Origin of the sequence: Microbacterium flavum (genome assembly GCF_018717645.1) — a bacterium.
Lineage (GTDB): Bacteria > Actinomycetota > Actinomycetes > Actinomycetales > Microbacteriaceae > Microbacterium > Microbacterium flavum.
In genome coordinates, this window is sequence record NZ_JAFLHG010000012.1 from 1 (window position 1) to 56539 (window position 56539).

General features: G+C 71.0%; 53 protein-coding genes (1 of these 53 cut by a window edge). 31 read left to right on the plus strand and 22 right to left on the minus strand.

Annotated features, from left to right (window positions below; translation table 11 throughout):
• Both J0P97_RS12495 and hemE read right to left on the minus strand, forming a co-directional pair.
• The coding region (locus tag J0P97_RS12495) for an FAD-dependent oxidoreductase (protein ID WP_308163563.1) at positions 1–992 on the minus strand (992 nt) is incomplete at its 3' end.
• On the minus strand, positions 989–2071 hold the full coding sequence (gene hemE, locus J0P97_RS12500; protein ID WP_372449717.1) for a uroporphyrinogen decarboxylase: 1083 nt from the start codon (positions 2069–2071) through the stop codon (positions 989–991). The genes J0P97_RS12495 and hemE, both read right to left, overlap by 4 nt.
• Before the next feature lie 121 nt (positions 2072–2192).
• Here hemE and J0P97_RS12505 point away from each other — a divergent pair, with 121 nt between their 5' ends.
• Together J0P97_RS12505 and J0P97_RS12510 are read left to right on the plus strand one after the other, a co-directional pair.
• Complete coding sequence (locus J0P97_RS12505) at positions 2193–3473, plus strand: glutamyl-tRNA reductase (protein WP_215488124.1); 1281 nt, start codon at positions 2193–2195, stop codon at positions 3471–3473.
• A complete protein-coding gene (locus J0P97_RS12510; RefSeq protein ID WP_215488125.1) occupies positions 3470–4429 on the plus strand; it encodes a LacI family DNA-binding transcriptional regulator in 960 nt (319 codons plus the stop codon). The genes J0P97_RS12505 and J0P97_RS12510 overlap by 4 nt, the downstream gene beginning before the upstream one ends.
• A 181-nt stretch (positions 4430–4610) precedes the next feature.
• On the opposite strand, the gene J0P97_RS12515 is transcribed toward J0P97_RS12510, so the two are convergent.
• The 3 genes from J0P97_RS12515 to J0P97_RS12525 all read right to left on the minus strand — a co-directional run bounded on the left by J0P97_RS12515 (position 4611) and on the right by J0P97_RS12525 (position 8272).
• The gene (locus J0P97_RS12515) at positions 4611–5498 is read right to left on the minus strand and encodes a TatD family hydrolase (protein ID WP_215488126.1); all 888 of its coding nucleotides are present in this window, start codon (positions 5496–5498) and stop codon (positions 4611–4613) included.
• Positions 5499–5612: 114 nt separating this feature from the next.
• Positions 5613–7178, minus strand: coding sequence for a methionine--tRNA ligase (metG, locus tag J0P97_RS12520; protein ID WP_215488127.1), 1566 nt, complete (start codon positions 7176–7178; stop codon positions 5613–5615).
• An 83-nt stretch (positions 7179–7261) separates the two neighbouring features.
• The gene (locus tag J0P97_RS12525) at positions 7262–8272 is read right to left on the minus strand and encodes a LacI family DNA-binding transcriptional regulator (RefSeq protein WP_282837749.1); all 1011 of its coding nucleotides are present in this window, start codon (positions 8270–8272) and stop codon (positions 7262–7264) included.
• Between the two features lie 206 nt (positions 8273–8478).
• Here J0P97_RS12525 and J0P97_RS12530 point away from each other — a divergent pair, with 206 nt between their 5' ends.
• The 4 genes from J0P97_RS12530 to J0P97_RS12545 all read left to right on the plus strand — a co-directional run bounded on the left by J0P97_RS12530 (position 8479) and on the right by J0P97_RS12545 (position 14516).
• The gene (locus tag J0P97_RS12530) at positions 8479–9729 is read left to right on the plus strand and encodes a sugar ABC transporter substrate-binding protein (RefSeq protein ID WP_215488129.1); all 1251 of its coding nucleotides are present in this window, start codon (positions 8479–8481) and stop codon (positions 9727–9729) included.
• Positions 9730–9803: 74 nt separating this feature from the next.
• On the plus strand, positions 9804–11429 hold the full coding sequence (locus J0P97_RS12535; protein ID WP_215488130.1) for an ABC transporter permease subunit: 1626 nt from the start codon (positions 9804–9806) through the stop codon (positions 11427–11429).
• A gap of 1 nt (position 11430) precedes the next feature.
• Positions 11431–12384: a sugar ABC transporter permease gene (locus J0P97_RS12540; RefSeq protein WP_215488131.1), complete on the plus strand. Its 954-nt coding sequence runs from the start codon at positions 11431–11433 to the stop codon at positions 12382–12384.
• Between the two features lie 173 nt (positions 12385–12557).
• The gene (locus tag J0P97_RS12545; RefSeq protein ID WP_215488132.1) at positions 12558–14516 is read left to right on the plus strand and encodes a glycoside hydrolase family 13 protein; all 1959 of its coding nucleotides are present in this window, start codon (positions 12558–12560) and stop codon (positions 14514–14516) included.
• Between the two features lie 8 nt (positions 14517–14524).
• Here J0P97_RS12545 and rsmI read toward each other — a convergent pair whose 3' ends face one another.
• Positions 14525–15340, minus strand: a complete 816-nt coding sequence (gene rsmI, locus J0P97_RS12550; protein ID WP_215488133.1) for a 16S rRNA (cytidine(1402)-2'-O)-methyltransferase — start codon at positions 15338–15340, stop codon at positions 14525–14527.
• A 97-nt stretch (positions 15341–15437) separates the two neighbouring features.
• Here rsmI and J0P97_RS12555 point away from each other — a divergent pair, with 97 nt between their 5' ends.
• The 10 genes from J0P97_RS12555 to J0P97_RS12600 all read left to right on the plus strand — a co-directional run bounded on the left by J0P97_RS12555 (position 15438) and on the right by J0P97_RS12600 (position 28859).
• Positions 15438–17048, plus strand: coding sequence for a dolichyl-phosphate-mannose--protein mannosyltransferase (locus tag J0P97_RS12555; RefSeq protein WP_372449715.1), 1611 nt, complete (start codon positions 15438–15440; stop codon positions 17046–17048).
• Positions 17049–17120: 72 nt separating this feature from the next.
• Positions 17121–17522 carry a hypothetical protein gene (locus J0P97_RS12560; protein WP_246540416.1) on the plus strand — a complete coding sequence of 134 codons (402 nt, stop codon included), beginning with the start codon at positions 17121–17123 and terminating at the stop codon, positions 17520–17522.
• On the plus strand, positions 17519–19159 hold the full coding sequence (locus tag J0P97_RS12565) for a hypothetical protein (protein WP_215488134.1): 1641 nt from the start codon (positions 17519–17521) through the stop codon (positions 19157–19159). The genes J0P97_RS12560 and J0P97_RS12565 overlap by 4 nt, the downstream gene beginning before the upstream one ends.
• Positions 19159–19647, plus strand: coding sequence for a hypothetical protein (locus J0P97_RS12570; protein ID WP_215488135.1), 489 nt, complete (start codon positions 19159–19161; stop codon positions 19645–19647). Before J0P97_RS12565 ends, J0P97_RS12570 begins: the two co-directional genes overlap by 1 nt.
• Positions 19644–20291 carry a hypothetical protein gene (locus tag J0P97_RS16025; protein WP_215488136.1) on the plus strand — a complete coding sequence of 216 codons (648 nt, stop codon included), beginning with the start codon at positions 19644–19646 and terminating at the stop codon, positions 20289–20291. Before J0P97_RS12570 ends, J0P97_RS16025 begins: the two co-directional genes overlap by 4 nt.
• Before the next feature lie 64 nt (positions 20292–20355).
• On the plus strand, positions 20356–24411 hold the full coding sequence (gene hrpA / locus J0P97_RS12580) for an ATP-dependent RNA helicase HrpA (RefSeq protein ID WP_215488137.1): 4056 nt from the start codon (positions 20356–20358) through the stop codon (positions 24409–24411).
• A gap of 53 nt (positions 24412–24464) precedes the next feature.
• Positions 24465–25406 carry a quinone oxidoreductase family protein gene (locus J0P97_RS12585; RefSeq protein ID WP_215488138.1) on the plus strand — a complete coding sequence of 314 codons (942 nt, stop codon included), beginning with the start codon at positions 24465–24467 and terminating at the stop codon, positions 25404–25406.
• A gap of 13 nt (positions 25407–25419) precedes the next feature.
• Complete coding sequence (locus J0P97_RS12590) at positions 25420–26430, plus strand: Gfo/Idh/MocA family protein (protein WP_215488139.1); 1011 nt, start codon at positions 25420–25422, stop codon at positions 26428–26430.
• A 2-nt stretch (positions 26431–26432) separates the two neighbouring features.
• Positions 26433–27332 (plus strand): NYN domain-containing protein, encoded by a 900-nt coding sequence (locus tag J0P97_RS12595; RefSeq protein WP_215488140.1) that lies wholly within the window; start codon positions 26433–26435, stop codon positions 27330–27332.
• Positions 27333–27476: 144 nt separating this feature from the next.
• Entirely contained in the window at positions 27477–28859 is a 1383-nt protein-coding gene (locus J0P97_RS12600) for an MFS transporter (RefSeq protein ID WP_215488141.1), read from the plus strand.
• An 85-nt stretch (positions 28860–28944) separates the two neighbouring features.
• Here the strand turns inward: J0P97_RS12600 and citH are convergent, their stop codons facing one another.
• Positions 28945–30489 (minus strand): citrate transporter CitH, encoded by a 1545-nt coding sequence (citH, locus tag J0P97_RS12605; RefSeq protein ID WP_215488142.1) that lies wholly within the window; start codon positions 30487–30489, stop codon positions 28945–28947.
• Positions 30490–30648: 159 nt separating this feature from the next.
• Between citH and J0P97_RS12610 the strand changes: the two genes are divergently transcribed.
• Positions 30649–32355 (plus strand): sensor histidine kinase, encoded by a 1707-nt coding sequence (locus tag J0P97_RS12610; RefSeq protein WP_308163565.1) that lies wholly within the window; start codon positions 30649–30651, stop codon positions 32353–32355.
• Entirely contained in the window at positions 32352–33002 is a 651-nt protein-coding gene (locus tag J0P97_RS12615; RefSeq protein ID WP_215488143.1) for a response regulator, read from the plus strand. The genes J0P97_RS12610 and J0P97_RS12615 overlap by 4 nt, the downstream gene beginning before the upstream one ends.
• Positions 33003–33016: 14 nt before the next feature.
• Here J0P97_RS12615 and J0P97_RS12620 read toward each other — a convergent pair whose 3' ends face one another.
• Positions 33017–33397 carry a DoxX family protein gene (locus J0P97_RS12620; RefSeq protein WP_215488144.1) on the minus strand — a complete coding sequence of 127 codons (381 nt, stop codon included), beginning with the start codon at positions 33395–33397 and terminating at the stop codon, positions 33017–33019.
• Positions 33398–33478: 81 nt separating this feature from the next.
• Between J0P97_RS12620 and J0P97_RS12625 the strand changes: the two genes are divergently transcribed.
• Positions 33479–34798: a DUF4921 family protein gene (locus J0P97_RS12625; protein WP_215488145.1), complete on the plus strand. Its 1320-nt coding sequence runs from the start codon at positions 33479–33481 to the stop codon at positions 34796–34798.
• Positions 34795–35949, plus strand: a complete 1155-nt coding sequence (locus tag J0P97_RS12630; RefSeq protein ID WP_215488146.1) for a class I SAM-dependent methyltransferase — start codon at positions 34795–34797, stop codon at positions 35947–35949. Before J0P97_RS12625 ends, J0P97_RS12630 begins: the two co-directional genes overlap by 4 nt.
• A gap of 38 nt (positions 35950–35987) precedes the next feature.
• Here J0P97_RS12630 and J0P97_RS12635 read toward each other — a convergent pair whose 3' ends face one another.
• Together J0P97_RS12635 and J0P97_RS12640 are read right to left on the minus strand one after the other, a co-directional pair.
• The gene (locus J0P97_RS12635) at positions 35988–36575 is read right to left on the minus strand and encodes a dihydrofolate reductase family protein (protein WP_215488147.1); all 588 of its coding nucleotides are present in this window, start codon (positions 36573–36575) and stop codon (positions 35988–35990) included.
• A gap of 29 nt (positions 36576–36604) precedes the next feature.
• Entirely contained in the window at positions 36605–37015 is a 411-nt protein-coding gene (locus tag J0P97_RS12640; protein ID WP_215488148.1) for a MarR family winged helix-turn-helix transcriptional regulator, read from the minus strand.
• Between the two features lie 110 nt (positions 37016–37125).
• Between J0P97_RS12640 and J0P97_RS12645 the strand changes: the two genes are divergently transcribed.
• Positions 37126–37497, plus strand: coding sequence for a VOC family protein (locus J0P97_RS12645; protein WP_215488234.1), 372 nt, complete (start codon positions 37126–37128; stop codon positions 37495–37497).
• A 34-nt stretch (positions 37498–37531) separates the two neighbouring features.
• On the opposite strand, the gene J0P97_RS12650 is transcribed toward J0P97_RS12645, so the two are convergent.
• The 3 genes from J0P97_RS12650 to J0P97_RS12660 are packed head-to-tail and all read right to left on the minus strand — an operon-like array spanning position 37532 to position 39004.
• Positions 37532–37999, minus strand: coding sequence for a DUF3817 domain-containing protein (locus J0P97_RS12650; protein WP_215488149.1), 468 nt, complete (start codon positions 37997–37999; stop codon positions 37532–37534).
• A 32-nt stretch (positions 38000–38031) separates the two neighbouring features.
• A complete protein-coding gene (locus J0P97_RS12655; protein WP_215488150.1) occupies positions 38032–38595 on the minus strand; it encodes a DUF1345 domain-containing protein in 564 nt (187 codons plus the stop codon).
• A gap of 4 nt (positions 38596–38599) precedes the next feature.
• Positions 38600–39004: a DoxX-related protein gene (locus tag J0P97_RS12660; protein WP_215488151.1), complete on the minus strand. Its 405-nt coding sequence runs from the start codon at positions 39002–39004 to the stop codon at positions 38600–38602.
• Between the two features lie 202 nt (positions 39005–39206).
• On the opposite strand from J0P97_RS12660, the gene J0P97_RS12665 reads away from it, so the two are divergent.
• Positions 39207–40145 carry an alpha/beta hydrolase gene (locus J0P97_RS12665; RefSeq protein ID WP_282837236.1) on the plus strand — a complete coding sequence of 313 codons (939 nt, stop codon included), beginning with the start codon at positions 39207–39209 and terminating at the stop codon, positions 40143–40145.
• A 27-nt stretch (positions 40146–40172) separates the two neighbouring features.
• Here the strand turns inward: J0P97_RS12665 and nrdF are convergent, their stop codons facing one another.
• The 4 genes from nrdF to nrdH form a co-directional block, all read right to left on the minus strand.
• Positions 40173–41153 carry a class 1b ribonucleoside-diphosphate reductase subunit beta gene (gene nrdF / locus J0P97_RS12670; RefSeq protein WP_215488153.1) on the minus strand — a complete coding sequence of 327 codons (981 nt, stop codon included), beginning with the start codon at positions 41151–41153 and terminating at the stop codon, positions 40173–40175.
• A 67-nt stretch (positions 41154–41220) separates the two neighbouring features.
• A complete protein-coding gene (gene nrdE / locus J0P97_RS12675) occupies positions 41221–43377 on the minus strand; it encodes a class 1b ribonucleoside-diphosphate reductase subunit alpha (RefSeq protein ID WP_215488154.1) in 2157 nt (718 codons plus the stop codon).
• Positions 43359–43790 (minus strand): class Ib ribonucleoside-diphosphate reductase assembly flavoprotein NrdI, encoded by a 432-nt coding sequence (nrdI, locus tag J0P97_RS12680; protein WP_215488155.1) that lies wholly within the window; start codon positions 43788–43790, stop codon positions 43359–43361. The genes nrdE and nrdI overlap by 19 nt, the downstream gene beginning before the upstream one ends.
• A gap of 1 nt (position 43791) precedes the next feature.
• Positions 43792–44025, minus strand: coding sequence for a glutaredoxin-like protein NrdH (gene nrdH, locus J0P97_RS12685; RefSeq protein WP_215488156.1), 234 nt, complete (start codon positions 44023–44025; stop codon positions 43792–43794).
• A 375-nt stretch (positions 44026–44400) separates the two neighbouring features.
• Between nrdH and J0P97_RS12690 the strand changes: the two genes are divergently transcribed.
• Positions 44401–45624, plus strand: coding sequence for an MFS transporter (locus J0P97_RS12690; protein ID WP_215488157.1), 1224 nt, complete (start codon positions 44401–44403; stop codon positions 45622–45624).
• Positions 45625–45668: 44 nt separating this feature from the next.
• Positions 45669–46451, plus strand: a complete 783-nt coding sequence (locus J0P97_RS12695; protein ID WP_215488158.1) for an alpha/beta fold hydrolase — start codon at positions 45669–45671, stop codon at positions 46449–46451.
• A 31-nt stretch (positions 46452–46482) separates the two neighbouring features.
• On the opposite strand, the gene J0P97_RS12700 is transcribed toward J0P97_RS12695, so the two are convergent.
• Positions 46483–46887 carry a pilus assembly protein CpaE gene (locus J0P97_RS12700; protein ID WP_215488159.1) on the minus strand — a complete coding sequence of 135 codons (405 nt, stop codon included), beginning with the start codon at positions 46885–46887 and terminating at the stop codon, positions 46483–46485.
• A gap of 185 nt (positions 46888–47072) precedes the next feature.
• Between J0P97_RS12700 and J0P97_RS12705 the strand changes: the two genes are divergently transcribed.
• The 3 genes from J0P97_RS12705 to J0P97_RS12715 all read left to right on the plus strand — a co-directional run bounded on the left by J0P97_RS12705 (position 47073) and on the right by J0P97_RS12715 (position 49963).
• On the plus strand, positions 47073–48233 hold the full coding sequence (locus J0P97_RS12705) for an acyl-CoA dehydrogenase family protein (RefSeq protein WP_215488160.1): 1161 nt from the start codon (positions 47073–47075) through the stop codon (positions 48231–48233).
• Positions 48234–48306: 73 nt separating this feature from the next.
• Positions 48307–48900 (plus strand): RNA polymerase sigma factor, encoded by a 594-nt coding sequence (locus J0P97_RS12710; RefSeq protein ID WP_282837238.1) that lies wholly within the window; start codon positions 48307–48309, stop codon positions 48898–48900.
• A complete protein-coding gene (locus tag J0P97_RS12715) occupies positions 48866–49963 on the plus strand; it encodes a CU044_5270 family protein (RefSeq protein ID WP_215488161.1) in 1098 nt (365 codons plus the stop codon). The genes J0P97_RS12710 and J0P97_RS12715 overlap by 35 nt, the downstream gene beginning before the upstream one ends.
• Positions 49964–50097: 134 nt before the next feature.
• Here J0P97_RS12715 and J0P97_RS12720 read toward each other — a convergent pair whose 3' ends face one another.
• On the minus strand, positions 50098–50370 hold the full coding sequence (locus J0P97_RS12720) for a metal-sensitive transcriptional regulator (RefSeq protein WP_215488162.1): 273 nt from the start codon (positions 50368–50370) through the stop codon (positions 50098–50100).
• Between the two features lie 49 nt (positions 50371–50419).
• Here J0P97_RS12720 and J0P97_RS12725 point away from each other — a divergent pair, with 49 nt between their 5' ends.
• From J0P97_RS12725 to J0P97_RS12740, 4 genes are read left to right on the plus strand one after another with little or no spacing between them, the layout of a single operon-like run.
• Positions 50420–51691, plus strand: a complete 1272-nt coding sequence (locus tag J0P97_RS12725; protein ID WP_215488163.1) for a DUF445 domain-containing protein — start codon at positions 50420–50422, stop codon at positions 51689–51691.
• Positions 51692–51730: 39 nt separating this feature from the next.
• A complete protein-coding gene (locus tag J0P97_RS12730; RefSeq protein WP_215488164.1) occupies positions 51731–52078 on the plus strand; it encodes a gamma-glutamylcyclotransferase family protein in 348 nt (115 codons plus the stop codon).
• Complete coding sequence (locus J0P97_RS12735; protein WP_215488165.1) at positions 52078–53040, plus strand: arginase family protein; 963 nt, start codon at positions 52078–52080, stop codon at positions 53038–53040. Before J0P97_RS12730 ends, J0P97_RS12735 begins: the two co-directional genes overlap by 1 nt.
• Positions 53037–53504: a SixA phosphatase family protein gene (locus J0P97_RS12740; protein ID WP_215488166.1), complete on the plus strand. Its 468-nt coding sequence runs from the start codon at positions 53037–53039 to the stop codon at positions 53502–53504. The genes J0P97_RS12735 and J0P97_RS12740 overlap by 4 nt, the downstream gene beginning before the upstream one ends.
• A gap of 53 nt (positions 53505–53557) precedes the next feature.
• Here the strand turns inward: J0P97_RS12740 and hutI are convergent, their stop codons facing one another.
• The 3 genes in view from hutI to hutH are tightly spaced (at most 16 nt apart) and all read right to left on the minus strand, a layout consistent with a single transcriptional unit that may run on beyond the window.
• Entirely contained in the window at positions 53558–54751 is a 1194-nt protein-coding gene (gene hutI, locus J0P97_RS12745) for an imidazolonepropionase (RefSeq protein WP_215488167.1), read from the minus strand.
• Positions 54748–56508, minus strand: a complete 1761-nt coding sequence (gene hutU / locus J0P97_RS12750; RefSeq protein WP_215488168.1) for a urocanate hydratase — start codon at positions 56506–56508, stop codon at positions 54748–54750. The genes hutI and hutU overlap by 4 nt, the downstream gene beginning before the upstream one ends.
• A gap of 16 nt (positions 56509–56524) precedes the next feature.
• On the minus strand, positions 56525–56539 hold the 3' end of the coding sequence (gene hutH / locus J0P97_RS12755; RefSeq protein WP_215488169.1) for a histidine ammonia-lyase. The gene runs 1596 nt beyond the window's last position; only the last 15 of its 1611 coding nucleotides appear in the window; its start codon lies off the right edge, out of view; the stop codon is at positions 56525–56527.

Below are 56539 nucleotides of genomic sequence, written 5' to 3' on the forward strand. Positions count from 1 at the left end.
GGCATGCGGGGGGCGGCGTCTTCGCCGGTGGCCGACGACGCGCCAGTGAGCGCGCGCGCAGCGCAGGGCCCGGTCGCGATGACGACGCGTCGGGCGCCCACGGGACCCGCGGAGGTCTCGACCCTCAGGTCTCCCCGCATTCCCGACAGGGCGTGCGCGCGGACACCCGTCCGCAGTCGCGCACCGTGCGCCTCGGCGGCGGCGGCAAGGGTCACCGGGAGGCGCCACATGCCGCCCGCGATCCCGCCGACGGCAGCGCCCGCCGGCGCCGCCTGGGCGAGCTCGGCCGCCGCTGCCGTGAGCGATCCATGGGCGCACAGGGCCCGCCAGAGGCCTGGGTGGAGGTCCGACAGGCGGGCCTCGCGCGCGCTCCGCGAGTAGACGCTGCGGCACAGCGTGTCGACGACCCGCTCCGCGAGGACCACTCCCGATCGCCGGGCGACGAGGTCGAACAGCGACGGCTCGGGCCCGTCGGCGGGATCGAACGGATCTGCGGCCCGCTCCTGCGCGGCGCGCTCCGCCGCTTCGAGACCGATGAGCGCGACGACGTCGTCCGCGAGCGGATCGGCGGGGATGCCGAGCACCGTCCGGCGCGGCAGCGGCGCCCGCGCGACGGCGTCTGCGGGGGCGACGGCGGATGCGGGGGCGACGGCGGACGCGTCCTCACCCGAACCGAGCACGAGGAAGGCCCCGCCCGGGCGCGGGGCGACGGCCTCGAGCGGCAGCCCGGCATCCGCGATCAGGCGGGTCACGGCATCCGTGCGGGTCGCGAACGACTCGGCGCCGAGGTCGATCTCGACACCGCCGACGTTCCCCGAGCGCAGCAGGCCGCCGAGCCGGTCCGACGCCTCGAGCACGATCACGTCGCGACCGGCGCGGGCGAGGTCGTGCGCGAGGACGAGCCCCGCCACGCCGCCCCCGATGACGACGACGTCGGCGCGGGCATCGTCCGAGATGACGGTGTCCGAGGAGCTGACGGCGGGGATGGTCACCGCGCCCGCCAGGCGTGCACCGTCCGCACGAGGTCGGTGAGGACGTCGGGGTCGGTGTCCTTCGGCACCCCGTGGCCGAGGTTGAACACGTGCGCGCGCGCCGCGAGGCCGGCCTCCAGCGTCTCGCGGACGGCGGCTTCTCGCACCGAGGCGGGGGCGAAGAGGAGCGCCGGGTCGAGGTTCCCCTGGAGCGTGAGGTCCTCGCCTACGCGGGAGACCGCGACATCCAGCGGCACGCGGTAGTCGACCCCGAGCGCGTCGATCCCGATGGATGCCATGTCGCGCAGGATCTCACCCGTTCCGACGCCGAAGTGGATGAGGGGGACGCGCTGCGGCTCGCCGTCCGGGCCCGTGCCGAGATCGAGCGCACGCACCGGCTCGAGCGCGGCGGCCGAGGCGGGGAGGACCGCGCGGCGGTAGTCCTCGGGCGCGAGCGCCCCTGCCCACGAGTCGAAGAGCTGCGCCGCGCTCGCCCCGGCGCGCACCTGCAGGGCGAGAAAGCGGCCGGTGACCTCGGCGAGCCAGTGCGTGAGGTCGTGCCAGGCGGCGGGGTCCGAATGCAGCAGGCTCCGCGCGCCGAGGTGATCCTTCGAGGGGCCACCCTCGACGAGGTAGGCCGCGAGGGTGAACGGCGCACCCGCGAACCCGATGAGCGGCAGCGCCTCCCCGCGGCGCTCGCCCTCCTCGGCGAGCATCGCGGTCGTCCGCGTGACGGCCTCGACGACCGGCTCGCCCCGCTCCTCGACGAGCGCGGGGTCGATGCGCACGAGCCGCGCCACCTCTGCCGCGGTGCGGACGGGGGCCGGGAAGACGGGGCCGCGCCCGGCGGCGATCTCGACCTCGACGCCGATGAGCTTCAGCGGCACCACGATGTCGCTGAAGAACACGGCGGCATCCACCCCGTGGCGCCGCACGGGCTGCATCGTGATCTCGCTGGCCGTCTCGGGGTGCAGGCACGCCTCGAGCATCGTTCCGCCCGCCGCACGCAGCGCCCGGTACTCCGGCAGCGACCGGCCTGCCTGCCGCATGAACCACACGGGCGTCACCTCGGGCCGGTGGCCGCGCAGCGCGCGGACCAGTCGAGACGAGGAGGTGTCGCGAGGTGAGCCGTCGCCACGGGTGAGGGGGTGTGCGTGGAGCAAAAGGACGCCTTCGGTCTCGTTCGATTCTCGGGGGGAGTTAATCGTTATACTACCCACGATGCTCGTCTGTCTCGCCGCCCACCAGCGTTCCACCTCTCTCGAGGATCTGGAGCGCCTTTCGGTGATCGGTGACGTCGCGGCGTCCGAGCTCGCGGGCGCCCACGACGCGATCCGCGGAGCCGTGGTCCTCGCCACCTGCAACCGCTTCGAGGCCTACTTCGACGTCGACGAGACCGCCGAGCCGTCCCCGCTGCCGGCGATGGATGCCGCCATGGAGCGCATCGCCGCGCTCGGCGCGCTCCCCTATCGCCGCGTCCGGGAGACCGTCGACTTCGCGCACGGCAACGGCGTCGCCCAGCACCTGTTCGCGGTGACGTCGGGCCTCGACTCGGTCGCCGTGGGCGAGGACGAGATCGCCGGCCAGGTCAAGCGCGCCCTCGAGTCCGCCCGGCGGGACGGGGTCACGACCGCGCCGCTCGAGCACCTCTTCCAGCGCGCCACCGAGACCTCGCGTGCGGTGAAGAACTCGACCCGCCTGGGCGAGTCCGGCCGCTCGCTCGTCCGCCTGGCCGTCGAGCTCGCCGGGTCGCGGATCGGATCGTGGCCGGAGGCGCGCGTCCTCCTCGTCGGGACGGGCCGCTACGCCGCGGCATCCCTCGCCGCCCTCCGCGCCGTCGGGGCGACCGACATCCGCGTGCACTCCCGGTCCGGCCGGTCCCGCTTCGCCCAGCGCGAGCACCTCGTTCCGGTGGGCGCGGAGGACTACGCGGAGGAGGCGGCCCGCGCCGACGTCATCCTCACCTGCACGACGACGACCGACACCTACGCCCTCGAGGTGGACGGTCACCGCACGGCGCGCGCAGCCCGCACCGAGGACCAGCTCGTCATCGACCTCGGCATGCCGCGCAACGTCGACCCGGGTCTGCGCGCGCTGCCGGGCGTCGAGGTGCTCGACCTCGACACGATCCGGGTGCATGCGCCGATCGACGAGTTCGCCACGATCGACGAAGCGCGGCTCATCGTCGCGACGGCCGCCCAGCGCCACGCGCTGGCCCGCCGTGTGCACGAGGTGGCGCCCGCCGTCGTGGAGATGCGCCGCTACGTGCACGAGGTGATGGATGCCGAGATCGCCCGCGCCCGCTCGCGGGGCGCCGACCCCGAGACCGAGGCGGCGCTCCGGCACTTCTCCGGAGCGCTGCTGCACGGCCTCATCGCCCGCGGCCACACTCTCGCCTCCTCGGGCGCGGGGCCGGACTGGATGGAGGCGGTCCGCGCCGTCATCCCCCCCGCGACATCGGCGGCGGCCCCTCCGGTGGCGCCGGAGCAGGGTCCGGAATGAGCCGGGTCACCCTGCGCGACGTCGCTGCGCGCGCCGGGGTGTCGACCGCGGCCACGAGTCAGGCCCTGAACGATCGCGGGAGCCTCCGCCCGGAGACCCGGGAGCGGATCAAGGCGATCGCGGCTCAGCTGGGGTACGCGCCGAACAAGACCGCGGCGGCCCTGCGCAGCGGACGCACGATGTCGATCGGCTTCGTCATGGCCGAGGGCTCGCTCCACGACGGGCGGCGCGCCCTGCAGCGGGCCCGGCAGCTGGACGCGCTCGTGCGCGCGGGTTCGGTGCGCGGGTTCACGGTGACCGTGCTCCCCGCCTCACGCCCCGACCTCCTCGTCGGCGCGCAGCTGGACGGGCTGTACTTCCCCGATCCCGCCGACGATCGCGCGATCCTCCGCGAAGCACTCGCGCTCGGCCTGCCGGTCGCCGCGGTCGACCTCACCCTCCCGAGCGGCGCCATCTCGATCCGGACGGGGTACGCCGCCGCGGTGCGGGCGGGTCTCGCCCACCTCGCCGCGGCGGGCGCCGAACGCATCGGCTTCCTCGTCGACGAGAGCGAGGTGCCGCGCGACCAGCTCGGCGAGAGCGCCTACCTCGCGTGGAGCGCCGTGAACGGTCGCACGCCCGTCGTCTCCCGGGTGGATGCCGGGCGCCGTCGCCTGATCAGCGCCGTGCACGCCCTCCTCGACGCGGGCGTCGACGCGATCTTCGCGTACTGCGAAGAGGGCCCCGAGATCTACCTCCACCTCGAGGAGATCGGCACGGTGCTCCCCCGCGATCTGCAGCTGCTCGCTCTGTGCACGACCGACTGCGCGCTGAACGACAGACTCGGGGTCAGCCACGTGTGCCTGCACCCCGAACGCGCACCCGACGAGATGTTCCGCGCGTTCGACCTCGACCGGGCCACCGCCCAGCCGATCGAGCTGCCGTGGGAGCTCGTCAGCGGGTCGACGACCCGCTGAGGCGACCCCGAGGGCGCCCGCCCCGCCCGGCATCCCAGGCATCCCGGCATCCCGGGCCTCGGCATCCGGGCTGCACTCGGGAGGACTTCTGCACTCGGGAGGACGAATCCCCCGCATGCGCCCTCCCGAACGCCGATATCCTCCCGAATGCCCGCCGGCGCGGCGGACCGACAGGCTCCCGTCAGCCCTCGAACGCCCCGTACACGTCGCGGGTGTTCGCGGCGAGCTGCGCGCAGAGCTCATCGAGCGGCATCCCGAGTTCCTCCGCCAGGAAGCGGACCGTCACCGGGATCAGGTACGGCGCGTTGGGCCGCCCGCGGAACGGCGTCGGCGTGAGGAACGGCGCATCGGTCTCGACGAGGATCCGCTCCCGCGGTGTCACGGCGAGGGCATCACGGAGGTTCTGCGCGTTCTTGAACGTGACGTTCCCCGCGAAACTCAGCCAGTATCCGCGATCCGCCGCGATCCGCGCCATGCCGGCGTCGCCGGAGAAGCAGTGGAAGACGGTCCGCTCCGGCGCGCCGACCCGCTCGAGGGTCTCGAGCACCTCGTCGTGCGCATCGCGATCGTGGATCTGCATCGCGATCCCGTGCTTCTTCGCCAGGGCGATGTGGGCCTCGAAGCTCTCGAACTGCGCGGGCAGGCCCTCGCCCTCCGTCCGGAAGAAGTCGAGACCCGTTTCGCCGATCGCGCGGACGCGCGGCTGCGCGGCCAGGTCGTCGATCACCGCGATGGCCTCATCCAGCATTCCCTTAGCGGCATACATCGGCGCCTCGTTGGGATGGATGGCGACGGCGGCGAGCACGTGCGGGTGGGATGCCGCGGCCCAGGCCGACCACCGACTCGACTCGATGTCGCCGCCCGCCTGCACGACGCCCGCGACGCCGACCTCTGCGGCTCGGAGCAGGTGCTCGTCGAGCGACATCCCCTGGCCGTCCTCGATCTCGAGGTGCGCATGGTTGTCGTACACCGGGATCGGCAGCGGCTCGGGCGAGACGGGGTAGGACACGTCGCGCGCGCCCTTCTCCCGCTGTCGCACGTAGTTCGAGGGATCTGCGGCGTCAGTCATGCGTGTCCCACTTGTGGTCGTTTGAGCCGACGCGAATCAGCCACTTCTGGGACAAGGTGTGCCCAGTCTGGGACAAGGTGCGCCCGGAGTGGGACATGGTCGGACGAGCGCGGGTCACGCCTGCTCGACCCGCGGGAAGAGCGGCGCGATGCCGTTGACGCTCGTCCCGGGGACGAGCACCCCCCAGGCCCCCGCCTCGCGGAGCGGCTGGTCCTGCAGGCGCCCCGCGTGCCCGAGCGCGATCCAGAGCTTCTGCGTCGCCTCCGGCATGAACGGGCTCAGCAGCACGGCGAGGGCGCGCAGGCCCTCCGCCGCGGTGTACAGCACGGTGCCCAGGCGCGGACGCTGTGCGGGGTCCTTCGCGAGCGCCCACGGCGCGTTCTCCGTGATGTATCCGTTGAGGGCGTCGACGATCGTCCAGATCGCCGCGATGGCCTCGTCGGGGCGGAAGCGTTCCATCGCCGCGTCGGCGCCCGTCGCGGCATCCGCGACGATCCGCTGGATCTCCCGGTCGCCGTCGGTGTCCTCGGATGCCGGGGGCACGACGCCCTCGAAGTACTTCTCGATCATCGCGGTGGTGCGCGAGGCGAGATTCCCGAACCCGTTCGCGAGCTCGGCCTGGTACCGCGCCGACAGGTCCTCCCACGAGAACGAGCCGTCCTGGCCGAAGGCGATCGCCGACAGGAAGTAGAAGCGGTAGGCATCCGACCCGAATACATCGGTGATCTCGGTGGGCGCGATGCCGGTGAGCTTCGACTTCGACATCTTCTCGCCGCCGACGAGCAGCCAGCCGTGCGCGAAGACGCCGCGCGGCACATCGAGTCCCGCCGCCATGAGCATCGCCGGCCAGATGACGGCATGGAAGCGCAGGATGTCCTTGCCGACGACGTGGTACGCCGGCCAGCGCCGCTCGAACTGGGCCGGATCGGTGCCGTAGCCCACAGCGGTCGCGTAGTTCAGGAGCGCGTCCACCCACACGTAGATGACGTGCGAGGGGTCCCACGGCACGGTGATGCCCCAGTCGAATGCCGACCGCGAGATGGAGAGGTCCTTCAGCCCCGAGCGGACGAAGGAGACGACCTCGTTGCGCGCCGACTCGGGCCGCACGAAGTCGGGCTCGGTCTTGTAGAGCTCCAGCAGCTTGTCCTGGAACTCGCTCAGCTTGAAGAAGTAGTTCTTCTCCTGCAGCAGCTCGAGAGGCTTCGAATGGATCGCGCAGACCTTGAGGCCCTCGAAAGCGCCGGTCCCGTCGACGATCTCGGCCTCGGGCTTGAACTCCTCGCATCCGACGCAGTAGAGCGCCTCGTACTCCCCCGCATAGATGTAGCCGCGGTCGTAGAGGGCCTTCACGAACTCCTGCACGCGCTCCTCGTGGCGCGGCTGCGTCGTGCGGATGAAGTCGTCGTTGGCGACGTCGAGGGTGCGAAGCAGCGGGAACCACGACTCGGTGACGAGACGGTCGACCCATTCCTGCGGGGTCACGCCGTTGGCGGCGGCGGCGCGGAGCATCTTCTGGCCGTGCTCGTCGGTGCCGGTGAGCATCCAGGTGTCATCGCCGGCCTGGCGGTGCCAGCGCGCGAGCGCGTCGACCGCGACCGTCGTGTATCCGTGGCCGATGTGCGGCAGATCGGACGGGTAGTAGATCGGGGTCGTGATGTAGAAGGACTGACCGGTGCTCACCCGTCGATTCTAGGTGCGGCACGGGGTGCCGCCTCCCGTGTGACGGCGTCCCGATGCCCTCCCGCGTTCCTCGGCAGCGCCGTTCAGGCGCTCTCGCGCACGACGAGGGTCGTCGGAAGCACCACGCTGTCCCGAGGCCGGCCGGCCACGATGTCGAGCACCATGTCGACCATCGTCGCGCTGATCTCGCTCCACGGCTGGCGGACCGTCGTGAGCCCCGGGCGCATCGTCTCGGCGAGGCCGGAGTCGTCGAACCCGGCCACCGCGACGTCCTCCGGCACGCGGCGCCCGGCGCGGCGGAGCGCCTCGATGGCGCCGACTGCCATCACGTCGCTGGCCGCGAAGACGGCGTCGAGATCGGGGGCGCGTTCGAGCAGGCGTGTCATCGCGGCGTCGCCGCTGCCGCGCTCGTAGCTTCCCTGCTCCACGAGGGCGGGGTCGTACCGCTCGCCCATCTCCGCACGGAACCCCTCGAAGCGCAGCCGACCGCCCGGTGTGTCGTGGGGGCCGGTGATGAGGGCGATGCGACGGCGCCCGGCATCCCGCAGGTAGCGGGTCATCTCCCGCGCCGCGCCCTGCTCGTCGATCGCGACGTGCGGGATGTCGGGATCGCCGAGGGGCAGTCCGGAACAGACCGTGGGCACTCCCGCCTCGACGAGGGATGCCAGGAGGGCGTCGGACTCGTGCGAGGACACGAGCAGCACCCCGTCGACGTGGCCTGCGCGGACGTACCGCTCGACGTTGGCGCGCTCCCCCTCCGTGCCCGCGATGAGGAGGACGAGGGTCATCGACCGCTCCGCCAGGCTCTCGGTGGCGCCGCGCAGCAGGAGGGCGAATGTCGGGTCCGAGAAGAGGAGCTGCTGCGATTCCGTCAGGAGGAAGGCGAGCGACCCGGATCGGCCCGTCGCGAGGCTCCGCGCGGCATGGTTGGCGGTGTAGCCCGTGCTCGTGATCGCGGCCTCGACCGCCTCGCGCGCCTCGGGCGACACCCAGTGCCCGCCGTTGAGGTAGCGCGAGACCGTGCCGTGCGAGACCCCGGCGACGCGCGAGACATCGCGGATGGTGGGTCGTCGGGCACCGTCGGGCGAAGTCACGAGAGCAGACTCTACCCCGAACGCGCCGGTGTGGTAGTGTCCAGACCACAATCCCTGTGACCGGTCACAGTTCCGTAACGAACTTCCCTGCGGACGCCGTTCCGCACGCATGATGGGCATCGTGCGCGCACTGGTGCGACGACAGCACGGGGAGGCGACGGAGCCGAGGCGGCTCACTCCCTGCCGAAACAATGGAAGGTACACCGATGAAGGTGAACAAGAAGGCCCTGGCCGCGACCGGTCTGGCCGTCGTGGCGAGCATGCTGGCACTGGCCGGGTGCTCCGGCGGCGGTGGCGGCACCGCGGCACCCTCTGAGACCGGCGCCGCCGCGAGCGGAGCGCTGACCGTCTGGGTCGACGCGGACCGCGCCCGCGCGCTCGAGGACGTCGCGAAGGCGTTCGAGCAGGAGAAGGGCGTCAAGGTCAACCTCGTCGTCAAGGACTACGGCAAGATCCGCGACGAGTTCACGGCGCAGGTCCCCACCGGCAAGGGCCCGGACATCACGATCGGCGGTCACGACTGGATCGGCGCGTTCGTCAAGGACGGCATCATCGCCCCGGTCGAGCTCGGCGACAAGGCCGCCGACTTCGAGAAGGTCGCGGTCGAGGCCGTCAGCTACGACGGCAAGACCTACGGTCTCCCCTACGCGATCGAGAACATCGCGGTCCTGCGCAACACGGCGCTGGCCGACGCGACCCCCGCGACCTTCGACGAGATGATCGCGAAGGGCAAGGCCGCCGGGACGGAGTACCCGTTCGTCGTCGGCCTCGACCCGCAGGCATCCGACCCGTACCACCTCTACCCGTTCCAGACCTCCTTCGGGAACGCGGTCTTCGGTCGCAACGCCGACGGCTCCTACGACGCCTCGCAGCTGACGATCGGTGACGAGGGCGGCCAGAAGTTCGCCGCGTGGCTGACCGCGCAGGGCGACACGGGCACGAAGGTGATGAACCTCAACCTCTCCGGCGACCTCGCCAAGGAGGCGTTCAACGCCGGCAAGTCGCCGTACTTCCTCACCGGCCCGTGGAACGTCGCCGACGCGGAGAAGGCGGGCGTCTCCGTCTCCGTCGACGCGATCCCGAGCGCGGGCGGCGGCACGGCGCAGCCCTTCGCCGGCGTGCAGGCCTTCTTCCTCTCCGCCAAGAGCGCGAACGCACTCATCGCGAACGAGTTCCTCGTCAACTACATCGGCACGGCCGACGTCCAGACGAAGCTCTTCGAAGCGGGCGGGCGCCCGCCGGCGCTGACCGCATCGTTCGAGGCGGCGCAGTCCGACCCGATCGTCGCGGGCTTCGCGAAGGTCGGCACGGATGCCGTCCCGATGCCGAGCATCCCCGAGATGGGTTCGGTCTGGGATGACTGGGGCAAGACCGAGGCGGCGCTCATCAAGGGCAGCGGTGACCCCGCGGCCGAGTGGGTGAAGATGGCCGACTCCATCCAGAGCAAGCTCGGCTGACACCGACGGCGAGGGGCGGCGCCCGCTGCGGCGCCGCCCCTCTCTCACCGCCACCCCGACGACAGGAGTCGACGATGACCACCCCGACGCTCGAGACCGAGCGACCCACCGCCGAAGACCGGGCTGCCCGGCGCCGGCAGAGACGCGCCGAGGCGTGGGCCGAGGCCGCCGGAGCCGGCTGGAAGGTCTGGCTCGTCAAGATCGTGTGCCTCGGCATCATCGATGCGCTCGCGATCTACGCGATCCTCGCCCTGCTCCACGGCGGCGACTGGATCGTGCCGCTCATCGTCGCCGTCGGCGTCCTCGCCATCAACGTGATCTACCTCAAGCCGGGCCTTCTGCCGGCGAAGTACCTCACGCCGGGCCTCGTCTTCCTCTTCATCTTCCAGATCTTCGTCGTCCTGTACTGCATCTACATCGCGTTCACGAACTACGGCTCCGGCCACGTCTCCTCGAAGGATGACGCGGTCAACGCGCTCCTCATCCAGAACCAGCAGCGCGTCGAGGACTCCGCGTCCTACCCGCTCACGGTGCTCGAGCAGGGCGGCTCCTACTTCTTCCTCGTGACGACTCCCGAGGGCGACGCCGAGATCGGCGGCGCGGACCGGCCCCTCGAAGCCGTGCCGGACGCCGAGTTCTCCGGCGACCGCGCCGTCGGCGCGCCCGGGTACACGTCGCTGGACTTCGCGCAGATCGTCGCGAGCCAGAGCGCGATCACCGCCCTCGCCGTGCCGTTCTCCGACGACCCGAACGACGGCACCCTGCAGACCCGCGACGGGTCGACGGCGTACCAGTACATCTCCACGCTCGTGTGGGATGCCTCCGCCGACACCATGACCGACACGCAGACCGGCACCGTGTACCGCGACAACGGACACGGCTCCTTCGCCGCCGATGACGGGCAGCAGCTCGCCACCGGCTGGCAGGTGTGGGTGGGCGGCGAGAACTTCGTCCGCGCGTTCACCACCGAGTCGATCCGCGGGCCGTTCATCGCGGTGACCCTCTGGACCTTCGCCTTCGCGATCCTCTCCGTCGCGACGACCTTCGTCCTCGGCCTCTTCCTGGCGATCGTCTTCAATGATCCGCGGATGAAGAGCCGCAAGTACTACCGCGTCATCATGATCCTCCCCTACGCCTTCCCCGCGTTCCTGTCGGCGCTGGTGTGGCAGGGGATGTTCAACCAGGACTTCGGCTTCATCAATCAGACGCTGCTCGGCGGCGCCTCGATCCCGTGGCTGCAGGATCCGTGGCTCGCGAAGCTGTCGATCCTCATCGTCAACCTCTGGCTCGGGTTCCCCTACATGTTCCTCGTGACGACGGGGGCGATCCAGTCGATCCCGGAGGACATCCAGGAAGCCGGACGCGTCGACGGCGCCAGCGTGTGGCAGATCTTCCGCCACATCAAGTTCCCGCTGCTGCTCGTGTCCGTGGCGCCGCTGCTGATCTCCTCGTTCGCGTTCAACTTCAACAACTTCAACCTGATCTACATGCTCACCGGCGGAGGCCCGCGGTTCGCGGATGCCTCGATCAACGTCGGCGCGAGCGACATCCTGATCTCGATGGTGTACAAGGTGGCCTTCGTCGGGGCCGAGCGCGACTACGGTCTCGCGAGCGCCTTCTCGATCATCATCTTCGTGCTGGTGGCCGTGATCTCGTACCTGAGTTTCCGCCAGACCAAGGTCCTCGAGGAGCTGAACTGACATGACCATCCAGGAAGCACTCCCCGGCGGCGGTCCCCTCGCCGCGGCATCCGGCGCAGCGACGGCATCCGCCGGCGTCCCCGGCGCGAAGGAGCCCCGCCGCCCCTTCGGCCGGTGGTTCCGCGAGACCGGATGGCGCCACCTCATCGGCATCGTCATGCTCGTCTTCTCGGCGTTCCCGCTCGTCTACGTCCTGTCGGCGTCGCTGAACCCCGGCGGAACGCTGCTGACGGCGAACAGCCTCTTCGCGAACTTCGACATCGGCAGCTACATCGCGCTCTTCCAGGACCCGCTGCGGCCCTACGGCGCCTGGTTCGTCAATTCGATCTTCATCGGGCTGACGACCGCGTTCTTCACCGTCGTGCTCTGCGCCCTCGCGGCATACGCCTTCTCGCGGATGCGCTTCCGCGGTCGGCGCGTGGGCCTGCTGACGCTGCTGCTCGTGCAGATGTTCCCGCAGCTGCTGGCGGTCGTCGCCATCTTCCTGCTCATGTCGGCGATCAGTGACATCTTCCCCGCGCTGGGTCTGAACTCCCAGATCGGCCTGATCATGGTCTACCTCGGCGGCGCGCTGGGCGTGAACACGTTCCTCATGTACGGGTTCTTCAACACCGTCCCCGCCTCCATCGACGAGGCCGCGAAGATCGACGGCGCGGGTCACGCGCGGATCTTCTTCACGATCATCCTGCGGCTGGTCGCCCCGGTCCTCGCGGTCATCGGCCTGCTGTCCTTCATCGGCACGATGAACGACTTCCTGATCGCGTCGATCATCCTCGTCGATCCCGACAAGCAGACGCTCGCCGTGGGCCTGTACCAGTTCGTGTCGCAGGAGACCGCGCGCAACTGGAGCGTGTTCGCCGCCGGCGCCGTGCTCGCGGCCATCCTGCCGATGGCGCTGTTCCTCTCGCTGCAGCGCTTCATCGTCGGCGGCCTCACTGCGGGGTCGGTGAAATAGGCTCCCGGGGCGCCGCGGCGCCCGCCGCGACCCGCGGCGCCCCGGTGACAACCGCCTGCGATGCGGCGGCGCGATAGCATCGACAGACAACTGAGGGGCTCTGCCACGCGCCGCGTGCAACCACGTCGCATCCTGCCGGCGTCGGAGCCGGCACCGTTCTCGGAGGTCCTCTCATGGCCAGTCTTCCGCGCCGTCCGCACCACGACGGCTCCGCCCTGCACGTCTCGGATGATCGCCCGTCGCTCGGCGATGAGGTGGCCGTGCGACTGCGCGTGCCGACAGGGTACGGGCCCCTCGCGCGCGTCCTCGTGCGCTCCAACCCCGATCACGAGCCGTCGTGGGTCGAGGCGACCCCCGATGGGATCGTGGACGGGTGGGGGTGGTGGACCGCGCACGTCATCGTCCGCAACCCCCGACACGGCTACCGTTTCCACCTCGTTCACGAGGACGGCCGGGTCGAGGTGCTGAACCAGGGCGGACTGTCCGACATCGACGCGCTCGACGGGCAGGACTTCGCGCTCGTGGCCGGCAACCCGCCGCCCGCGTGGATGGACGACACGATCCTCTACCAGATCTTCCCCGACCGGTTCGCGCGGTCGGCGTCCGCGGACACGCGACCCGCCCCCGCCTGGGCGATGCCGGCGGAGTGGCACGACCCGCTCGACCCCGTGCATCCCGGGCGTGGGCGCCAGTTCTACGGGGGCGACCTCGACGGCGCGGCCGAGAGGCTGGACCACCTCGTCGATCTGGGTGTCACGGCGCTGTATCACACGCCCGTCTTCCCGGCCGAGTCCAACCACCGCTACGACGCGTCCCGCTTCGACGCCGTCGATCCGCTGCTCGGTGGCGACGACGCGTACTGTCGGCTCATCGAGGCCGCGCACGAGCGCGGCATCCGCGTCATCGGCGACCTCACGACGAACCACTCCGGGATCGCGCACGACTGGTTCCGCGCCGCGTACGGCAGCCCCGACGCCCCCGAGGGCGCGTTCTACTACTTCCGCGACGACGCGCACACGGAGTACGAGACCTGGCTCGACGCCGCGACGCTGCCGAAGTTCGACTGGACGAGCGACGAGCTGCGCCGTCGCTTCATCGACGGGCCCGACTCGGTGGTCGGACGCTGGCTGCGCACGCCGTTCGGAATCGACGGCTGGCGCATCGACGTCGCGAACATGACCGGGCGCCTCGGCGCCGAGGACCTCAACACGGAGGTCCGCCAGACGCTGCGCCGGACGATGACCGCCATCGCCCCGGACACGCTCCTGCTGGCCGAGTCCACGAACGATGCGGCGACCGACCTCCAGGGCGACGCCTGGCACGGCGGCATGACCTACCCCGCGTTCACCCGCGGGGTGTGGTCGTGGCTCGCCGACCCGCGCCGCATCCCCCATTACGGCTACGACGGCGAGCTGACCGAGGACATGTGGTTCTTCGGGCTGCCCACCGGGATGCCGCGGTACGACGCCCGTCAGTTCGTCGCGCAGTACGAGCGGTTCACGAGCCAGATCCCCTGGCGCGTGCAGCGCGGCACCATGGCGGCGCTCGACACCCACGACACGGCGCGTTTCGCGACGTACGCCGCACCGGATGCCATCCCGGTGGCGGTCGGGCTGTCGATGACCCTGCCGGGGATCCCCGTCGTCTACGCGGGTGACGAGTTCGGCCTCGAGGCCGTCGACGGCGAGATGAGCCGCACTCCGATCCCGTGGGAGACGGCAGGCGATCCCGAGGTCGCCGGGCGCATCGCCCTGTACCGGGACCTCATCGGCCTGCGGCGGGCGCACCCCGTTCTCGCGGACGGCGGACTGCGGTGGCTGCACGTCGGCGAGAGCGGCGTCGTGTTCGTGCGCGAGGGCGCGTCCGAATCGGTCCTCGTCGTCGCCTCGCGCGGCGCGCTGGATGCCGAGATCGATGCCGACCTGCTCCCGGGCCTCGCGGCGGCCTCGGATGCGACACCGCTGTACGGCGCCGCCGGGCTCACGCTCGAGGCGGCCCTCCGGATCACCACGACGGGCACGGCGTTCTCGGCGTGGGCGCTCCCCGGCATCCTCGCGCCCGCGCCCCGCCGCCCCACGGCTCCCGCGACCCCGGCGGAGGCGTTCGTGCAGGTGGGGTCGATCCCCGCCTGACCCGGGGGTCACCGCGCGGCGAGCGCCGCCTGATAGAGGTCGCGGCTCGAGAGCCCGGTCTGGGTGGCGACCTCCGCCGCGGCGTCCTTCAACCGCACGCCGGATGCCACGAGCTCCTGCACCTGCGCGAGCGCGCCCTCCGCGGAGATCTCGCGGGCGGGCGCGCCCTGGACGACGACGACGATCTCGCCGCGGATGCCGTCCTGCGCGCGCTCGGCGAGCTCGCCGAGGCCTCCTCGGAGGACCTCCTCATGGAGCTTCGTCAGCTCGCGGCACACCGCGGCCGGCCGCTCCGCCCCGAAGGCGTCCGCCATCGCGGCGAGCGTCTCGGCGATGCGCGAGGGCGCTTCGAAGAACACCATCGTGCGGGGCTCGCCTGCGAGCGCGGCGAGCGCCCGGCGACGATCCCCGCCCTTGCGCGGCAAGAACCCTTCGAAGGTGAACCGGTCGGTCGGGAGCCCCGCGACGGCGAGGGCGGTGACCACGGCGCTCGGACCCGGGATCGCCGTGACCGTCACGCCCTGCGCCACGGCTTCGACGACGAGCGCGTAGCCCGGGTCGCTGACCGTCGGCATCCCCGCGTCGCTGAGGACGAGGAGGTCCTCGTCCCGCGCGCGCTCGACGAGCTCGGCGGCCCGCTGGCGCTCGTTGTGATCGTGGAGCGCCAGGAGGCGGGGGCGATTCGCGACGCCGAGCGCCTGCAGCAGCCGCTGGGTCGTGCGGGTGTCCTCGGCGGCGACGACGGTGGCCTGCTCCAGCGCCGCGACCAGCCGCGCGGACGCATCGCCGAGGTTGCCGATGGGTGTCGCGGCGAGGATGATCACGGCCCCCACTATAAGCGGGCTCGCGCGGGCGACCAGCGGTCTCACGCGGGCCAAGAGCGGGCTCGGCCGGGCAGGAGCCGGGCTTAGGCTGGTGCCCGTGACGACGACCGAGACGCCGATGCCGCCGACGCCGCAGGCCGACCGCCCGTCCCGGTACGACCGATGGCGCGTGCGGGTCGCGGCCGACCCCGGCCTGGAGCGGCTGTACGGGTGGCTCGCCCCGCTCCTGGTCACCGCGCTCGCCGGCATCCTGAGGTTCTGGAACCTGGGGCATCCGCACAGCCTCGTCTTCGACGAGACCTACTACGTCAAGGATGCCTGGAGCCAGTGGAACCTCGGCTACGCCGCGGCGTGGCCCGACGGCGCGGACGCCAGCTTCGTGGCAGGCCAGACGGACATCTTCACGACAGACCCGAGCTTCGTCGTGCATCCCCCCCTCGGGAAGTACCTCATCGGCGTCGGGATGTGGCTGTTCGGACCCGACAACTCGTTCGGCTGGCGGTTCGCGGCCGCACTGTTCGGCACCGCGCTGGTGCTCCTCCTCTTCTTCGTCGCGCGGTCGCTCACGAGATCGACGGTGTTCGCCACCGTCGCCTCCTTCCTCCTCGCGATCGACGGACTGGGCATCGTCATGAGCCGGGTGGCGCTGCTCGACGTCTTCCTCGCGTTCTTCGTGCTCCTCGCGTTCTGGTTCGTCGTCATCGACCGCACCCGGGCACTCGACCGCCTCGCCGCGCGCACGTCGGCGATCTCCCGCGGGGGTGAGCCGCCCCGCTGGGGGCCGGTCCTGTGGAACCGGCCGTGGATCATCGCCGCCGGCGCCGCAGCGGGCGCCGCGACCGCCGTGAAGTGGTCGGGCGTGTGGGTGATCGCGGCGATCGGGCTCTACCTCGTGGTGACCGACGCGCTGGAGCGGCGGCGACTCGGCTACACCTTCTGGCCCACCGACGCGGTCCGTCAGGGGCTGGCGTCCTTCGTTCTGCTCGTGCCGGTCGCCGCCGTCATCTACCTCGCGTCGTGGACGGGGTGGCTCGTCACCGACGGCGGATACGACCGGCACGCCGCCGACGCGAGCCCGGCCACCGGGCTCTTCGCGTGGGTGCCGCTCTCCATCCAGAGCCTCTGGAAATACCACACGACGATCTACTCGTCGATGACCGGGATGACCTCGCCGCACAGCTACGCCAGCCCTGCGTGGCAGTGGGCGCTGCTGCTGCGCCCGACGTCCATGTACGCGCAGGCGACGCCGGGCGGCGAGTCGGGGTGCATCGGCGGCGATGCGGGATGCCTCGACATCCTCTACTCCATGCCCAACCCGCTGCTCTGGTACGCCAGCATCGTGGCGACCGTCTTCCTCGTCTACCGCTTCGTCCTCGTGCGCGACTGGCGGTACGCCGTCGTGCTCGTGGGCATCGCCGCGACGTGGCTCCCCTGGATGGCCTACCCCGAGCGGACGATCTTCCAGTTCTACACGATCGCGATCTGGCCCTTCCTGCTCCTCGCCCTCACGTTCGCGCTGCAGCACATCGCGGGCGGCGCCTCCGAGAGCACGGCGAGTCCGCTGCGTCGGAAGACCGGTCAGCGGGTCGTCCTCGTCTTCTTGGGCGTCGCGATCGCCCTGTCGGTCTTCTGGTACCCGCTCTGGTCGGGGATGCAGGTGCCGTACGAGTTCTATCGCCTCCACAACTGGATCCAGGGCTGGGTGTGAAGAGCATGGGCAGTCCTGCCCATCGCCACCGCCACGGCATTCCTTTAGGTTGAACGAGGAAGAGGAGGAGCGATGGCCGACCTGAAGATCGATGCGGACGAACTGCTCTCGAGCGCGTCGTCCGCCGCGCGCATCGCCGGAGACCTGTCCGGGTCCGAGCGCATCGCGGACGAGACAGCCGGCTACACGGGCCATGACGGCCTCGCCGCCAAGGTCCGCGACTTCGGCGGCAAATGGGACATCGCCCGCGGCAAGCTCGAGGAGAACCTCACCTTCATCGCCGAGTACCTGCGCGCGGTCGTCGACACGTTCGAGGACCTCGACACCGACCTCGCCGCCTCGCTGCAGAGCTCCGCGGCGGGTGACGCCGACAACGCGACGGACATCACGAACGCGTCCGGGGCGCCCGCGGGGAGCACCGGCGCCGGGCACAGCGGCGCCGGTGGCGGCGGCGGAGGGGGTGGCGGCCGATGACGCTCCCCGGCAATCCCGATGCGCTCGCCGAGCGCGCCGCCACGTACGTCACCTCCGCAAGCCGCATCGACCGCGCCGCAGCAGACCTCCGCGCCCTCGCCTATACGAGCACCGCCACCTCGCTCGACGCCATCCGTGAGAAGAGCGCCCGGGTCGCCGGCGACCTCGACGAGGCGCACGGCCGCTACGCCGGCACCGCGAATGCGCTCGTGGAGTACGCGGCGGCATTGCGCTCCGCCCACACGAAGGCAGACCAGGCCGATGCCGCCGAGTCGACGGCTCAGGGCCATGCCGATCGCGCCGACACCCAGGTCGGCGCGCTGCAGCGCTACGTCCGCAATCTCGAGGATGCCGCGGCACCCGTCGGCACCATCGAAGAGGCCGAACGTCGCCTGCGGGACGCCGGGGCCGCGTCGCGCCGCTACGAGTCGGCGGTCAGCACGGCCCAGCAGGATCACGAGGCGGCACGCCGTGACATGGAGGCTGCCGCGCAGCGCGCCATCTCGCTGATCAACGGTGCGATCGAGGCGACCAACGAGAGCTGGCTCGACCACGTCGGGAACTTCTTCGAAGACGTCGGCTCGTTCCTCGCCGACCTCGGAGCCTGGGTCGTCGAATTCCTGCAGAACCTGTGGGACGAGCTCCAGCGCCTCGTGGCCACCGTCCTCGCGGTTCTCGGAACCGTCCTGATCCTGGTCCTCGTCTACGCGCTGCTGTCGATGATCCCGGTGGTCGGCCCCCTCATCGCGGCGCTCGTCGTCGGCATCCTCGCGGGCTTCCTGCTCGGCAGCGTGCTCTCCGACGTCCTGAAGCCGACGCCCAAGGTCGATCGGTACACCCGCACGGACAGCGAGGAGGACCTCTACCGCGGCCAGCCCAGCAGCCTCGCCACGGCGCTCAAGGACGCGGGCTACGTCGACTCGCTCGGTCACATCTACACCTACGGGCCGGACGGCAAGGTGACGGGCGACAACGCCGACGAATCGGTCATCAGCGTGACCAAGGTGGTCGATGCCGACGGGATCGTGCGATGGCGGGTGGCGCTGCCCAGCACCCAGGAGTGGCTGTCGCGCTTCAACGGCGACCAGGGCGCCACGAACGACCTCGACAGCAACCTGGCCCTGATGCTCACGCCCTCCCTGCGGTCGCAGTACGAGCGGGCGGTCCTGGAGGCCATGCAGCAAGCCGGCGTCGGCGCCGATGACCCGGTGATGCTCGTCGGCTTCAGCCAGGGCGGCATCGTCGCCGGCCACATGGCCGCCTACAACTCCGACTACAACTGGGACGCCGTCGTCGTGGCGGGCGCGCCGATCGACAGCATGCCCATCCCCCCGTCGACGACCGTCGTGTCGGTCCAGCACGAGTGGGATCCCGTGCCTCGTCTGGACACGGTGATCTCGGTCGGCCAGGACGGGTACGCCGTCCACGGGTCGAACTGGACGACGATCTCCGCTCCGTCGCCGCTCGCCGCGGAAGGCGTCGGCGGCATCCACCACGCTGCCGCCTACAACAGCACCCTGCAGAATCGGATCGGCCAGGTGCCCGCGAGCACACGCGACGAGCTCGACGCCTACTTCATAGGTGACGACAACGCCTACGGTTACTCACAGAGCTACTACTCCTGGCAGGAAAGATGATGACCGAACGACGCGCACCGCGACGCGCTGCGGCGATCCTCGCCGCCGCGCTCATCGCGATTCCTCTGGCCGCGTGCAGCGCGAGCCCGCCGCAGGACCCTGCGGCGACCACCCCCGCCCCGACCGAAGGAGCGCAGGACATGCCCCTGCAGTCCGTCTACGATGCCGTGGGTGCCGCCGATCCCCGCGTCGACCGCGTCAGCACCGTCAAGCTCTCCCAGTCGGGGCCGACGGAGATGATGACGGTCGTCGTGCGCATCCCCGGCGACGAGCCGGTGTCGACCGAGACCCTCGAGAACGTGCTGCGCGCGGCACGGGATGCCGCACCCGCCGGTGTCGGCGGCATCGAACTGCTCGCACGCCGATCCGAGAACCCGGACCAGCTGATCGATCTCGGCCCGGCGATCGAAGGACTGCCGGAGGGCGTCGTATACGTGTGGGTCGATCGCGGGCTGACGATGCTCTCCGACGCGCTCGCGAAGCTGTGAGCGCAGCGCCCCCACCGCGGCTCCTCTTCCGTCTGCTCGGCACATGGTGGGAGGTCGGCCTCGCCTCCGATGGGGCGTCGCGCGACTCGGCGGTCGAGATCGCGCGCAGCACCCTCGGGACGCGTGATCAGGAGGCGACGGCACGACGCCGTCTGCGTGAGAACATCGTCACCGCCGCGGCAGCGGCCCGAGAGGCGCACGCGACGCTCATGCTCCTGCAGACCGAGCTCGCGCCGGGCGATCCGATGTCGGCGTCGCTCACCGTGTACGACGACGACCGCTTCCGCATGAGCCCCGCGATCGGCACCGCCCCCGACCGTGTGCTCCGCGTCCTCGAAGAGAGCCTGCCGACGATCGCACCGGGCCTCGCCCACACCGCCGTGCGGCGCCGCTTCGAGGGCGGCGAGGTCATACGGGTGCACCGCATCGACGAGACCGTTGAGAGCGAGGGCGGCCAGCAGTTCGTGCAGCGGCGTCTCGTCGCGCAGTACTGGTACCCGCAACCCGACACGAAGCGCCTCGTGCTCGTCGTGCTCTCCACTCCGCTCGGCGACATCCCGCACACGCTGCTCTCCTACTTCGACGCCATCGTCGAGGTCTCCCGCTTCGTGGAGCGCCCCGCCGGCTCCGCGGACGAGAACTGACGCGCACGTCCCCGAGTCCGCCTCCGATCCCCGAGCGTGTCGAGGGGTCGTACGATGGAGGGCTATGCCCTCCCCCGAGCCCGTGATCTCCTACCCGCCGGAGCTGCCCGTCAGCGCCGCGCGGGACGAGATCGCGCGCGCGATCGCGGGCCACCAGGTCGTGATCGTCGCCGGCGCGACCGGGTCGGGCAAGACGACGCAGCTGCCCAAGATCTGCCTCGAGCTGGGCCGCACCTCGATCGCCCACACCCAGCCCCGCCGGATCGCGGCGCGCACGATCGCCGAGCGGATCGCGCACGAGCTGCAGGTGCCCCTCGGCGGGGCGGTCGGCTACAAGGTGCGCTTCACCGACCAGGTCTCGGCCGACACGAAGATCGCGCTCGTCACCGACGGGATCCTGCTCAACGAGATCCACCGCGACCGACTCCTGCGCCGCTACGACACGATCATCGTCGACGAGGCGCACGAGCGGTCTCTCAACATCGACTTCCTGCTCGGGTACCTCGCGCGCATCCTGCCGGAGCGGCCGGATCTCAAGGTGATCATCACCTCGGCCACGATCGACCCGGAGAGCTTCGCACAGCACTTCGCGACCCTTCGACCGGCTGAGGGGCCGGAACCGGCGGCGCTGGCTCAGGGGTCGGTGCGGGCGGATCGGGGACCGGTGCCGGCGACTCAAGAATCGGAGCGGGAGCGGGTGCCCGCGCCCATCGTCGAGGTGTCGGGGCGCACCTACCCGGTCGAGATCCGGTACCGCGGACGGGTCGACGACGCCGCGGAAGGTGCGGGGGATGACGTCGACGGTCTGACGGAGGCCCTGCGCGAGCTGGACCGCGAAGCGGACGGCGACGTCCTGGTGTTCCTGCCCGGCGAGGCGGAAATCCGGGATGCCATGGATGCCGTCCGCGGCATGTACGCGAAGGATGCCCGGCCCACCGAGGTTCTTCCGCTCTACGGACGGCTTTCGGCCGCCGAGCAGCATCGGGTGTTCGAGCCCTCCGGGGTCGCCGGAGTGCGTCGGCGCGTCATCCTCGCGACGAACGTCGCGGAGACGAGCCTCACGGTCCCCGGCATCCGGTACGTCATCGACGCGGGGACGGCGCGCATCTCGCGCTACAGCGCACGCACGAAGATCCAGCAGCTGCCCATCGAGGCGATCTCGCAGGCCTCGGCCCAGCAGCGGTCGGGCCGCGCCGGGCGCACGTCGGACGGCATCGCGATCCGCCTGTACTCGGAGGACGACTTCCTCGCGCGCCCCGAGTACACCGAGCCGGAGATCCTCCGTACCTCACTCGCGTCCGTCATCCTGCAGATGCTCGCCCTCGGCTTCGGCGACATCGAGGAGTTCCCGTTCCTCACGAAGCCCGACAGTCGCGGGGTGAAGGCGGCGTTCGAGCTGCTCACCGAGCTCCGCGCGGTGACCGTCGACGGCGGCGCGCGCCGTCTGACGAAGATCGGCCGGGAGATCGCTCGCCTGCCGATCGACCCGCGCTTCGCGCGGATGCTGCTCGAAGCGCGCCGGATGGAGGTCCTCCCTCCGGTCCTCGCGATCGTGGCCGGCCTCTCGATCCAGGACGTCCGCGAGCGCCCCTCCGCCGAGGACGGCTCCGCCCGTGCGGAAGCCGACCGCCTGCACGCCCGCTTCGCGGACCCGACGAGCGACTTCCTGGCGCTCCTGAACCTGTGGAACCACCTGCAGGAGCAGCAGCGAGAACTCGGCTCGAGCGCGTTCCGTCGCGCCTGCCGCTCCGAATTCCTCAACTATGTACGCGTGCGGGAATGGTTCGACGTGCACCGTCAGCTGCGCCAGCTGCTCGGTGTGCGGGGCGAGCCCTCGGCGGGCTCGGAGAGCGGAAGCGACCCCGCGCGGGTGCACCAGGCGATCCTGTCCGGACTGCTCTCGCACATCGGCATCCTCGATACGCGATCCCTCGCGAAGTCGAAGCCCGGCGACAAGCGCAAGCCCGTCGCCGCGTATCGCGGCGCGCGGGGGGCGAACTTCGCGATCTTCCCCGGATCGGCCCTGCGCAAGGCCTCCCCCGATGCGGTCATGGCAGCCGAGCTGGTCGAGACCTCGCGCCTGTACGCGCGCACGGTCGCCGCGATCGATCCGGCGTGGGCTGAAGGGCCCGCCGGCGACCTCGCGCATCGGAGCCTGAGCGATCCGCACTGGTCGAAGGATGCCGGGGCAGCCGTGGCCGCCGAGAAGGTCACTTTGTTCGGCCTCGAGATCATTCCCCGCCGCCGGGTGCAGTTGTCCCGCATCGACCGCCCGCTCGCCCGCGAGCTGTTCTTGCGGCACGCGCTCACCGACGGCGAGTGGAACTCCGCGCACCTGGACAAGCGGCTCACCGCGTTCGAGAGGCGCAACCTCGAACTGCGCCGCCGGCTGGAGAAGGTCGAGGAGCGCGAGCGACGCCGCGACATCCTCGCCGGCGACGAAGCGGTCTTCTCCTTCTACGACGCGCGCGTCCCACACGACGTGTTCGACGTGCGCTCGTTCGAGACGTGGTGGCGCGAGGCATCCGCGCGCACACCACGCCTCCTCGATCTCAGCGAGGCCGACCTTCGCGAAGGATCCGGGCGTTCCGACGAGCGGGACTTCCCGGGGCGCTGGCAGCAGGGCGACCAGGTGCTCTCCCTCGCCTACCGATTCGAGCCCGGTGCCCCGGACGACGGGGTGAGCGTCGTCGTTCCCTTGCCGCTCCTGGCCGCGCTCCGCCCCGACGGATTCGACTGGCAGGTGCCCGGCCTTCGGGCCGAGCTGATCACCGCGCTCCTGCGCGCCCTTCCCAAGGGGATCCGCCGCCACGTCGTGCCCGCCGCCGACTGGGCGGCGCGGCTCGGCGACGAGCTCCGGGGCGCGGGACCCGAGGATCACGACGGCCTTCCGGCCCAGACGCTCACCGCGGCGCTCGCCGCGCGCATCCAGCCCGTCGCCAATCAGCCCGTGACCGCGGCGGACTTCGAACTCGAGCGCGTACCGGCCCACCTCACGGTGACGTTCCGCGCCGTCGACCACCGCGGGCGGACCGTCGGCTCCTCGCACGACCTCGCCGACCTTCAGCGGAGCCTCGCGGGTCGCGCGCGCGAGCAGGTCGCCCGCACGCTGACATCGCCGCGGAACCCGCCGGGCTCCGCCGAACCGCGTCCCACAAACGGTCGTTCCGGCGGGTCCGAAACAGCCGTTTCGGGGACACCGCGTGCCCAGAGTGGGACGACCCCGGGCGGAGCGGGCGCGGGCGGTATCGCGGAGCGGTCGGGGATCACCTCCTGGGATGTCGGCACCCTGCCGGACGTGGTCGACACGCGCGTCGCCGGGGGCGTCGTCCGCGGCTATCCCGCGCTCGTCGATGAGAAGGATGCCGTCGCCCTCCGCATCGAGTCGACGCCCGAGCGCGCGGCTCGGCTCACCCACGCGGGCGTCCGGCGGCTCCTCCTGCTCGCCGTGCCCTCCCCCACCGCCTACGTCCTCGACCATCTGACCGCCGCGGAGAAGCTGTCGCTCGCCACATCCCCCTACCCCTCCGCGAAGGCCCTCATCGAGGACGCCCGCGTGGCCGTCGCCGATGCCGTCCTGGCGCGGACGGCCCCGCAGGGCGTCCGCACGCCGGATCAGTTCGCCGCGGTGCGCGATGCGCTGTCGGCCGGGATCGTCGACGAGCTGTTCGCCGCCGTATCGCTCGCCGCGCGCATCCTCGTGCTCCAGCGAGATGTCGAACGGGCGGTCAAGGGACAGAACTCCATGGCCCTCCTCGCCGCGCTCGGCGACGTGAAGACCCAGCTCGCGGGGCTCGTCTTCCCCGGCTTCATCGCCCGCACGGGGCTCGCCCGCCTCGCGCACCTCCCGCGCTACCTCGAGGGCGCCCTCCTGCGCGTGCGCACTCTCGCCGACGCCCCCGGCCGCGACCGCCAGCGCCTGACGGAGTTCGAGCGCGCCGCTGCCGCGTACGCCGAGGCGGGCGGCACGATCCCGGCGGCCCCGGATGCCGCGGCGCACCTCGTGCACGCCCGGTGGCTCCTCGAGGAGTACCGCGTGAGCCTGTTCGCCCAGCAGCTCGGAACGGCCGAACCGGTGTCCGCGCAGCGCATCACCAAGGCTCTCGCGGGCCGCGGCTGATCTCCACGGCGGCAGGCCCCGCCCCCGCGGCCTCCCCGTAGGGTGGAAGGACTATGAGCAGCGCCATCGCCTACACCGAGCTCGGAGGGCCGGAGGTCCTCACCCTCATCGACATCGATGTCCCCGCGCCCGGCCCGGGCGAGGTCGCCGTCCGCGTGGAGGCGGTGGGCGTCAACCCACTCGACCTCAAGCTGCGGGCGGGTCTGCGCCCGTCTCCCCCGATCACCGAGCCCCGGCGGGTCGGATCGGATGCCGCCGGTGTCGTCATCGCCGTGGGTGAGGGCACCGAGGGCTTCCGTCCGGGCGATGCCGTCATCGTGAGCGGAGCCCGAGGCGCCTACGCGACGGATCTCGTCGTTCCCGCGGACGCCCTCGTCCGCCGCCCGGGGAACGTCAGCGCCGCGCAGGGCGCAGCCCTCGGCATCCCCGTCGGCACCGCGTACCAGACCGTCCGCTCGCTCGCGGTCGGGCCGGAGGACACCGTCCTCGTGCACGCCGCCTCGGGCTCGGTCGGCCAGGCCGTCGTGCAGTTCGCGCGGCTGTACGGGGCGACCGTCCTGGGCACGACGAGCGACCGCCGCGCCGACCGGGTGAGCGCTCTGGGCGCGACGCCCCTCCCGTACGGTCCCGGCGTCGTGGACCGGGTCCGCGATCTCGCCCCCGGGGGCATCACCGTCGCGATCGACCTCGTCGGCACCGACGAGGCGCTCGACCAGTCGATCGCGCTCGTCGCGGACAAGAGCCGGATCGCGACGCTCGTGCGCGGCGCGGACGCCGCGGGCCTCGGCATCCGCGCCTTCAGCGGAGGCAGCCCCCAGCCCCTCACCGATCAGGAGATCGCCTGGCGCAAGGAGGCGATCCCCGTCGCCGCCGCTCTCATCGCCGCCGGGGCCTTCTCGGTCGAGATCGGCCCCGAGATCCCCCTCGAGGATGCCGCCGAGGCGCATCGACTCGTCGAGAAGGGCGCGGACGGCAAGGTCGTGCTCCTCCCCTGAGTAGGCTCGGACCATGACCGACATCCGCTGGGGGATCCTCGCCACGGGCGGCATCGCCCACGCCTTCACGCAGGACCTCCGCACCGCCGGGCTGCACGTCGCCGCCGTCGGGTCGCGCAGCGCCGCGTCCGCCGAGGCGTTCGCCGCCGAGTACGGCATCTCGCGCGCGCACGGCTCCTACGAGGACCTCGTCAGCGACCCCGAGGTCGACATCGTCTACGTGGCGTCCCCGCACAGCCACCACCGCGACCACGCCCTGCTGGCGCTGGAGGCGGGCAAGCACGTCCTCATCGAGAAGGCGGTGACCCTGGATGCCGCGCAGGCCGCGGAGATCCGCGCCGCCGCATCTGCGCAGGGCCTGCTCGCGATGGAGGCGATGTGGACGCGGTACCTGCCGCACATGCTCCGCATCCGAGAGCTGATCGCGGGCGGCACGCTGGGCGAGATCCGCGCCGTCATCGCCGACCACACGCAGTCCCTGCCCACCGACCCCGCGCACCGCCTGAACGCGCTGGAGCTCGGCGGGGGCGCCCTCCTCGACCTCGGGATCTACCCCGTCTCGTTCGCCGTCGACATCCTCGGCCCGGCAGTGCGGGTCGTCGCGACCGGACGCCTCGGCGAGACCGGCGCCGACACCGAGGCCGCGATCGCGATCGCGCACGAGGGAGGCGCCGTCTCCTCGATCGCCACCAGCTCGCGCGCGGCCGGTCCGAACGTCGCGCACATCGTCGGGACCACGGCCCGGATCGACATCGACCGGGTCTGGTACACCCCGACCTCCTTCCGCGTGACGGCGACCGATGGCACCGTGATCGAGGAGTACGCGAGCAGCGTCGAGGGGCGTGGGATGCAGTTCCAGGCGCTCTACGCCGAGGAGCTCCTCCGCGCCGGGCGCACCGACGGCGACATCCTCCCCTTCGACCAGTCGGTCGCGATCATGCAGACCCTCGACGACATCCGCGCCCAGCTGGGCGTCACCTACCCCACCCTCCGCGAGACCCGCTCGACCCCAAAGGAGCACTGACCGTGCCCGACCCCCAGAACCCCCGCGTCGCCGTCTACCTCGACTTCGACAACATCGTCATGAGCTGGTACGACCGCGTGCACGGGCGCAACGCCTACGCCGGCGACCGGCAGAAGATCGTCGCCAACCCCGATGAGCCCGAGATCGCCCAGAAGCTGAAGGACGCGACGATCGACGTCGGCGCGATCATCGACTACGCGGCATCCTTCGGCACCCTGGTCCTCACCCGCGCGTACGCGGACTGGTCCTCGCCGGTGAACGCGCTCTACCGCTCGCAGCTCGTCGCCCGTGCGGTCGACCTCGTGCAGCTGTTCCCAGCGGCGGCCTATGCGAAGAACGGCGCCGACATCCGGCTCGCGGTCGACGCCGTCGAGGACATGTTCCGCCTCCCCGACCTCACCCACGTCGTGATCGTCGCCGGCGACAGCGACTACGTCCCACTCGCCCAGCGCTGCAAGCGTCTCGGACGGGTCGTCGTCGGCGTCGGCGTGGCCGGGTCGACGGCGAAGTCCCTCGCCGCCGCGTGCGACCAGTTCGACGCGTACGACACGCTGCCCGGCGTCCCCGCGCTGGAGAAGCCCGCCGCGAAGAAGGCGGCGGATGCCGTGGCGCCGGCGACCACGACGGCGTCCCGTCGACGCAAGAAGGACGAACCAGATCCCACCGCCGAGCTCCTGCGCCGCGCGCTGATCCTCGAGCGCGAGCGCACCGACGAGGAGTGGGTGCACCTCTCGGCGGTGAAGAACCTCCTCAAGCGCATGGACCCCTCCTTCAGCGAGAAGGCGCTCGGCCATCGTTCGTTCTCCGACTTCGTGAGCGCGTTCCCCGCCGTCGCCGACATCGACGAGTCGACGAACATCGTCCGGGTCCGGCTCCACACCGCGGAGGCGCCCGCCGGCTGACTCCCGTGCGCCGCGGAGACCCCGTGCGCGGCTGCACAGACGTTGTGCAGCACTGATCCTTGTACCTGAATCGGTTTTCAGGTAGCGTCGCTGACCGGCACCGACTCCGCGTGCCGACCGCGCTCTACAAGGAGGTATCAGCGCATGGCTTCACCCGTTGCAGCAGACGGCACGTACAAGCAATCCGGCTTGCGCCGCGTCGTCACGGCATCGATGGCGGGCACCGTCGTCGAGTGGTACGAGTTCTTCCTCTACGCCACGGCCGCGACGCTCGTGTTCGGCCCGATCATGTTCCCGCCGTCCGATGACCCCTACGCGGGCATCATCGCCGCCTTCGTCACCTACGCGGTGGGCTTCATCGCCCGCCCCCTCGGCGGCATCGTGTTCGGTCACTTCGGCGACAAGTACGGCCGCAAGAAGCTCCTCCAGGTCGCCATCATCCTCGTCGGCGTGGCGACCTTCCTCATGGGATGCCTCCCGACGTTCCAGCAGGTCGGCTACCTCGCGCCCGTGCTGCTCGTCCTCCTCCGCTTCGCGCAGGGCTTCGCGGTCGGCGGAGAGTGGGGCGGCGGCGTGCTCCTGGTCGCCGAGCACTCCCCCGACAAGAGTCGCGGCTTCTGGTCGTCGTTCCCGCAGGCGGCGGTGCCGATCGGCAACCTGATCGCGACGGTCGTCCTCCTGATCCTCAGCCGCGCGCTCTCGCCCGAGGCGTTCCTCGGCTGGGGCTGGCGCGTGGCGTTCTGGCTGTCGGTCATCATCGTCGCCGTCGGGTACTACATCCGCACCAAGATCTCCGATGCCCCGATCTTCGTGGAGGCCCAGAAGGAGGTCGCCGAGGAGGAGCACGTGCGCTACGGCGTGTTCGAGGTGCTGCGCCGCTACCCCCGCGGCGTCCTCACGGCGATGGGCCTGCGCTTCGCGGAGAACATCATGTACTACCTCGTGGTGACCTTCTCGATCACGTACCTGAAGATCGCGCTCGCCATGGACACCGCCGAGATCCTCGGGATGATCGCGATCGCCCACATCGTGCACATGATCGTGATCCCCCTGGTCGGCGGGCTCGCCGACCGCCTGGGCCGCAAGCCCGTCTACGCGATCGGCGCGGTGGCCGCCGCGGGCTGGGGCTTCGTCGCCTTCCCGATGTTCAACACGAAGGAGCCGGTCACGATCATCCTGGCGATCTGCCTCGGTCTCGTGATCCACTCCTTCATGTACGCGCCGCAGCCGGCGATCATGTCGGAGATGTTCCCGACGCGCATGCGCTACTCGGGCGTCTCGCTCGGCTACCAGGTGACGTCGATCTTCGCAGGCTCGCTCGCGCCGATCATCGCGACCGCGATCCTCTCGGGCACCGGCTCCTGGGTGGGCATCGCGATCTACCTCGCCGCGGCCGCCGCCGTCACCCTCGTCGCCGTGATCTCCCTGCGGGAGACGAAGGGCATCTCGCTCTACGAGATCGATCGCATCGACCGGGAGCGGCTCGCCGTCGAGACCGGCACCGTGAAGGTCGCCGCGCGACGCTGACGCGAGATCGTCCCCACGGACGCAGGAAGGGCGGTGGATGCCTCGGCATCCACCGCCCTTCCTGCGTCCGTGACGCGCGTGGGCGTCAGGCGGCCAGCGGGATCGATCCGACCAGCACGCCCACCGCGAGCATCACGAGCGAGACGACGCACGCCCGCCACAGCACCTTCTTGTGGTGATCGCCCAGGTTCACGTTCGCGAGCGAGACGAGCAGCAGGATCGCCGGTACGAGCGGGCTCTGCAGGTGCACGGGCTGCCCGGTGATCGAGGCGCGCGCCATCTCGACCGGGGCGATCCCGAAGTGCGAGGCGCTCTCGGCGAGCACCGGCAGGATGCCGAAGTAGAACGCGTCGTTGGACATGAAGAACGTGAACGGGATCGACAGCACACCGGTGATCACCGCGAGGAAGGGTCCCATCGAGTCGGGGATGACCGTCGTGATCCACGACGCCATCGCCGTGACCATGCCGGTGCCGTTCAGCACGCCCACGAGCACGCCCGCGGCGAGGACCATCGACACGACGCCGACGATCGAGGGGGCGTGCGCGACGATCTCGTCGGCCTGCGACTTGATCTTCGGGAAGTTGACCATCAGGGCGATGCCGGCGCCGACCATGAACACGTACGGCAGCGGGAACAGGTCGAGGACCAGCAGGACCATGACCGCGAGCGTCAGTGCGAGGTTGAACCAGATGAGCTTCGGGCGCAGGGTCGCGCGCTTCGGGTCGAGCATCGTGTCGGCCATCGCCGTGTCGGCGGCATCCACGAGCTGCGCCGCGGCGATGCCGCCGCGCCCGCCGCGCACCGTGACGATGTTCCCGGTGCGCAACGACGCCGCCGCGCCCGGCTTCGCCTCGGCGCCGCGGAAGATGCGCGGGCCGGACAGAATGCCTTCGCCGCGCGTGGCATCCAGCTTCGAGGTGTCGATGACGCCCGCGAGACGGCGGCGCTCGCCGAGACCGAGGAACCAGGCGAAGACGAGAGAGATGACGAGGCCGGTCGCGAGCGAGGGCAGCATCGGCACGAAGATGTCGGTCGGCTGCAGACTCAGCGCCGTCGCGGCGCGCACGGTGGGCCCGCCCCAGGGCACGATGTTCAGGGTGCCGTTCATGAGTCCGGCGACGCAGGTGAGGACGACGGGGCTCATCCCGAGACGCAGATAGATCGGCAGCATCGCCGAAGTCGTGATGATGAAGGTCGTCGACCCGTCGCCGTCGAGGGACACCGCGCCGGCGAGGATCGCCGTGCCGAGGACGACCTTCGCCGGGTCATCGCCGAGCAGGCGCGTGATGACGCGGATGAGCGGGTCGAACAGGCCGACGTCGATCATGATGCCGAAGTACATGATCGCGAACATCAGCAGAGCCGCGGTGGGCGCCATCTTGCTGATCGAGTCGATGATCATGTCCCCGAGCCCGAGCCCGGCCCCGGCGAACAGGCCGAACACCGTCGGGACGAGGATGAGCGCGACCATCGGGGTGAGGCGGCGCGTCATGATGAGCGCCATGAACGCCAGCACCATCGTGAACCCGAGGACGACGAGCACGCCGTCCGACGGGGTGAACGCCACGTCGTAACCCTCCTCGGCGGCGTCTGCCGCTGCGATCAGCAGCGTGGTGATCGGGGGCATGGGGAGACTCCTTCGTCTGTGCGATCCCCGGCATCCATCGCCGGGTCGTTGCCCTGAAGGTAGAGCTGTCCGCGCGGCGGCGCGCGCTATCTCGCATTCGCACGCGTTCTGCGCGTACCGTTGGTTGCGCGCATTGTGCTCAGAGGCGGAGGGGATGCCGTGCGGTTCGCAACGAGGGTGCTGCTGCTGCAGATCGCGACGGTCGTCGTGGTCGTCGCCGTGAGCGCCGTCGTGTTCCTCCTGGTCGGGGTGCAGCAGCTGCGCGACGAAGCCGAGAACGCGGCGGTCAACATCGCGCGGACGATCGCCGCCGATCCGGAGGTGCGCACCTCGGTCGCCGCCTACTCGGCCGACCCGGGGACGCCCGACGCCGTCGCCCTCCGCTCGGGCTCGCTCCAGTCGTACGCGCAGGACATCACCGCGCGCACCGGGACCCTTTTCGTCGTGATCACCGACGACCACGGCATCCGCCTCGCCCACCCCGACCCGGGCCTTCTCGGACAGCAGGTCAGCACGGACTACCGGGAGGTTCTCGGCGGACGCGAGGTCGTCACCTGGGAACGCGGCACGCTCGGCGTCTCGGCGCGCGCCAAGGTCCCGATCTATCCCCCCGGCGCCGCTCCGACGGGCCCCGCCATCGGCGAGGTCAGCGTGGGCTTCGAACCGGCGAGTGTTTTCGACGACCTGCCCACCCTCCTCCTCGCGGTGACGGGCGTCGCGGCGCTGGGCGTCGCCGTCGGCGTCGGCGCCGCCCTGCTCCTGCGGCGGACGTGGGAGCGGATGACCCTCGGCCTCCAGCCCGAGGACCTCGTCCGGCTCCTCCAGACCCAGTCCGCCGTCCTCGACGGCGTCGGCGACGGGGTGGTCGCGGTCGATCCGAACGGCATCGTCCGCGTGTGCAATCGCACGGCCGCCGAGCTCCTCGGCCTCACCGGCGCCGCCGACGGGCCGCTCGGCCGGCCGCTCGATGCCCTCGGGCTTCCGCCCCTCGTCGTCGACGCCGTCCGGAACGGGACGGCACGCGACGGCGTCGTCGTGGCGGGGAACGTGCTCTACGTCGACTCCCGGCCGGCCACGCAGGGCGGGCGGGCGATCGGTGACGTGCTCATCGTGCGCGACCGGACGGCGCTCGTGGCCCTCACCGAGCGCCTCGAATCGGTGCGCACGATGACGGGCGCGCTGCGCGTGCAGCGGCACGAATTCGCCAACCGCCTGCACGTGGCATCCGGGCTCCTCGGCGCCGACCGCACGGAGGAGGCACGCGCCTTCCTCGCCGAGCAGCTCGCCCGGGGCCCGGTCGACTTCCCCGTGGAGCATCTCGACCTCTTGACGGATGCCGTGCTGCAGGCGGTCGTCGGCGCGAAGGCGATCGAGGCCGGCGAGCGCGGGGTCTCCCTGTCGGTCGCCCCCGACTCCCTGCTCTGGCAGCGTGTCGCCGACCCCGAGGACGTGGCCGCTGTGCTCGGCAACCTCATGGACAACGCGATCACCGCCGCAGCGGCGGGACAGGAGCCGCGGACCGTGGTCGTCGGCTGCTACGGCGACGGCACCGCGCTCGTGCTCACGGTCGCGGACTCCGGCGCGGGCATCGCTCCCGACGACCCGTTCGGGGCCGATCCCGGGCGGGCCGATTCCGACCGCATCCACGGATGGGGCATCGGGCTGCGTCTCTCGCGCGAGCTCGCCCGCCGCCGAGGCGGAGACCTCTGGATCATCGACCGCGGGGGCGTCGGCGGCGGCGGCGATGACGACCCCGCACCCCCCGCCCACCCCCACAGCGCCGACGGAGGCCTCGGCGGCGCCGTCTTCGGCGCGCGTCTCGAAGGCGTCCTCGACGACGACGACCTCCACCGGGAGAGCTCATGACCACGACCCTGCGCGTCCTCATCGTCGACGACGACTTCCGCGTGAGCGGCCTGCACCAGGCCATCGTCGCCGAGCATCCCTCGCTCACCCCCCTCGAGCCCGCGCGCACCCTCGCGGAGGCGACGGCCGCGGTGCGGCTGCACCGGCCGGACCTGATGCTCGTCGACGCCTACCTGCCCGATGGGGACGGCATCGCCTTCGTCCGGGACACCGACGTCGACGCCTTCGTCCTTTCCGCGGCCACCGATGCACCCACCATCCGGCGAGCGCTGCGAGCCGGGGCACGCGGCTACCTCATGAAGCCCTTCGAGAAGCGGGAGCTCACCGATCGCCTGGACCGCTACCTGCGGTCGCGGAACCTGCTCGCCGGCGACCGCCCCCTGCGGCAGGATGACGTCGATCGGGCGCTCGCCGCGCTCACCGGAGCCGCCGCGACGGTGTCGCGCTCGGCGACCGAGAAGGTGATCCTCGACGCGCTGGGGGCGTCCGAATCCTCCTCGACCGACATCGCCGACCGCGCGGGCGTCTCACGAGCGACGGCCCAGCGGCACCTCTCGGCCCTCGCCGCATCCGGCCAGGTGCACGTGCGCCTCCGGTACGGAACGACCGGCCGCCCCGAGCACCTGTACTCGCGCGCGGAACGCTGAACCCGGGCGCCCGCTCAGTCGCGGGTGGACCAGAGCGCCCAGGCGACCAGCAGCGGCTGGAAGAACAGGCGCGCGACCCGGGCCGCGTCGCTGTCGAGCCCGAACGCCGCGCGCCGACCCGCCGCCTGCGCGATGTTGCCGGGGAAGACCGCGACGAAGAAGGCCGCGAGGAGCGCGCCGATCCGGCCCCGCTCGTTCGGCAGCACGACGAGCGCGGCACCCAGCATCATCTCGACGGCGCCGGATGCCACGACGACCCCGTCCTTGTCGATCGGCACGATCTCGGTGACGAGGTCGGGCACCTGCGCCTGGAATTCGCGCCGCGCCCAGAAGAGGTGGCTGAGCCCGGCGAACACCATCCCGCCGGCCAGCAGCCAGCGCGCGAACGTCTTCATGACCGTCATCTTGCCGCGCCGACAGCGGTGGCGCGCGGCCTTGACAAGAGGCCGGTCGGGGCGCCTCGGTAGGCTGGAGGGGTGAGCGACGGCGCGAAGGTCCCGATCCGGCGGCTGCCCGACGGCACGGTGAAGCAGGTCGGACCCCTCACCGGGACCCAGGTCTGGACCGTCCCCGGCCGGGCGAACCGGCCGCTGGCGGCTCCCCGCGAGGCGCCCCGCCGACTGGAACCCGGGGAGAGCGACCGCCTCTGCGCCTTCTGCTCCGGTCGCTACCTCGAGACGACGCCCGAGAAGGTCCGGCTGGTCGGGGCGGCGTTCGACGAGGTCCGCCGCGTTCCCGCCGCCGAGCTGTTCGACACCGAGGCCGAGTTCCGTCGCTTCGGCAACCTCTTCGAGATCGTCTCGGCCGAGTACTGGCGCGAGAATCACGGCTTCCGTCAGCCGGCGCGCATCGTCGAGTGGGCGCAGGAGTACCTCTCCTCCCCCGCCGGCCGCGTCCACCTGGAGTCGCTCGCGGCGATCCGCGCTGCGGCGAGCGGAGCCGAGGTCTCGCTCGAGGAGGCGGCGCTCGACCTGCTCGGCGGATCGCACGACGTCATCGTCGCGCGTCGCCACGTCGTCGACGGCGCGGCGACGGATGCCGAGCTCGCCTCATCGGGGACGCTGACCCCCGACGAGCATGCCGCGTACACGGCATTCACGGTGCGCGCGCTGGCCGAGATCCAGGCGGCGCAGCCCTACGCCGCCTACGTCGCGGTGTTCCAGAACTGGCTGCGCGCCGCGGGAGCGTCGTTCGAGCACCTCCACAAGCAGCTCGTCGCGATCGACGAGCACGGGCCGCAGGTCGATCACGAGCTGCGGCTGCTCTCCCACGACCGCGAGCTGTACCAGCGCGAGATCGCCGACCTCGCCGTCTCCGAGCGCCTCCTCGTCGCTGCGACCGACGGTGCCGTCGCCTTCGCCGGGGTCGGGCATCGCTACCCCGCTTTCGAGGTGTTCTCGACGTCGGAGGCGAACCTCCCCCAGGAGCACTCGGAGCGCGGCATCCGGGCGGTCTCGGACCTGCTCCACGCGCTGCACGCGGCCACCGGTCCCCTCGTGCCGACCAACGAGGAGTGGCATTACCGGCCGCCGGGCGCGCCGTGGCCGATGCCCTGGCGCGTCGTGCTGAAGTGGCGCATCTCGAACCCCGCCGGATTCGAGGGCGGAACGAAGATCCACGTGAACACGATCGATCCGTGGGAGCTCCGCCGGCGCGCCGTCGCCGCCCTGGAGCAGCTGCGGGCGGCGGGCACCCTCGCCCCCGGCCTCCGGATCGGCGACGAGTGCGTGGCCTCCGACGCCCGCCTGCGCTACGCCGAATCCCCGCTCGATGCGGACGACAAGGACGACGCGTGACGTTCCCGTTCGAGGCGCTGCGGCGCCATCCCGACGTCGAGGGGCCGGGGCTGGTGGCCGCGGATGCCGCGGACCGACTCCTCCTCGACGAGTCGGCCGCCACGCGTGCAGGTGCGGCGCCGGGCGAGGTCGTCGTCATCGGCGACGACTACGGCGCCCTGACGCTCGGAGCGGCATGGGAGGGCGACGGGGACCGTGGCCAGGGCGGCGTGCGCGGCATCCGGGTGCATCAGGACGCGCTCACCGGTGAGCGCGCACTCGAGCGCAACGCGGCGACGCTCGGACTGAGCGAGGCTTTCACCTCCCTCCCGCTGCTGGATGCGGCGTCGGTCGCCGGCGCGCGTGTGGTCCTCCTGCGCCTGCCGCGGTCGCTCGACGCACTCCGGGATGCGGCCGGGCTCGTCGCGGCGCACGCGGCGCCGGACGTGGTGCTCTTCGCGGGCGGACGGATCAAGCACATGACCCCCGCGATGAACGACGTGCTGCGCGAGACGTTCGCGCGCGTCGACATCACCCACGCGCGTCAGAAATCGCGCGTGCTCGTCGCACGCGGGCCCCACGACGGTCGCGACCCCGCGCCTGCGGCGAGCCAGGCAGACGGACTCGAACTGCGCGCCTTCGGCGGGACCTTCGGCGGTGCGCGCCTGGACCACGGCACCCGTCTGCTTCTGGAAGCCCTCGGCGCGGGCGGCGGACCGCGCGTGGGCGGAACGGCCGAGGATCCGTGGCTGGACCTCGCCTGCGGGAACGGCTCGATCGGCGCGTGGCTCGCGACGCGGCATCCTGCCGGGCACGTCTGGTCGTCGGACCAGTCGGCCGTCGCGGTCGCCTCGGCCCGCGCGACGGCCGCGGCGAACGGCGTCACCGAACGGATGGAGGTCGTCCGCGACGATGCTCTCTCGATCCGACCGGATGCGTCGGCGTCGCTCGTCACGCTGAACCCGCCGTTCCACTCGGGCGCCGCGGTCACCGATCGGATCGCCCCGCATCTGTTCGCCGACGCGACGCGCGCGCTCCGGCCCGGCGGCGAACTGTGGTGCGTGTGGAACTCGCCCCTCGGCTACCGGCCCGTCCTCGAGCGCCTCGTCGGGCCGACCCGTCAGGCGGCGCGCGACCGCCGGTTCACCGTGACGGTGTCGACGCGACGGTGACCCGCTCCCCGGGCCCGTCGCGCCGGGCACGCCCGGACTCAGGCCGGGCGGTAGCGCAGCGCGGTCGCGCCGGAGCGGAAGTCGATCCGTTCGATGAGGTCGAGCCGGATGCGCTCACGGAGCCCGGCCAGGAGCGTCGGTCCGTGACCCGCGATGACCGGGTGCACGACGAACACGTACTCGTCGATCAGTCCGAGATCGGCCAGCGCGTCCGGCAGCGCGACCCCGCCGAGGAGGACATCGCCCGGTGTCTGCTCGATGAGACGCCGTACCGCGGCGCCGAGGTCCGCGGCCTCGTCTGATCCGCTCCATCCGGCGGGGCCGTCGGCGAGCAGTTCGGCATTCCAGGCGACGGAGGTCAGGGTGCGCGAGACGACGTGCTTGGGCGCACGATCGATCGCCTCGGCGAAGGCGATGTCCTCGGCATCCATCCACGCCGGCCACCGGCCGTCCGCGGGGCGGCGCCACGCCGACTCCATCATCTCGTAGGTGACGCGACCGTACAGGAGCGCGCGTGCGCGCTCGATCCGCGCGGTCCAGAACCGCATCGACTCCGCGTCGGGTGCGAGGCCCGCCTCATGGTGACAGCACCCGTCGAGGGTGACGTTGATCGCGTAGCTGAGCATGCGCGGCGTTCCTTCCTCCGCGCCGCGGATCACACGATTCCGGCGCGGATGCCGTCGAGGGATGCCGCGACGTCGGGAAGGCGCTGCTCGAGAACACCGTCGAGCTCGAAGAGGCGGCCGCGGGCGTCGCGGAGGATCTTCGCGCCCTTCGGGGTGACGCGCAGGTCGGACGCGGCGCCGGCGTGGGCGGTGCCGTCCTCGACGAGGCCGTCGTCGACGAGAGTGCGGACGGCGGTGTGGGCGGACTGCACGGTGATGTGCGAGCGGCGCGCGAGCTCGGAGAAGGAGATGCCGGGCTCGGCGTAGATGTGGCCGAGGAGTCCGAACTTGCGCGTCGTGATGCCGAGGTCTCGGAGGATGGTGCTCAGCTGGCCCTCCCACATCGCCGACACCGCGAGCAGCGCGATGACGGGACTGAAACGGGGGGCATCCTGACTCATGCGCTTATGTTAGCGAGCGCTCGTCGATGTCGGAGGCTCGGGTGTCGGAGGTTCGCCGTACCGTGATGATCCAGCGGGGCGGCGTCGAGGCGTCCCGGGGAGAGGATGCCATGGACTGGAAGATCGAGCTCATCTTCGTGCCGGTGAGCGATGTGGATCGCGCGAAGGACTTCTACACCTCGATCGGTTTCCACGCCGACATCGACGTGACTCCGTCGCCCGGCCTGCGCTTCGTGCAGCTGACGCCGCCGGGCTCGGCGTGCTCGATCGCGATCGGGACCGGGCTCGGATCGCAGGTGCCTCCGGGCACCCTCGACGTCATCCAGGTCGTCGTCGCCGACGCGGACGCCGCGTTGGCAGGACTTCGCGCCGCCGGCGTCGCCGCGGAGGGCGTCGACGAATTGGACTGGGGTCGGTTCGTGACCTTCGCCGACCCCGACGGCAACAGATGGGCCGTGCAGCAGCTCACGCCGTACGCGTGAACGCCGCCGCTCCGTCGTCGCGGTTCTCGACGCCTCAGCCCTTCGAGCCCCCGGGAGGGCCGACGAGGAGCAGGACGGCGAAGAGAGCGACGACGAGGAGCGCGATGAGGCCGAAGAGCGCCCACGGGCGGGCCAGGAACCACGCGAGCGGACGGTCGTACCAGCGCCCGTCGGGCGAGGCGGCGTCGGCCTCGAGCCGCCACTGACCGACGAGCAGGCCCCGCTTGTGGAGCAGGATCTCGGCGGGGATCGTCGCGTAGGGGACGATCGCGGAGATGAGCGCGCCGATCGTGGGGCCCGCCTTCCACCGATTGTTCAGTGCCACCAGGATGACGGTCGCGCCATAGGAGAGGAAGACGAATCCGTGGATGCCGCCGCCGATGGTGACGGCCGGCGCCCACCCCGTCGCGGCGCGGACGATCAGTCCCGCGATCAGGAGCGTCCACGACACCGCCTCGGCGATCGCGAGCGTGCGGAAGAGGGTGAGCGGAGTACGGAACATTCCTTCAGTCTACCTGAAGCACGGCCGCCGCCTCACCGCGGTGAGATGAGCAGAGAGGCGAAGACCGCGATGATCGCGGTGGAGTAGGCGAAGGCGAGAACCGAGTGGATGCCGGCGATGGTCCTGACGCCCCGGTCGGTGAGCTGAACGTCCGCCGAGGAGAACGTCGTCGACATCTGCACCGACACGTAGACGAAGTCGCCGAGTGCGCGCGCCTGCGTCCCGGGGAACGCCAGCGACCCGTCGGCGGCCCACCTGCGCATGTACTCCACCGCCATCACGGCGACCATGAGCACCCAACTGCCCGCGACGCCCACCAGACAGATCGCGATGATCCACGCCCCGCTCCTCCCCTCCCCGGTGGTCAGCAGGATGACGGAGACGATGCCGATGATCATCACCGTGCTCGCCCACGAGACAGGGCTCGAGAGCAGGAGCCATCGCACCCACGTGCGGCGCTCGTCCGTCCGCCGCAGGTGCCCCCGCAGGACATCACCCTCCACCCCGCGGAACGTCCACCACGTCAGCACGAGGAAGATCGGACCGTACAGACCGAACATCAGGGTGACGAAGAGGAACGTGGCTGCGGCCGACATCCCGTCAGCGCTTCCGCGCCCCGGCATCCGGCGTCGTCGACCACAGCGCCCAGGCGACGAGCACCGGCTGCAGGAACAGGCGGCCGAGCCTGCGCCCGTCGGTGTCGAGCCCGGGCGCCGACGCGCGAGTGCGCCACTGGTGCACGTTGCCGGGGAACACGGCGACGAAGAAGGCGGCGACCGCAGCGCCGATGCGCCGCTGCTCGCGCGGCAGAGCCACCAGCGCGGCGCCGAGGGCGAGCTCGGCGGCGCCCGACACGACGACGATGGTGTCCTTGTCCGTGTGCAGGAGGCGGGTCGCCCAGTCCGGCACCACGATGCGAAAACCGCGCCGCAGGGTCGACAGGTGTGCGGCGCCGGCGGCGAGGAGGAGGGCGGAGAGGAGGAAGCGTGCGACGGTGCGCGTCATCCCCTCACCCTATGTCGCGCCCGAGCACGGAAACGCGGGAGACCTGCCACACTGGGCCGGAGGCATGATGCGATCGACGAAGACACCCAGGCGACGCGCGTCGGCGAGGCGCGGCGCGGACATCGGTGCCCCCCGCAGGCGCTGGCCGCGCCGCCTCGCCTGGACCGCTGTCATCGCGGTGGGGGCGGCCGCAGCGTTCTCGGTGACCCCCTGGCCAGCGGCGATGATCGTCCGCGCCGTGTTCGGCCAGAACGGTGCGGCCACCGTCGCCGAGATGGAGCGCCACGTCCCCGACACCCCGCTGACGGCGAAGCTCGGCGTCAGCTACGGCGCAGAGGGATCGGACACGACGTTCGACCTGTTCACGCCCGCCGCGGCGGGCGAACGGCGGCCCACGGTGGTCTGGATCCACGGGGGCGCGTGGGTATCGGGTTCCTCAGCCAACGTCGACCCATACCTGCGCATCCTCGCTGGCGCCGGGTACACGACCATCGGAGTGAACTACAGCGTCGGCCCGGAGCGCACCTATCCGACGGCGGTGCGGCAGCTGAGCGAGGCGCTCGCGTTCATCCAGTCTCACGCGGACGAGCTGTCGGTCGACCCCCGCACCATCGTGCTGGCCGGCGACTCCGCGGGGGCGCAGCTCGCCAGCCAGCTGGCCGCGCTGACGACCAACCCGGACTACGCCGACCTCCTCGGCATCGCTCCGGTTCTCTCCTCGTCGCAGCTGGCCGGCGTGATCTTGAACTGCGGCGTGTACGACCTGCGCTCGATGTCGGACCTTCGCGGGTTGATCGGCTGGGGCTTCTCGACATCCCTCTGGGCCTACACCGGCACGAAGGACTGGTCCGTCGAGAGCGCGGGCGCCACCATGTCGACGATCGACTTCGTGACTCCCGACTTCCCTCCGACGTACATCAGTGGAGGAAACGGCGACGGCCTGACGTGGCTGCAGGCGATCCCGATGACCCAGCGCCTCCGCCAGGCCGGCGTCGAGGTGACGCCGCTCTTCTGGCCTGCCGACCACACGCCGGCGCTGCAGCACGAGTATCAGTTCCACCTCGATCTGCCCGAGGCTCAGCGCGCGCTGACGGAGACCCTGGCCTTCCTGTCGAAGGTCGCCCCGGCCGACGCCCGCTGAACCGCGCGGCGCCGACCGACGCGTCGATCAGAAGTCCCAGTCGTCGTCCTCGGTCGCGACGGCCTTGCCGATGACGTAGGACGAGCCCGACCCGCTGAAGAAGTCGTGGTTCTCGTCCGCGTTCGGCGACAGCGCCGACAGGATCGCCGGGTTCACGTTCGTCACCTGCGCGGGGAACATCGCCTCGTAGCCGAGGTTCATGAGCGCCTTGTTCGCGTTGTAGTGCAGGAACTTCTTGACGTCCTCGGTCAGACCGATGCCGTCGTAGAGGTCCTGCGTGTACTGCACCTCGTTGTCGTAGAGCTCGTACAGGAGCGAGAAGGTGTAGTCCTTCAACTCGTCGCGCTCGGCCTGGGAGAGCTTCTCGAGCCCCTTCTGGAACTTGTAGCCGATGTAGTACCCGTGCACGGCCTCGTCGCGGATGATGAGGCGGATGATGTCGGCCGTGTTCGTGAGCTTCGCCTTGCTCGACCAGTACAGCGGGAGGTAGAAGCCCGAGTAGAACAGGAACGACTCGAGGAGGGTCGAAGCGATCTTGCGCTTGAGGGGCTCGTCGCCGCGGTAATAGTCCATGACGATCCGCGCCTTCTTCTGAAGGTTCGGGTTCTCGACCGACCAGCGGAACGCGTCGTCGATCTCGGGCGTCGAGCACAGCGTCGAGAAGATCGACGAGTAGCTCTTCGCGTGCACGGACTCCATGAACGCGATGTTCGTGTACACCGCCTCCTCATGAGGCGTGATCGCGTCGGGGATGAGCGAGACGGCGCCCACCGTGCCCTGGATCGTGTCGAGGAGCGTCAGCCCCGTGAACACGCGCATGGTCGCGGTCTGCTCCTCGGGGGTGAGCGTCGCCCACGACTGGATGTCGTTGGACAGCGGCACCTTCTCGGGCAGCCAGAAGTTGTTCACGAGGCGGTTCCAGACCTCGAGGTCCTTGTCGTCCTGAATGCGGTTCCAGTTGATCGCCTGGACGTGGTCGATGAGCTTGAGCGGCTCGGGAGGGGTCATGTTCTTTCCTCAGTCAAAGAAGTCGGTCGTCGAGCGAGCGAGTCGGAACGCAGAGCGCGGAATGCGCTCAGAGCATGCAGGAGACGCACTCGGTCATGTCGGTGCCCTCGAGCGCCATCTGACGCAGGCGGATGTAGTAGATCGTCTTGATCCCCTTGCGCCACGCGTAGATCTGCGCCTTGTTGATGTCACGCGTCGTGGCGGTGTCCTTGAAGAACAGCGTCAGCGACAGGCCCTGGTCGACGTGCTGCGTCGCCGCGGCGTACGTGTCGATGACCTTCTCGTAGCCGATCTCGTACGCGTCTTCGTAGTACTCGAGGTTGTCGTTCGTCATGAACGGCGCCGGGTAGTAGACGCGACCGATCTTGCCTTCCTTGCGGATCTCGATCTTCGACGCGATCGGGTGGATCGAGCTCGTCGAGTTGTTGATGTACGAGATCGAACCGGTCGGCGGAACGGCCTGCAGGTTCTGGTTGTAGATGCCGTGCTGCTGGACGGACGCCTTGAGCGCCACCCAGTCATCCTGAGTCGGGATGTGGATGCCCGCGAACAGTTCCTTGACCTTCTCGGTCTGGGGCTCCCAGGCGGCATCCGTGTACTTGTCGAAGAACGCGCCCGACGCGTAGGTCGAATCCTCGAAGCCGTCGAACGCGGTGCCGCGCTCGATCGCGAGCTCGTTGGAGGCGCGCAGGGCGTGGAAGAGCACCGTGTAGAAGTAGATGTTCGTGAAGTCGAGGCCCTCTTCCGACCCGTAGCGCACGTGCTCGCGCGCCAGGTAGCCGTGGAGGTTCATCTGGCCGAGACCGATCGCGTGCGAACGGTCGTTGCCGTCTTCGATCGAGCGCACCGAGGCGATGTGGCTCTGCTCGCTGACCGCCGACAGGGCGCGGATCGACGTCGAGACGGTGCCGGCGAGGTCCTTGCCGTCCATCGCGAGCGCGATGTTCATCGACCCCAGGTTGCACGAGATGTCCTTGCCGATCTCGGCGTAGGAGAGGTCTTCGTTGTACGTCGTCGGCGTGTTCACCTGCAGGATCTCGCTGCACAGGTTCGACATGTTGATGCGACCCTTGATCGGGTTCGCCTTGTTCACCGTGTCTTCGAACATGATGTACGGGTAGCCCGACTCGAACTGGATCTCGGCGAGGGTCTGGAAGAACTCGCGCGCGTTGATCTTCGTCTTCTTGATCCGCGCGTCATCCACCATCTCGCGGTACTTCTCCGTCACCGAGATGTCACCGAAGGGCACGCCGTAGACCTTCTCGACGTCGTACGGCGAGAAGAGGTACATGTCCTCGCCGTTGCGGGCCAGCTCGAAGGTGATGTCGGGGATGACGACACCGAGCGAGAGCGTCTTGATGCGGATCTTCTCGTCCGCGTTCTCGCGCTTCGTGTCGAGGAAGCGCAGGATGTCGGGGTGGTGCGCCGACAGGTACACCGCGCCGGCGCCCTGACGCGCGCCGAGCTGGTTGGCGTAGCTGAAGCTGTCTTCGAGGAGCTTCATCACGGGGATGATGCCCGACGACTGGTTCTCGATCTGCTTGATCGGCGCACCCGCCTCGCGGATGTTCGAGAGGAGCAGCGCGACGCCGCCGCCGCGCTTGGAGAGCTGGAGGGCGGAGTTGATGCCGCGGGCGATCGACTCCATGTTGTCCTCGATGCGCAGCAGGAAGCAGCTGACGAGCTCGCCGCGCTGCGCCTTGCCCGTGTTGAGGAAGGTGGGGGTCGCCGGCTGGAACCGGCCCGAGATGATCTCATCGACAAGGGCCGTGGCGAGCTTCTGGTCGCCGTCCGCGAGGCCGAGGGCGGTCATGACGACCCGGTCCTCGAAGCGCTCGAGGTAGCGCTTGCCGTCGAAGGTCTTCAGCGTGTAGCTCGTGTAGTACTTGAACGCCCCGAGGAACGTCTCGAAGCGGAACTTCGCGTCGTACGCGCGGTCGTTGAGGCGCTGGATGAACTCGAACGGGTACTTCTCCAGGACGGCGCCCTCGTAGTACTCCTTCTCGACGAGGTAGTCGAGGCGCTCCTTGAGGGAGTGGAAGAACACCGTGTTCTGGTTGACGTGCTGCAGGAAGTACTCCCGGGCAGCGCGCTTGTCCGCATCGAACTGGATCTGCCCGTCCTCGCCGTAGAGGTTGAGCATCGCGTTGAGGGCGTGATAGTCGAGCCCCTCGAATCGCGCGTCCGTCTTGAAGGTCGCCTCGGTCACTGCAGTGTCCACCATCGTTCCAATCCGTCGCTCACGCGGGCGACGTCCTCAGGCGTGCCGAAAAGTTCGAGCCGATACAAGTGCGGCACGGTGCACTTGCGGCTGATGATGTCGCCGGCGAGGCAGAAGTGCTCGCCGAAATTCGAGTTTCCCGCGGAGATGACCCCGCGGATGAGGTGCCGGTTCTTCTCCACATTGAGGAAGCGGATCACCTGCTTGGGAACGGCCCCCTTCTCCACCCCGCGTCCCTGCCCGCCCCCGTAGGTCGGAGTGACGAGCACGAACGGCTCGTCGATCTCGATCTGGGGGTCGGTGGGCAGGAGCGGAATGCGACGGGACGGGAGCCCGAGCTTCTCGATGAATCGCGCGGTGTTACCGGACACGCTCGAGAAGTAGACGAGCAGCGGCGCGCTCGTCAGTGTCGGCATCTCAGGCCAGACGGCTCGCGAGCTCGTCGATCTTGTCGGGACGGAAGCCCGACCAGTGGTCCTCGTCGGTGACGACGACAGGTGCCTGCAGGTAGCCGAGCGACTTGACGCGCTCGAGCGCCGCCGGGTCCTCGGACAGGTCGAGGACCTCGTAATCGATGCCCTTCGAGTCCAGTGCCCGGTACGTCGCGTTGCACTGCACGCACGACGGCTTCGTGTAAACCGTGATCGCCATATCGATCCGTTCTCCTCTCAATCTCGCCCAGTCATCCAGCGGTCCGCCGCCGGGAGTCCAATACTACATATGGGTACGGACACTCGGAAGCACCACAAGGGGTAGTAGTTACATCCGTGTAGTTTTGCACCGCTCTCCCCAGGTACAACACATCTTGTCCACCGTTTCATCCACAGTCGCGGGGCCGATCCGACGCCTCCGAAAAGGCCTGGATCTCACGGATTTCACGCGGCCGTCCGTCATCCATCCACAGGTCGGACGCTACGCCGCCCCTCCGACACCGATCAGCCTGTGGAAAGTGCCCCCCGGCGTGTCGCGGCGTGTCGCGATCCTTCGACCCGGGCGGGTCATGTGCCGTGCCGGTAGCCTGGAGGGGTGGCGGGATATCGGGAGCTCCTGCGCACCTCCGGGGTCGCGCGCATCATCGCCGCACAGCTGACGGCGCGCTTCCCCAACGGGATGACGAGCCTCGCGATCCTCCTCCACGTCGAGCAGCAGACCGGCTCATACGGAGCGGCGGGTCTCGTGCTGGCCGCCGCGTCGATCGGTCAGGCGACGTCCGGTCCCGTGACCAGCCGGTGGATGGGGATCTGGGGCATCCGTCGCGTCCTCACCCTCACGACCGCGGTCTGCGCCCTCACCCTGCTGATCCTCGCGCTCGTGCCCATGGGCGTCGTCGGCTACATGGTCTTCGGGCTCTTCGCCGGCCTGTCCACGCCGCCGGTGCAGTCCGCCGCACGCACCATCTATCCGAAGCTCGTCAACGCCCGGCAGCTCACGGCCCTCTTCTCGCTCGACGCGAGCCTGCAGGAGATCATCTGGATCCTCGCGCCCGTCGTCATCACCGTGGTCGCGATCCAGGTCGGCACCGTTCCCGCACTCCTCCTGATCGTCGCGATCCTCGTGGGCGGAGGCGCGTGGTTCATCCTCTCCCCCGAGGTCGGCCGGGTCCGCATCCCGCGCAGTCGTCGCGCTTTCGGCACGGTCCTCGGCAAGCCGGTCGTCCTTCTCGGCACGGTCATCGGCTTCCTCCTGATCGGCGCCTGCGCCGCGGTGGAGGCGGCCGTCGTCGCGACCTTCGGCCACGGCGGGATCGAGGCCGGCATCGTCCTCGCCATCTTCTCCGTCGGCTCGCTCGCCGGTGGCCTCGCCTTCGGGCACATCCCGATGGGATCGTGGGCGATGGCCCGGCGGCTGACGATCGTCTCCGTCGGCCTCGCCGCCGCCGTCTTCTTCGTCGACGAGCTCACCCCCGCGACGCCCTGGTGGGTGAGCGCGTGCCTCCTCCTCGCCGGCGTCGGCATCGCTCCGGCTCTCGCCGTGCTGTTCGCGATGACCTCGGCATCCGTCAAGTTCAGCGAGACCGCCGAGGCGTACGGCTGGATCGGGACGGGCCAGCTCATCGGAGCAGCCCTCGGTTCGGCCATCGCCGGCTTCCTCATCGACGGGGTGGGAGCCCCCGGCGCGTACGCGGCCGCGGCGGGCTTCGCGATCGTCGGCGCCCTCGTCGCGACGCTGTTCGTGCGGGGCTTCCCCGACCTCCGCGGCCGCGATGCGAGCCCGATCCCCGACACCGAGCCCGTCCCCCTCATCACCTGACGGCCGGCGCGTCGTTCCCGCGCCCGGGCTCGTAGGCTGGCCTCATGCCCGCTCCCCTCACCCTCCCGCGCCTGGCCTGGGGGACGCCCGACGTCCCGCACGCCTCCCGGCACGCTCTCCTGGTCCACGGGCTGGGGTCCAACGGCGCGCTCATGTGGCGCTACGGCGCGTGGCTCGCGGATGCCGGGTGGCACGCGACCGCCGTCGACCTGCGCGGTCACGGAACGGCGCCGCGCGCCCTCGACTACACGATCGCCGCGTACGCCACGGACCTCCTCCACACGGCTGCGCCCGACGGCGAACCGTGGGACCTCGTCATCGGCCACTCGCTGGGCGGGGCCGCGGCGACGGTCGCGAGCGCGGAGACGCCCGCATGGACGCGCCGGCTCATCCTCATCGACCCGGCGATCCACCTCAACGCCCACGACCGCGCGGTCGTCGGCAACAGCCAGCGCCGCTCGTTCGCGGACCCCTCGCCCGAGGCGACTCGGGCGGAGCACCCGCACTGGCACGAGCAGGACATCGAGCTGAAGGCGCTCTCCGCCCAGCAGGTGAGCCGGTGGGCGGTCGAGCAGACGAGCATCCAGAACGACCCGTGGGACGTCCGCGACGCCGCCGCCCGCCTCACCGTCCCGACCCACGTCATCGCGAGCGACCCCGCCGTGTACTCGATCTTCCAGGGCGACCTCGCCCGGGAGACCCTTCGGAACCCGGTCGTCGGCATGTCGGTCGTCACCGGCGCGGGCCACTCCCCGCACCGCGACAAGCCGGAGGACACCCTCGCCCACCTCGCCACGGCACTCGGCGACGCCACGCCGAGGAGCTGACCTCTCCCCTGCGCGGTCGCCTCGGTGAGGATCAGGCGACCCGGCGGAGGAGCTCTGCGAGGGCGAGCGCGTAGGCATCCGCGGGCTCCGGATGCTCGAACGAGAGCGGCTCCCCCTGGATCACGACATCCACGCGGAACGCGTCATCCAGGCGCACGAGCGCGCGGAACGTGCCGCGCAGGAGCTCTCGGAGCTGGTCCTCGCGCGGCAGCCACAGCGCGTCATCGAGCGCGACGGAGTCCAGCGCCCACTCCGTCGTCCCGTTGAAGGCGAGGATCGTGCCGGTCGAATAGCTGCGGGGCTCGATCGTCATCTCGCTCACCGTGAACACGTCCGCCTCGAACTCGGGCTCGTCGAGCTGGAACCGATCGCCGGACGCGGGACGCCACACGAGCCCGGCGTCGCGCAGCGTCGCGGCGAGGTCGGTCGAGATCATGTCCCCATCCTGCCCGCATCAGCGGCGTTGCGGCGGCGCCCACCCGCGCAGCCGAGGACAAAACCTCGGTGACCGGTGGGCGATCGGTTCGGTAGCCCCCGACGGGCACCGTCCGGCGTCGGGAGGGACGAGTTTCGCAGCCGCGTTCGGACCGGCATCGCACGGAACGGGGCCAGGATGGAGGGGTGACCGATTTCGACCCCGCCGCGCACCTCCCCGACGAGCTGCTGGAACGCATCCGCTCACGGGCCGCCGCCGTCGACGCCGAGAACCGCTTCCCCGAGGAGGACCTCGCCGAGCTCCGCGACGCGGGGTACCTGGCGATCCTCGTCCCGGCCGCGCTCGGCGGCGCGGGGCTCGGGCTCGCCGAGGCATCCCTCTTACAGCAGCGCCTGGCGGGTGCGGCGCCGGCCACCGCACTGGCCGTCAACATGCACCTCGTCTGGACCGGCGTCGCGAAGGTGTTCTCCGATCGTGGCATCGACGGCCTCCGGTTCGTGCAGGAGGGCGCCGCGTCGGGAGAGGTGTTCGCCTTCGGCATCAGCGAGGCCGGCAACGATCTCGTCCTGTTCGGCAGCGACACGGCGGCCGTCCCGACCGCGGACGGCGGCTACGCCTTCACCGGCACGAAGATCTTCACGTCCCTCGCCCCGGTGTGGACCCAACTGGGCCTGCACGGGCTCGACACGTCGAATCCGGACGACCCGAAGATGGTCTACGCCTTCGTCCCCCGGACGGATGCCGTCATCACACGCGACGACTGGGACACGATCGGGATGCGCGGCACGCAGTCGCGGACGACCGAGCTGCACGGCGCCACCGCGCCGCCGGATCGCATCGTGCGGCTCGTCCCGCCCGGCCCGAACCCCGACCCGATCGTGTTCGGCATCTTCAGCGTCTTCGAGATCTTGCTGGCGTCGGTCTACACCGGCATCGCGCGGCGCGCGCTCGACCTCGCCGTCGCGACGGCGAAGGCCCGAACCTCGAAGAAGACCGGCTCGGCCTACAGCGACGACCCGGACATCCGGTGGCGCGTGGCCGAGATGGCCCTCGCGTACGACGCGCTCCCGCCGCAGATCTCCGCGCTCGCGCGGGATGTCGATGAGCGGGCCGATCGCGGCGCGATGTGGTTCCCGCAGCTGTCGGGAGTGAAGCACCGCGCGGTGGTCGCGGCCAAGCAGATCGTCGACGAGGCGATGCTCGTGGGGGGCGGGTCGTCCTACTTCGCCCGCAGCGAGCTGAGCCGCCTGTACCGCGACGTCCTCGCCGGCATGTTTCACCCCTCAGACCCCGAGTCGGCACATTCGACCGTTGCCGCGGCGTGGCTCGGGCCCGTCTCGGGCTGATCGGGTCGGATCGAGAAAAGCTCACCTCGGCGGCATCCGTGAACTCGTTCTCGCCGATCGTGCAATACAAGACGTGAGCACAGACAACGAGGTGATCGAACGGTCGTCGGCGGAGCCCGGCGCGTTCGCGCTGCTGTACGACCGACACGCGCCGGCGATCTATCGCTACGCGGCGCGGCGGATCGGCAGCGACGGGGCGGAGGACATCATGTCCGAGACCTTCCTCGTCGCTTTCGAGAGGCGATCGGCGTACGACCTCGCGGTCGTCGATGCTCGCCCCTGGCTGCTGGGGATCGCCACCCGACTGATGCGCAAGCACGTGCGGGTGGAGGCGCGGGCGTGGAAGGGCATGGTCGCAGATCTCGCGGCGCAGATCTCGCCCGATGTGATCGAGCAGGCGAGTGCCCGCGTGGATGCCACCCGACAGACCGGGCGCCTGGCTTCGGCGTTGCGGAGCCTGTCGACATCCGACCGCGACACCCTCCTGCTGTACGCCTGGGGCGATCTCGACTACGCGGGAATCGCGGAGGCCCTCGACGTGCCGATCGGCACGGTGCGCTCACGCCTCAATCGGGCACGCCGTCTGCTGCGGCGCGCGGCCGGAGCCCTCGAGACAGAAACGGAGACTGGTCATGGACGAACTGACACTGCTGCGCAACGCGCGTGAGGACATCGATGTGCCGCAGGAGGCACTGCATCGAGGCCGGGCGGCGCTTCTGGAACGGACGGGGGATGCCGCGGTGCCGGGCATCCCCGCGTCCGTCGCGCCTCGCTCGTCACGCCGCCGCCTCCGGCGGTTCGCACTCGGGAGCCTGTCCGCGATGGGTGCCGCCGCTCTCGTGACGGGGCTCGTCCTCACCGACGTCGTCGGACTCGCCGGGTGGCGGGGCGGGGCGGATGCCGCCGCGGCCTCCGTGCTCGAGAATGCGAGCGTCGCGGCGATCGGAAGCAGCGACCCCGTGCTCGCGCCCGGTCAGTACCTCTCGGTGCGCACGCGAGCGGCGTATCGCGCGACGGTGCAGCGTGAGGATCGCACCTCCACGTTCCAGTACCTCGCCGATGACACGCTGTTCGTGCCCGCCGACCGCGCCGACGACTGGGTGTGGCAGCGCGGGGCGCAATCGGTGTACGCGACGTTCGGGGCCGACTCGCAGGCGGTCGCCGACGCCTGGCAGGCAGAAGCGCCCTCCGATGCGATCTCGGGCGGCGATCTGCTGCGCGCACCGGCGGGTGCCTTCTACGGGGCCCGCCCCGAGGCCGGATTCGACGATCTGGATACTCTCCCGCGCGACCCGTATCGGCTGCTCAACCACATCTACCGGGTGACGCTGGGCGCGGGGCCCTCCCCCGACACCGAGGCCCTCGTCTTCCTGGCGGACCGACTGCGGATCGGCGACGTCCCCGCCGACCTGCGATCGGCGATGTACCGCGCGGCGGCGATGATCCCGGGGGTCACTCTCGTCGACGACCAGGCGACGCTCGACGGACACCGTGGTGTCGCGATCGGACGCGACGAGGAGGCCTGGGGCAGCCGCATCGAGATCATCGTCGATCCGACGACCGGGACGTTCCTCGGGGAGCGGGAGATCCTCCTGCGCGATCAGGACGGCATCCCGGCGGGCACGGCCGCCAGCTGGACGGCGGTCACGACGTCGATCGTCGACCAGGCACCGGCCGGCGGCACGCCGTGCGGGCGGATGGCGCAGGACAGCACGAGCGGGCGATGCTGACCCGCGGCGGCACCCGGCCCAGCGGCGTCGTCGGCACAGGCCCCGCGGATCTCGTGCTCCCGCCGACCGAGCCGATCGAGATCCCCGCGGATCCCGGTCGCACCTGAACGGAGCGCCGCGCGGGCGGGCGGGCGTCAGCGGGTCTCGAGGTCGTAGGCCTTCAGGAGCTCGGCGACCGCCTGCTCGCGCTGGTCGCCTCCTTCGGCGAACATGTGCGCGACGTGGGTGCGCAGGTGGTTCTCGACGAGGAGCTTGTCGAGGGATGCCAGTGCCTTCTGGATCGCGCGGGACTGGGCGATGATGTCCATGCAGTAGTCCTCGCTCTCGATCATCTTCGCGAGCCCCCGCACCTGCCCCTCCAGGATCGCGGTGCGATGCAGGGCGCGCTTCTTGATGTCGTCGATCACGCCTCGAGGATACGCCGCCGGGGCGAGGCCCCCATGACAGACTGGCCCCATGCCCCGCACCCCCACCGAGCTGCTCAGCCCCGCCGACCAGGAACGCCGACGTTCCCTGCGGGTCATGAAGGGCGTGGCGCTGGGTGCGCTGGTGTTCATGGCGATCGTCTTCGTCGTCGCGTTCGTGTTGCAGGAGCGCTACCCCTGGCTCGCCTACGTGCGCGCCGCGGCCGAGGGCGGCATGGTGGGCGCCCTCGCCGACTGGTTCGCGGTCACGGCGCTCTTCCGGCATCCGCTCGGCATCCCGATCCCGCACACGGCGATCATCCCGAAGCGCAAGGACGAGATCGGCCGCACCCTGGGCGAATTCATCGAGACGAACTTCCTCGAGGGATCCGTGGTGCGCGCGAAACTCGAGTCCAGCCGCATCGCGGCGACGGCCGGCGCGTGGCTTCGCGACCCCGAGCACGCCGAGCTCCTCGCGCGCGAAGCGTCCACGATCGCCACGGGCATCCTGGAGGCACTCAGCGACGACGAGGTGCAGGACCTCATCAGCGACCTCGCTCGCGAGCACCTCCTGAGCCCGGAGTGGGCGCCGACGATCGGCGGCTGGCTCGAGCGGGTGGTGGATGCCGGAGCGCACCACGGCGCCGTGGATCTCGGTGTCGACAGCCTTGCGACGTGGCTCGCCGCCAACCGCGAATCGTTCTCGGGGCTCGTCTCGCGCCGGCTCCCGTCGTGGGTGCCGTCCGTGGCCATGCGCCTGGTCGACGACACCGTCTACCACGAGGCGGTCAAGTTCATCGCTGCCGTGCAGGCCGACCCGGAGCATCCTGCCCGCCATGCCGTCGACAAATACCTCACACGCCTGTCGGGGAACCTCCAGCACGACCCCGCGACGATCGGTCGCCTGGAGGATGCCAAGAGCGCCGTCTTCGACAGCCCGCGCGTGCGCGAGCTCGCCGCGGAGGCGTGGAACACGGCGAAGACGGGACTTCTGAAGAGCCTCGCGGACCCGCAGAGCGCGCTGCGCCGCCGCGTCGGCGCCGCGCTCAGCGAGGTCGGCGACCGGCTCGTGACCGATCCCGCCCTCCAGGCGCGCGTCGACACACGCGTGGCGGATGCCGCCGTCTTCCTCGTCGACCGCTACCGCCACGACATCGCCTCGATCATCACCGACACCGTCGAGAAGTGGGACCCGGCCGAGACCACCGAGAAGATCGAGCTCATGGTCGGTCGCGATCTGCAGTACATCCGCCTCAACGGCACGATCGTCGGAGCTCTCGCGGGGCTTGCGATCTTCGCGATCGCGCACGCACTGCTCGCCTGATCCTGGCCGGTGCGCGGACGGCGCGGTAGCGTGGGGAACGTGAGTGCGGAGCCGGCGGACCAGCTGCTGTTCACCTACGGCACGCTGCAGTACGCCGAGGTGCAGCTCGACACGTTCGGGCGACTCCTCGGCGGCGAGCGCGATGCCCTCCCCGGCTACACCATCGACTACGTCGAGGTCGCGGACCAGCGTGTGGCCGACGTGTCGGGGATGTCGGTGCAGCCGGTCCTGCGTGCCACCGGCAACCCGCTGGACAAGGTCACCGGCACCGTCCTGCAGGTGAGCGCGGCGGAGCTCGACGCCGCCGACGAGTACGAGGTCTCCCTCTATCGCCGCGTCGCGGTGACTCTCACCAGCGGCCGCGACGCCTGGGTCTACGTCGGCTGATGGCGCTCTCCCACGACCCCCTCTGGCCCCGCGCCGGGGACTGGCCCGCCCCGACGGACACCGCTGCCGGCACAGGTGCCGACCACGTCGCGCGGTGGGATGCCGCGGTTCTCGGCGCCCCGGCATCCCGCACCTCCCTCTCCCCCACCGGCGCGCACGAGACGCCGGCCGCAATCCGCGCCGCGCTCCGGCGATACAGCCCGACCCTCATGGGCCCACCCCCGGTCGATCTCGGCGAGGTGCTGTGCATCGCGGATGCCGGCGACGTGGCCGACCCCGACGGCCCCGTCGGCGAGGCGGCGCTCCGCGCGGGGATCAGAGGCCTCGCCGCGGCATCCGACCTGGTGATCGCGCTCGGTGGTGACAACTCGATCACCTACGCCGTGACGCAGGGCGCGGGTGCGGCCGGGCTCATCACCCTCGACGCGCACTTCGATCTGCGCGACGGCGTGTCCAACGGCTCCCCCGTGCGGCGACTCGTCGAGGACGGGCTCGACCCGGCCCGCATCGTGCAGATCGGCATCGCCGACTTCGCGAACTCGGCGGCGTATGCGCAGCGCGCGGCGGACCTCGGCATCCGCGTCGTGACGCTCGACGACCTCCGCGCCCGCGGGATCGCCGACGTCGTCGCCGAGGCGCTCGCGGTGGCGGGGGGCGGTCTCGCCGCGGCGGGCTCGGGCGGCTCGGCGTGCTCGGGCGGAGGCATCCATCTCGACATCGACGTGGATGTGTGCGATCGCGCCGTCGCACCCGGCTGCCCCGCGTCGGTGCCCGGCGGACTGCAGGCGTGGGAGCTGCGCGCCCTCGTCCGGGGCATCGCGCGCGGGGACCGCGTCCGCTCGGCGGACATCGTCGAGGTGGATGCCACGGCCGACGCCGCGGATGGCCGGACCGTCCGACTCGCGGCGTTGTGCGTGCTCGAGCTGCTCGCCGGCGTCCACCTCCGAAAGGGGCCCGCATGACCACCCTCGTCCTCGTCCGCCACGCCAAGAGCGACTGGGGCAGCCGATCACTCGACGACCACGACCGCCCGCTGAACGAGCGCGGCCTCCGCGACGCGCCCGCCATGGCGGCGCGCGTGCGCGATGCGGGCGTGACGGTGGACGCGATCCTCTCCTCGACGGCGCTCCGCGCGCGCACGACGGCGGGCTTCTTCGGGGCCGCGCTCGGCGCGGAGCCCGAGCTGGATCCCGAGCTCTACGGCGCCCCCGCGGCCGAGCTGATCGCCGCCGCGGTGCGCCGTGGCGTGGACGCCGTGATGGTCGTCGCGCACGACCCGGGGATGACGGCGCTCGCCGGGCGCCTCTCCGACGGCGGCATCGGTCAGATGCCGACGTGCGCCGTCGCGACGTTCCGCTGGGACACCCCCGACTGGGACATCGCGACGGCCACCGACCCGGACAGCTGGTCGTTCGACAGCCCCTGACCCGCCTGCGTTCGACCTTCCCGCCGGGCGCCCCGGCAGATTCGGGCGCGCGCTCACGCGATCGGCGCGCCCTCCCGGTGGACGGCGTGCACGATGGGGACGCCGGGCCGGTAGGCGAGGTGGGTGCGGGTCGGGGCATCGAGGATGACGAAGTCCCCGCGGGCGCCGACGCCGAGATGGCCCACATCGGGGCGGCGCAGCGCACGCGCCCCACCAGCGGTCGCGGCCCACACGGCCTCCGCGACGGTCATCCCCATCTCGCGGACGGCGAGCGCGACCATGAGGGGCATCGAACTCGTGAAGCTCGTGCCCGGATTGCAGTCGCTGGCGACGGCGACGGTCACACCCGCGTCGATGAGGCGGCGCGCGTCGGGGTAGGGATGCCGCGTGGAGAACTCCACCCCCGGCAGGAGGGTCGCGACCGTATCGCTCCCGGCGAGCGCGGCGACGTCGTCGTCGCTGAGGTAGGTGCAGTGGTCCACGGATGCCGCGCCGAGCGCGACCGCGACGCGGACCCCCTCCCCCTGACCCAGCTGATTGCCGTGCACGCGCGGCTGAAGCCCCGCGGTGACGCCCGCGCGAAGGATCCGCTCGGTCTCATCGGGCGTGAAGGCGCCGGTCTCGCAGAACACGTCGATCCATCGGGCGTGCGGACGGACCGCGGCGAGCATCGGGCCGCACACCAGATCGACGTAGGCGTCGCGGTCGTCGGCGTATTCGGCCGGGACGACGTGCGCGCCGAGGAAGGTGACCTCGGGGGTGACCTCGGCGGCGAGTCGCGCGAGGCGCTCCTCGCCCCCGATCGTGAGGTCGTAGCCGGTCTTGACCTCGAACGTCGTGGTCCCCTGCGCGTGCAGCTCGGTGACGAAGCCGGACAGTCGCAGGCGGAGCTCGTCATCGGTGGCCTCACGCGTCGCACGGACCGTGCGACGGATGCCTCCGGCGGCATACGACTCCCCGGCCATCCGCGCCTCGAACTCTTCGGCGCGGTCACCACCGAAGACGAGGTGCGTGTGGCTGTCGACGAACCCCGGGATCACGGCGCGGGCGCCGGCATCCACCGCGCGAACGTCGCCCGCGGCGCCGCCGGCGGGAGCGTCGGCGGCGCGGCCCGCCCAGGTGACGCGGCCATCATCGATGAGGAGTGCCGCGTCGCGGATCAGACCGGTGCGGTCGGCGGGGTCATCGCCGAGACCCGGGACGTTCGTCGTCAGCTCGCCGATGTTCGAGACGAGAAGCCCCGTCACGACTCCTCCCGCATGGGGATGTTCAGGCCGCGGTCGCGCGCGACCTCGCGGGCGCGCTCGTAGCCGGCATCCACGTGTCGCATCACACCGGTGCCGGGGTCGTTGGTGAGGACGCGCTCGAGCTTCTCGGCGGCGAGGGGCGTGCCGTCGGCGACCGTCACCTGCCCGGCGTGGATCGAGCGGCCGATCCCGACGCCGCCGCCGTGGTGGATCGACACCCACGATGCGCCGGATGCCGTGTTCAGCAGCGCGTTCAGGAGCGGCCAGTCGGCGATCGCATCCGATCCGTCCGCCATCGCCTCCGTCTCGCGGTAGGGGCTCGCCACCGATCCCGCGTCGAGGTGGTCGCGGCCGATGACGATCGGACCGGACAGCTCGCCCGAGGCGACCATCTCGTTGAAGCGGAGCCCCGCGAGGTGGCGCTCCTTGTAGCCCAGCCAGCAGATGCGCGCGGGCAGCCCCTCGAAGTGGACGGTCGAGCCCGCCTTCTCGAGCCAGCGGCGCAGCGCGGCATCCTCGGGGAAGAGCTCCGCGACGGCACGGTCGGTCTTGGCGATGTCCTCGGGATCACCCGACAGCGCCACCCAGCGGAACGGCCCGCGCCCCTCGGCGAACAGCGGCCGGATGTAGGCGGGCACGAAGCCGGGGAAGGCGAACGCCCGGTCGTAGCCGCCGAGCTCCGCTTCACGACGGATCGAATTGCCGTAGTCGAAGACGGCGGCGCCGGCATCCTGAAACCCGACCATCGCCTCGACGTGCGCTGCCATCGACGCGCGGGCGCGGTCGGTGAAGCCGGCGGGGTCGGATGCCGCCGCCTCCTTCCACTCCTGGACGCTCACCCCGAGCGGGAGGTAGGCGAGCGGGTCGTGCGCACTCGTCTGATCGGTCACGACGTCGATGTGCAGCTCGCCCGCCCGGTGGCGGCGCAGGAGCTCGGGGAAGATCTCCGCGGCATTGCCGACGACGCCCACGCTCAGGGCCTCGCCGGCCGCGCGCGCCGCCGAGACGCGCGCGACGGCGCCATCCAGGTCGGTCGTGTACTCGTCGAGGTAGCCGTGCGCGACACGGCGCGCGAGGCGGGTCTCGTCGACGTCGACGATCAGCACGGCGCCGCCGTTCATGGTGACGGCGAGCGGCTGCGCCCCGCCCATCCCTCCGGCGCCCGCGGTGAGGGTCAGAGTCCCGGCGAGGTCCTCGCGAGCCTCGCTCCGCGAGCCTGCCTCGCTCCCCGAGCCTGCCTCGGTCTCGCCCAGCGACCGCGCCACCGCGGCGAAGGTCTCGTACGTGCCCTGCAGGATGCCCTGCGTGCCGATGTAGATCCACGACCCGGCCGTCATCTGGCCGTACATGGTGAGGCCGAGCTCCTCGAGCCGGCGGAACTCGGGCCAGGTCGCCCAGTCGCCGACGAGGTTCGAGTTGGCGATGAGCACCCGCGGCGCCCACTCGTGCGTGCGGAAGACGCCGACCGGCTTCCCCGACTGCACGAGCAGGGTCTCGTCGGGCTCGAGCTCGTCGAGGGTGCGGATGATCGCGTCGTAGGCCTCCCACGACCGGGCGGCGCGCCCCGTGCCGCCGTAGACGACGAGGTCTTCGGGGTGCTCGGCGACCTCGGGGTCGAGGTTGTTCATGAGCATCCGCTTGGCGGCTTCGGCGCCCCAGCTCTTCGCGGTGCGCTCGCTGCCGCGCGGAGCGCGCACGGGGCCGCGGCGGGCGATGTCCGAAACTCCGGTGATGCGGGTCTCAGCGGGTGATTCCATGACGGATGGGGTCCTTTCAGGAGCGTGCGGA

What these genes read in the sequence shown, in the direction of transcription:
- J0P97_RS12505 (WP_215488124.1), top strand. Translation starts at nt 2,193, where the DNA reads ATGCTCGTCTGTCTCGCCGCCCACCAGCGTTCCACCTCTCTCGAGGAT.
- J0P97_RS12510 (WP_215488125.1), top strand. Translation starts at nt 3,470, where the DNA reads ATGAGCCGGGTCACCCTGCGCGACGTCGCTGCGCGCGCCGGGGTGTCG.
- J0P97_RS12515 (WP_215488126.1), bottom strand. Translation starts at nt 5,498, where the DNA reads ATGACTGACGCCGCAGATCCCTCGAACTACGTGCGACAGCGGGAGAAG.
- J0P97_RS12530 (WP_215488129.1), top strand. Translation starts at nt 8,479, where the DNA reads ATGAAGGTGAACAAGAAGGCCCTGGCCGCGACCGGTCTGGCCGTCGTG.
- J0P97_RS12535 (WP_215488130.1), top strand. Translation starts at nt 9,804, where the DNA reads ATGACCACCCCGACGCTCGAGACCGAGCGACCCACCGCCGAAGACCGG.
- J0P97_RS12540 (WP_215488131.1), top strand. Translation starts at nt 11,431, where the DNA reads ATGACCATCCAGGAAGCACTCCCCGGCGGCGGTCCCCTCGCCGCGGCA.
- J0P97_RS12545 (WP_215488132.1), top strand. Translation starts at nt 12,558, where the DNA reads ATGGCCAGTCTTCCGCGCCGTCCGCACCACGACGGCTCCGCCCTGCAC.
- J0P97_RS12560 (WP_246540416.1), top strand. Translation starts at nt 17,121, where the DNA reads ATGGCCGACCTGAAGATCGATGCGGACGAACTGCTCTCGAGCGCGTCG.
- J0P97_RS12565 (WP_215488134.1), top strand. Translation starts at nt 17,519, where the DNA reads ATGACGCTCCCCGGCAATCCCGATGCGCTCGCCGAGCGCGCCGCCACG.
- J0P97_RS12570 (WP_215488135.1), top strand. Translation starts at nt 19,159, where the DNA reads ATGACCGAACGACGCGCACCGCGACGCGCTGCGGCGATCCTCGCCGCC.
- hrpA (WP_215488137.1), top strand. Translation starts at nt 20,356, where the DNA reads ATGCCCTCCCCCGAGCCCGTGATCTCCTACCCGCCGGAGCTGCCCGTC.
- J0P97_RS12585 (WP_215488138.1), top strand. Translation starts at nt 24,465, where the DNA reads ATGAGCAGCGCCATCGCCTACACCGAGCTCGGAGGGCCGGAGGTCCTC.
- J0P97_RS12590 (WP_215488139.1), top strand. Translation starts at nt 25,420, where the DNA reads ATGACCGACATCCGCTGGGGGATCCTCGCCACGGGCGGCATCGCCCAC.
- J0P97_RS12600 (WP_215488141.1), top strand. Translation starts at nt 27,477, where the DNA reads ATGGCTTCACCCGTTGCAGCAGACGGCACGTACAAGCAATCCGGCTTG.
- citH (WP_215488142.1), bottom strand. Translation starts at nt 30,489, where the DNA reads ATGCCCCCGATCACCACGCTGCTGATCGCAGCGGCAGACGCCGCCGAG.
- J0P97_RS12615 (WP_215488143.1), top strand. Translation starts at nt 32,352, where the DNA reads ATGACCACGACCCTGCGCGTCCTCATCGTCGACGACGACTTCCGCGTG.
- J0P97_RS12620 (WP_215488144.1), bottom strand. Translation starts at nt 33,397, where the DNA reads ATGAAGACGTTCGCGCGCTGGCTGCTGGCCGGCGGGATGGTGTTCGCC.
- J0P97_RS12635 (WP_215488147.1), bottom strand. Translation starts at nt 36,575, where the DNA reads ATGCTCAGCTACGCGATCAACGTCACCCTCGACGGGTGCTGTCACCAT.
- J0P97_RS12640 (WP_215488148.1), bottom strand. Translation starts at nt 37,015, where the DNA reads ATGAGTCAGGATGCCCCCCGTTTCAGTCCCGTCATCGCGCTGCTCGCG.
- J0P97_RS12645 (WP_215488234.1), top strand. Translation starts at nt 37,126, where the DNA reads ATGGACTGGAAGATCGAGCTCATCTTCGTGCCGGTGAGCGATGTGGAT.
- J0P97_RS12650 (WP_215488149.1), bottom strand. Translation starts at nt 37,999, where the DNA reads ATGTTCCGTACTCCGCTCACCCTCTTCCGCACGCTCGCGATCGCCGAG.
- J0P97_RS12655 (WP_215488150.1), bottom strand. Translation starts at nt 38,595, where the DNA reads ATGTCGGCCGCAGCCACGTTCCTCTTCGTCACCCTGATGTTCGGTCTG.
- J0P97_RS12660 (WP_215488151.1), bottom strand. Translation starts at nt 39,004, where the DNA reads ATGACGCGCACCGTCGCACGCTTCCTCCTCTCCGCCCTCCTCCTCGCC.
- nrdF (WP_215488153.1), bottom strand. Translation starts at nt 41,153, where the DNA reads ATGACCCCTCCCGAGCCGCTCAAGCTCATCGACCACGTCCAGGCGATC.
- nrdE (WP_215488154.1), bottom strand. Translation starts at nt 43,377, where the DNA reads ATGGTGGACACTGCAGTGACCGAGGCGACCTTCAAGACGGACGCGCGA.
- nrdI (WP_215488155.1), bottom strand. Translation starts at nt 43,790, where the DNA reads ATGCCGACACTGACGAGCGCGCCGCTGCTCGTCTACTTCTCGAGCGTG.
- nrdH (WP_215488156.1), bottom strand. Translation starts at nt 44,025, where the DNA reads ATGGCGATCACGGTTTACACGAAGCCGTCGTGCGTGCAGTGCAACGCG.
- J0P97_RS12695 (WP_215488158.1), top strand. Translation starts at nt 45,669, where the DNA reads ATGCCCGCTCCCCTCACCCTCCCGCGCCTGGCCTGGGGGACGCCCGAC.
- J0P97_RS12700 (WP_215488159.1), bottom strand. Translation starts at nt 46,887, where the DNA reads ATGATCTCGACCGACCTCGCCGCGACGCTGCGCGACGCCGGGCTCGTG.
- J0P97_RS12715 (WP_215488161.1), top strand. Translation starts at nt 48,866, where the DNA reads ATGGACGAACTGACACTGCTGCGCAACGCGCGTGAGGACATCGATGTG.
- J0P97_RS12725 (WP_215488163.1), top strand. Translation starts at nt 50,420, where the DNA reads ATGCCCCGCACCCCCACCGAGCTGCTCAGCCCCGCCGACCAGGAACGC.
- J0P97_RS12735 (WP_215488165.1), top strand. Translation starts at nt 52,078, where the DNA reads ATGGCGCTCTCCCACGACCCCCTCTGGCCCCGCGCCGGGGACTGGCCC.
- J0P97_RS12740 (WP_215488166.1), top strand. Translation starts at nt 53,037, where the DNA reads ATGACCACCCTCGTCCTCGTCCGCCACGCCAAGAGCGACTGGGGCAGC.
- hutU (WP_215488168.1), bottom strand. Translation starts at nt 56,508, where the DNA reads ATGGAATCACCCGCTGAGACCCGCATCACCGGAGTTTCGGACATCGCC.